54 protein-coding genes and 1 pseudogene (2 of these 55 running past the window's edge) are annotated in these 55,314 nt (G+C 70.9%); 27 read left to right on the top strand and 28 right to left on the bottom strand.

Going from position 1 to position 55,314, the window contains the following annotated elements; all coding sequences use genetic code 11:
* The 3 genes from BKA14_RS17225 to BKA14_RS17210 all read left to right on the top strand — a co-directional run.
* A protein-coding gene (locus BKA14_RS17225; protein ID WP_184951950.1) for a LysR family transcriptional regulator crosses the window boundary here: on the top strand, positions 1-476 show its 3' portion. Its footprint begins 475 nt before the window's first position; only the last 476 of its 951 coding nucleotides appear in the window; the start codon falls outside the window, past its left edge; its stop codon occupies positions 474-476.
* Between the two features lie 541 nt (positions 477-1,017).
* Entirely contained in the window at positions 1,018-1,863 is an 846-nt protein-coding gene (locus tag BKA14_RS17215; RefSeq protein WP_184951948.1) for a helix-turn-helix domain-containing protein, read from the top strand.
* Between the two features lie 22 nt (positions 1,864-1,885).
* Positions 1,886-3,520, top strand: coding sequence for an FAD-dependent oxidoreductase (locus tag BKA14_RS17210; RefSeq protein WP_184951947.1), 1,635 nt, complete (start codon positions 1,886-1,888; stop codon positions 3,518-3,520).
* Between the two features lie 74 nt (positions 3,521-3,594).
* Here the strand turns inward: BKA14_RS17210 and BKA14_RS17205 are convergent, their stop codons facing one another.
* Complete coding sequence (locus BKA14_RS17205) at positions 3,595-4,485, bottom strand: SDR family oxidoreductase (RefSeq protein ID WP_184951946.1); 891 nt, start codon at positions 4,483-4,485, stop codon at positions 3,595-3,597.
* A gap of 28 nt (positions 4,486-4,513) precedes the next feature.
* Positions 4,514-5,275 carry an SDR family oxidoreductase gene (locus tag BKA14_RS17200; RefSeq protein ID WP_184951945.1) on the bottom strand — a complete coding sequence of 254 codons (762 nt, stop codon included), beginning with the start codon at positions 5,273-5,275 and terminating at the stop codon, positions 4,514-4,516.
* A gap of 284 nt (positions 5,276-5,559) precedes the next feature.
* Between BKA14_RS17200 and BKA14_RS17195 the strand changes: the two genes are divergently transcribed.
* Complete coding sequence (locus BKA14_RS17195; protein ID WP_184951944.1) at positions 5,560-6,549, top strand: AraC family transcriptional regulator; 990 nt, start codon at positions 5,560-5,562, stop codon at positions 6,547-6,549.
* 7 nt (positions 6,550-6,556) lie between these two features.
* Here BKA14_RS17195 and BKA14_RS17190 read toward each other — a convergent pair whose 3' ends face one another.
* Together BKA14_RS17190 and BKA14_RS17185 are read right to left on the bottom strand one after the other, a co-directional pair.
* Positions 6,557-7,270 carry an SDR family oxidoreductase gene (locus BKA14_RS17190; RefSeq protein WP_184951943.1) on the bottom strand — a complete coding sequence of 238 codons (714 nt, stop codon included), beginning with the start codon at positions 7,268-7,270 and terminating at the stop codon, positions 6,557-6,559.
* A 146-nt stretch (positions 7,271-7,416) separates the two neighbouring features.
* Complete coding sequence (locus BKA14_RS17185) at positions 7,417-7,833, bottom strand: Rid family hydrolase (RefSeq protein WP_184951942.1); 417 nt, start codon at positions 7,831-7,833, stop codon at positions 7,417-7,419.
* Between the two features lie 93 nt (positions 7,834-7,926).
* Here BKA14_RS17185 and BKA14_RS17180 point away from each other — a divergent pair, with 93 nt between their 5' ends.
* The 5 genes and pseudogenes from BKA14_RS17180 to BKA14_RS43225 all read left to right on the top strand — a co-directional run bounded on the left by BKA14_RS17180 (position 7,927) and on the right by BKA14_RS43225 (position 10,705).
* On the top strand, positions 7,927-8,421 hold the full coding sequence (locus BKA14_RS17180) for a MarR family winged helix-turn-helix transcriptional regulator (RefSeq protein ID WP_184951941.1): 495 nt from the start codon (positions 7,927-7,929) through the stop codon (positions 8,419-8,421).
* Positions 8,422-8,675: 254 nt separating this feature from the next.
* Complete coding sequence (locus BKA14_RS17175; protein WP_184951940.1) at positions 8,676-9,416, top strand: SDR family oxidoreductase; 741 nt, start codon at positions 8,676-8,678, stop codon at positions 9,414-9,416.
* Positions 9,417-9,470: 54 nt separating this feature from the next.
* Positions 9,471-9,914: a MarR family winged helix-turn-helix transcriptional regulator gene (locus BKA14_RS17170; protein ID WP_239093629.1), complete on the top strand. Its 444-nt coding sequence runs from the start codon at positions 9,471-9,473 to the stop codon at positions 9,912-9,914.
* A gap of 52 nt (positions 9,915-9,966) precedes the next feature.
* Positions 9,967-10,179: pseudogene (locus BKA14_RS45575) on the top strand (cupin domain-containing protein); the annotation flags it as partial.
* A gap of 166 nt (positions 10,180-10,345) precedes the next feature.
* Positions 10,346-10,705, top strand: coding sequence for a pirin-like C-terminal cupin domain-containing protein (locus BKA14_RS43225; protein ID WP_203722871.1), 360 nt, complete (start codon positions 10,346-10,348; stop codon positions 10,703-10,705).
* A 104-nt stretch (positions 10,706-10,809) separates the two neighbouring features.
* Here the strand turns inward: BKA14_RS43225 and BKA14_RS17160 are convergent, their stop codons facing one another.
* Together BKA14_RS17160 and BKA14_RS17155 are read right to left on the bottom strand one after the other, a co-directional pair.
* On the bottom strand, positions 10,810-11,025 hold the full coding sequence (locus BKA14_RS17160; RefSeq protein ID WP_184951939.1) for a hypothetical protein: 216 nt from the start codon (positions 11,023-11,025) through the stop codon (positions 10,810-10,812).
* 112 nt (positions 11,026-11,137) lie between these two features.
* Positions 11,138-14,551 carry an AMP-binding protein gene (locus BKA14_RS17155; protein WP_184951938.1) on the bottom strand — a complete coding sequence of 1,138 codons (3,414 nt, stop codon included), beginning with the start codon at positions 14,549-14,551 and terminating at the stop codon, positions 11,138-11,140.
* A gap of 224 nt (positions 14,552-14,775) precedes the next feature.
* Between BKA14_RS17155 and BKA14_RS17150 the strand changes: the two genes are divergently transcribed.
* The gene (locus tag BKA14_RS17150) at positions 14,776-15,567 is read left to right on the top strand and encodes an SAM-dependent methyltransferase (protein ID WP_184951937.1); all 792 of its coding nucleotides are present in this window, start codon (positions 14,776-14,778) and stop codon (positions 15,565-15,567) included.
* 13 nt (positions 15,568-15,580) lie between these two features.
* On the opposite strand, the gene BKA14_RS17145 is transcribed toward BKA14_RS17150, so the two are convergent.
* Both BKA14_RS17145 and BKA14_RS17140 read right to left on the bottom strand, forming a co-directional pair.
* Positions 15,581-16,237 carry a response regulator gene (locus BKA14_RS17145; protein ID WP_184951936.1) on the bottom strand — a complete coding sequence of 219 codons (657 nt, stop codon included), beginning with the start codon at positions 16,235-16,237 and terminating at the stop codon, positions 15,581-15,583.
* Entirely contained in the window at positions 16,234-17,361 is a 1,128-nt protein-coding gene (locus tag BKA14_RS17140) for a sensor histidine kinase (protein WP_184951935.1), read from the bottom strand. The genes BKA14_RS17145 and BKA14_RS17140 overlap by 4 nt, the downstream gene beginning before the upstream one ends.
* A gap of 145 nt (positions 17,362-17,506) precedes the next feature.
* On the opposite strand from BKA14_RS17140, the gene BKA14_RS17135 reads away from it, so the two are divergent.
* Positions 17,507-18,175: a hypothetical protein gene (locus BKA14_RS17135; protein WP_184951934.1), complete on the top strand. Its 669-nt coding sequence runs from the start codon at positions 17,507-17,509 to the stop codon at positions 18,173-18,175.
* A 62-nt stretch (positions 18,176-18,237) separates the two neighbouring features.
* Here BKA14_RS17135 and BKA14_RS17130 read toward each other — a convergent pair whose 3' ends face one another.
* The gene (locus tag BKA14_RS17130; RefSeq protein WP_184951933.1) at positions 18,238-19,170 is read right to left on the bottom strand and encodes an NAD-dependent epimerase/dehydratase family protein; all 933 of its coding nucleotides are present in this window, start codon (positions 19,168-19,170) and stop codon (positions 18,238-18,240) included.
* 107 nt (positions 19,171-19,277) lie between these two features.
* Between BKA14_RS17130 and BKA14_RS17125 the strand changes: the two genes are divergently transcribed.
* From BKA14_RS17125 to BKA14_RS17115, 3 genes are all read left to right on the top strand, one after another.
* Positions 19,278-20,195 (top strand): LysR family transcriptional regulator, encoded by a 918-nt coding sequence (locus BKA14_RS17125; RefSeq protein WP_184951932.1) that lies wholly within the window; start codon positions 19,278-19,280, stop codon positions 20,193-20,195.
* Positions 20,196-20,288: 93 nt separating this feature from the next.
* Positions 20,289-22,088 carry an AfsR/SARP family transcriptional regulator gene (locus BKA14_RS17120; RefSeq protein ID WP_239093660.1) on the top strand — a complete coding sequence of 600 codons (1,800 nt, stop codon included), beginning with the start codon at positions 20,289-20,291 and terminating at the stop codon, positions 22,086-22,088.
* Between the two features lie 73 nt (positions 22,089-22,161).
* Positions 22,162-22,656 carry a nuclear transport factor 2 family protein gene (locus BKA14_RS17115; RefSeq protein WP_184951930.1) on the top strand — a complete coding sequence of 165 codons (495 nt, stop codon included), beginning with the start codon at positions 22,162-22,164 and terminating at the stop codon, positions 22,654-22,656.
* Between the two features lie 33 nt (positions 22,657-22,689).
* Here BKA14_RS17115 and BKA14_RS17110 read toward each other — a convergent pair whose 3' ends face one another.
* Complete coding sequence (locus BKA14_RS17110; protein ID WP_239093627.1) at positions 22,690-24,663, bottom strand: ABC1 kinase family protein; 1,974 nt, start codon at positions 24,661-24,663, stop codon at positions 22,690-22,692.
* Positions 24,664-24,762: 99 nt separating this feature from the next.
* Between BKA14_RS17110 and BKA14_RS17105 the strand changes: the two genes are divergently transcribed.
* Together BKA14_RS17105 and BKA14_RS17100 are read left to right on the top strand one after the other, a co-directional pair.
* Positions 24,763-25,050 carry a DUF2238 domain-containing protein gene (locus tag BKA14_RS17105; RefSeq protein WP_239093625.1) on the top strand — a complete coding sequence of 96 codons (288 nt, stop codon included), beginning with the start codon at positions 24,763-24,765 and terminating at the stop codon, positions 25,048-25,050.
* Between the two features lie 43 nt (positions 25,051-25,093).
* Complete coding sequence (locus BKA14_RS17100) at positions 25,094-25,945, top strand: SAM-dependent methyltransferase (protein WP_184951927.1); 852 nt, start codon at positions 25,094-25,096, stop codon at positions 25,943-25,945.
* Between the two features lie 4 nt (positions 25,946-25,949).
* On the opposite strand, the gene BKA14_RS17095 is transcribed toward BKA14_RS17100, so the two are convergent.
* A complete protein-coding gene (locus BKA14_RS17095) occupies positions 25,950-26,774 on the bottom strand; it encodes an SAM-dependent methyltransferase (RefSeq protein WP_184951926.1) in 825 nt (274 codons plus the stop codon).
* A gap of 201 nt (positions 26,775-26,975) precedes the next feature.
* Here BKA14_RS17095 and BKA14_RS17090 point away from each other — a divergent pair, with 201 nt between their 5' ends.
* The 3 genes from BKA14_RS17090 (at position 26,976) to BKA14_RS45085 (ending at position 31,659) form a co-directional block, all read left to right on the top strand.
* On the top strand, positions 26,976-27,134 hold the full coding sequence (locus BKA14_RS17090) for a hypothetical protein (protein WP_184951925.1): 159 nt from the start codon (positions 26,976-26,978) through the stop codon (positions 27,132-27,134).
* Between the two features lie 203 nt (positions 27,135-27,337).
* Positions 27,338-27,739: a hypothetical protein gene (locus BKA14_RS17085; RefSeq protein WP_184951924.1), complete on the top strand. Its 402-nt coding sequence runs from the start codon at positions 27,338-27,340 to the stop codon at positions 27,737-27,739.
* Positions 27,736-31,659, top strand: a complete 3,924-nt coding sequence (locus tag BKA14_RS45085) for a tetratricopeptide repeat protein (protein ID WP_184951923.1) — start codon at positions 27,736-27,738, stop codon at positions 31,657-31,659. The genes BKA14_RS17085 and BKA14_RS45085 overlap by 4 nt, the downstream gene beginning before the upstream one ends.
* Before the next feature lie 7 nt (positions 31,660-31,666).
* Here the strand turns inward: BKA14_RS45085 and BKA14_RS17075 are convergent, their stop codons facing one another.
* Both BKA14_RS17075 and BKA14_RS17070 read right to left on the bottom strand, forming a co-directional pair.
* Positions 31,667-32,209, bottom strand: coding sequence for a DM13 domain-containing protein (locus BKA14_RS17075; RefSeq protein WP_184951922.1), 543 nt, complete (start codon positions 32,207-32,209; stop codon positions 31,667-31,669).
* Positions 32,210-32,338: 129 nt separating this feature from the next.
* Positions 32,339-32,977 (bottom strand): TetR/AcrR family transcriptional regulator, encoded by a 639-nt coding sequence (locus BKA14_RS17070; protein ID WP_184951921.1) that lies wholly within the window; start codon positions 32,975-32,977, stop codon positions 32,339-32,341.
* Between the two features lie 35 nt (positions 32,978-33,012).
* On the opposite strand from BKA14_RS17070, the gene BKA14_RS17065 reads away from it, so the two are divergent.
* From BKA14_RS17065 to BKA14_RS17055, 3 genes are all read left to right on the top strand, one after another.
* Complete coding sequence (locus BKA14_RS17065; RefSeq protein WP_239093623.1) at positions 33,013-33,894, top strand: alpha/beta fold hydrolase; 882 nt, start codon at positions 33,013-33,015, stop codon at positions 33,892-33,894.
* A complete protein-coding gene (locus tag BKA14_RS17060) occupies positions 33,887-34,330 on the top strand; it encodes a DUF4260 domain-containing protein (protein ID WP_184951920.1) in 444 nt (147 codons plus the stop codon). The genes BKA14_RS17065 and BKA14_RS17060 overlap by 8 nt, the downstream gene beginning before the upstream one ends.
* A 133-nt stretch (positions 34,331-34,463) precedes the next feature.
* Positions 34,464-34,640, top strand: coding sequence for a DUF1059 domain-containing protein (locus tag BKA14_RS17055; RefSeq protein ID WP_184951919.1), 177 nt, complete (start codon positions 34,464-34,466; stop codon positions 34,638-34,640).
* 309 nt (positions 34,641-34,949) lie between these two features.
* Here the strand turns inward: BKA14_RS17055 and BKA14_RS17050 are convergent, their stop codons facing one another.
* Both BKA14_RS17050 and BKA14_RS17045 read right to left on the bottom strand, forming a co-directional pair.
* Positions 34,950-35,285, bottom strand: coding sequence for a hypothetical protein (locus BKA14_RS17050; RefSeq protein WP_184951918.1), 336 nt, complete (start codon positions 35,283-35,285; stop codon positions 34,950-34,952).
* A gap of 173 nt (positions 35,286-35,458) precedes the next feature.
* On the bottom strand, positions 35,459-36,922 hold the full coding sequence (locus BKA14_RS17045; RefSeq protein WP_184951917.1) for an alpha/beta hydrolase: 1,464 nt from the start codon (positions 36,920-36,922) through the stop codon (positions 35,459-35,461).
* Positions 36,923-37,183: 261 nt separating this feature from the next.
* Here BKA14_RS17045 and BKA14_RS17040 point away from each other — a divergent pair, with 261 nt between their 5' ends.
* Positions 37,184-38,014 (top strand): aldo/keto reductase, encoded by an 831-nt coding sequence (locus BKA14_RS17040; RefSeq protein WP_184951916.1) that lies wholly within the window; start codon positions 37,184-37,186, stop codon positions 38,012-38,014.
* A 272-nt stretch (positions 38,015-38,286) separates the two neighbouring features.
* Here BKA14_RS17040 and BKA14_RS45080 read toward each other — a convergent pair whose 3' ends face one another.
* The 5 genes from BKA14_RS45080 to BKA14_RS17015 form a co-directional block, all read right to left on the bottom strand.
* Positions 38,287-38,946, bottom strand: a complete 660-nt coding sequence (locus BKA14_RS45080) for a LuxR C-terminal-related transcriptional regulator (RefSeq protein WP_184951915.1) — start codon at positions 38,944-38,946, stop codon at positions 38,287-38,289.
* A gap of 80 nt (positions 38,947-39,026) precedes the next feature.
* Entirely contained in the window at positions 39,027-39,677 is a 651-nt protein-coding gene (locus BKA14_RS17030) for a LuxR C-terminal-related transcriptional regulator (protein ID WP_184951914.1), read from the bottom strand.
* Positions 39,674-40,822, bottom strand: coding sequence for a sensor histidine kinase (locus BKA14_RS45075; protein ID WP_184951913.1), 1,149 nt, complete (start codon positions 40,820-40,822; stop codon positions 39,674-39,676). The genes BKA14_RS17030 and BKA14_RS45075 overlap by 4 nt, the downstream gene beginning before the upstream one ends.
* Entirely contained in the window at positions 40,819-41,679 is an 861-nt protein-coding gene (locus BKA14_RS17020) for a MerR family transcriptional regulator (protein WP_184951912.1), read from the bottom strand. Before BKA14_RS17020 ends, BKA14_RS45075 begins: the two co-directional genes overlap by 4 nt.
* A gap of 206 nt (positions 41,680-41,885) precedes the next feature.
* Positions 41,886-45,107 (bottom strand): S8 family serine peptidase, encoded by a 3,222-nt coding sequence (locus tag BKA14_RS17015; protein ID WP_184951911.1) that lies wholly within the window; start codon positions 45,105-45,107, stop codon positions 41,886-41,888.
* A 310-nt stretch (positions 45,108-45,417) separates the two neighbouring features.
* Between BKA14_RS17015 and BKA14_RS17010 the strand changes: the two genes are divergently transcribed.
* Positions 45,418-46,002, top strand: a complete 585-nt coding sequence (locus tag BKA14_RS17010; RefSeq protein ID WP_184951910.1) for a hypothetical protein — start codon at positions 45,418-45,420, stop codon at positions 46,000-46,002.
* Positions 46,003-46,005: 3 nt separating this feature from the next.
* Here BKA14_RS17010 and BKA14_RS17005 read toward each other — a convergent pair whose 3' ends face one another.
* Positions 46,006-46,590 carry a hypothetical protein gene (locus BKA14_RS17005; RefSeq protein WP_184951909.1) on the bottom strand — a complete coding sequence of 195 codons (585 nt, stop codon included), beginning with the start codon at positions 46,588-46,590 and terminating at the stop codon, positions 46,006-46,008.
* Positions 46,591-46,738: 148 nt separating this feature from the next.
* Between BKA14_RS17005 and BKA14_RS17000 the strand changes: the two genes are divergently transcribed.
* Both BKA14_RS17000 and BKA14_RS16995 read left to right on the top strand, forming a co-directional pair.
* Positions 46,739-47,719 carry an aldo/keto reductase gene (locus BKA14_RS17000; RefSeq protein ID WP_184951908.1) on the top strand — a complete coding sequence of 327 codons (981 nt, stop codon included), beginning with the start codon at positions 46,739-46,741 and terminating at the stop codon, positions 47,717-47,719.
* A 20-nt stretch (positions 47,720-47,739) separates the two neighbouring features.
* Complete coding sequence (locus tag BKA14_RS16995) at positions 47,740-48,666, top strand: NADP-dependent oxidoreductase (RefSeq protein WP_184951907.1); 927 nt, start codon at positions 47,740-47,742, stop codon at positions 48,664-48,666.
* Between the two features lie 6 nt (positions 48,667-48,672).
* On the opposite strand, the gene BKA14_RS16990 is transcribed toward BKA14_RS16995, so the two are convergent.
* Positions 48,673-49,578, bottom strand: a complete 906-nt coding sequence (locus BKA14_RS16990; RefSeq protein ID WP_184951906.1) for a GGDEF domain-containing protein — start codon at positions 49,576-49,578, stop codon at positions 48,673-48,675.
* A gap of 298 nt (positions 49,579-49,876) precedes the next feature.
* Between BKA14_RS16990 and BKA14_RS16985 the strand changes: the two genes are divergently transcribed.
* Entirely contained in the window at positions 49,877-50,080 is a 204-nt protein-coding gene (locus BKA14_RS16985; RefSeq protein ID WP_184951905.1) for a DUF397 domain-containing protein, read from the top strand.
* Positions 50,081-50,105: 25 nt separating this feature from the next.
* Here BKA14_RS16985 and BKA14_RS16980 read toward each other — a convergent pair whose 3' ends face one another.
* The 6 genes from BKA14_RS16980 to BKA14_RS16955 form a co-directional block, all read right to left on the bottom strand.
* Complete coding sequence (locus BKA14_RS16980; protein WP_275412406.1) at positions 50,106-50,903, bottom strand: helix-turn-helix domain-containing protein; 798 nt, start codon at positions 50,901-50,903, stop codon at positions 50,106-50,108.
* 316 nt (positions 50,904-51,219) lie between these two features.
* The gene (locus BKA14_RS16975; protein ID WP_184951903.1) at positions 51,220-52,053 is read right to left on the bottom strand and encodes an SGNH/GDSL hydrolase family protein; all 834 of its coding nucleotides are present in this window, start codon (positions 52,051-52,053) and stop codon (positions 51,220-51,222) included.
* A 12-nt stretch (positions 52,054-52,065) separates the two neighbouring features.
* Positions 52,066-52,890 carry a carbohydrate ABC transporter permease gene (locus BKA14_RS16970; RefSeq protein ID WP_184951902.1) on the bottom strand — a complete coding sequence of 275 codons (825 nt, stop codon included), beginning with the start codon at positions 52,888-52,890 and terminating at the stop codon, positions 52,066-52,068.
* Positions 52,887-53,798, bottom strand: coding sequence for a carbohydrate ABC transporter permease (locus BKA14_RS16965; RefSeq protein ID WP_184951901.1), 912 nt, complete (start codon positions 53,796-53,798; stop codon positions 52,887-52,889). The genes BKA14_RS16970 and BKA14_RS16965 overlap by 4 nt, the downstream gene beginning before the upstream one ends.
* A 2-nt stretch (positions 53,799-53,800) precedes the next feature.
* The gene (locus BKA14_RS16960) at positions 53,801-55,141 is read right to left on the bottom strand and encodes an ABC transporter substrate-binding protein (RefSeq protein WP_239093619.1); all 1,341 of its coding nucleotides are present in this window, start codon (positions 55,139-55,141) and stop codon (positions 53,801-53,803) included.
* 168 nt (positions 55,142-55,309) lie between these two features.
* Positions 55,310-55,314, bottom strand: the 3' end of a protein-coding gene (locus tag BKA14_RS16955; protein ID WP_184951900.1) for a LacI family DNA-binding transcriptional regulator. 988 nt of this gene lie beyond the right edge of the window; 5 of the gene's 993 nt are visible here — the last part of the coding sequence; its start codon lies off the right edge, out of view; it ends in the stop codon at positions 55,310-55,312.

Below are 55,314 nucleotides of genomic sequence, written 5' to 3'. Positions count from 1 at the left end.
ACCTCGACGGGCTCCGCGTCGACGTCGTCACCACCCGGCGCGCGCTCGGCGTGGCCATCAGCGCCGATCATCCGCTCGCGGCTCACGCCGAGGTGCACATCGACGACCTCGCACAGGAGGCGTGGATCGTCGGTGTGGGCCGGGAGGGCGAACCTCAGTTCGGGCCCTGGCCCACGCTCGCCGGGGCGAGGATCGGGGGCCAGGCGCACGGCTGGCCCGCCCGCCTGGGCCTGGTCGCCGCGGGGATCGGTGTCACCGTGATGCCGGGAATGGCCGCCGACATCGTCCCGGCCGGGGTGCGGTGGCTGCCGGTGATCGACCCGCATCTCGTGCACCGGCGGGACACTCTCATCGTGACGGCGGCGAACCGGTCGCCGGGTGTCGTGGCCGTCGTCGCCGCCTTGCAGGACGAGCTGCGGCAGTACACGACGGCGGGGGAGAGCGAGCCCGCGGAGCCGAGGCCACCTCAGCGCTGACGAGCCATGCGTGCGGCGCACACCTCGACGGCGAAGTGTCGTGGCTGGTCGTGCCGCGGAGGTGGCAGGCTTCGGGCCTGACGAGCCGGGGCCCAGCGCGACGGCTCGTCGCGTTGGTCGCGCGGCCGAGTCCCGGTGCCGTCCGTGGTCGGCCGAGCCGCGGAGCCGGCGAACAAAAATCGGTCCGTACGGGTTCCGGGCGGATTTTTCCGTACGTCGTTCGGTCCGAGCCGATAGGAAACGCCTGCGTAGTAGCGTCAGCGACCGTTCGCCCGGGGCAGGGCCTTCGCCGACGAGGGGAGCCGTTGATGGTCTATGTGCGTCGCCGCAGGCTGAAAGGTGCCCTGGCTGACCTGGCCGGCTCCGGGACCCGGCTCAGCGTGAGGGAGGCGGCCCGGTGGAGCTTCGCCGACAGCAGCCACCTGGTGCGTACGTGTCGCAAGCGATACGGCCAGACTCCGACGCGACACATCGGACGGCACCCGGGGGCCACGCTGTGACCCGGGCCGTGCTGTCCCCGGTCCGGGCGAACGGTCCTGGCGTGCCGCTGGCTTCCAGCGTCGGACTGGGCTGGCGAATGATCCGCGCCGACCTGTGCCGGGATCCGGCCGAGCTGCCGGAGTTCACCGGCCCGGCCGCGCACGATCTGGTCGTCATCGGGGTGGTGGCCGGCCGGTACCGGATCGAGAGCAGACACGAGCGTTTCTGGCGCTCCGCCGACTACGGCCCCGGGTCGGTGGCCGTCAACGCACCGCACCGGCAGAGCATTTTCCGGTGGCGTTCGAGCGGGCCCGAGGCGCTCGAGTCGCTGCACGTCCGGTACCCGGCCGCGGCGGTGCACCAGACACTGGACGATTTCGGCGTGGCGCACGAGGACGTGGATGCCCTGGACACACTGTCGGTGGACGACCCGTACGTGTCGACGTCCCTGGCTGCGGTGCGCAACGCCCTCGCAGCCGGTGCGGCGGGCCTCTACGCCGACATGGTGGCGGAGTCGCTGCTGACGCATCTCGTCCATACCGGCGTGGCCGATCCGGCGGCGCGGGCCCGGATAGTCGCCGATCCGGGCCTGCTGGGCAGCCGTGAGCTCGCCCGTGTCGTGGACTACATGCACGAGCGGATCGGCGACAACATCCGGCTGGAGGAGCTGGCCGGTCTCGTGAACATCAGCAAGTTCCACTTCCTGCGCACCTTCACGAAAGCCACCGGGGTCACCCCCCATCGCTACCTCACCCGTATCCGGTTGCACCGTGCTGCCGGCCTCCTGCGCAACAGCAACCTCAGCGTCCAGCAGGTCGCCATGACCTGCGGTTACACCAGTGCCAGCCGTTTCGCCGCGGCCTTCCGGCGGCAGTACGGGTTGACCCCGGCGAGCTACCGGCGCTGAGCCGATCGGGCATGCTGATCCCGTGACCGCATCCGAACCGGCTGACGACCGGCCCGCCTACCCGGCCCTGACCGGCAGCCAGCTCACCGTGCTGGCCCGATACGGGTCGCGGCGGGAGATGACGGCCGGCGAGATCATCTATTCGCCCGCCGACGAGAGCAACGACCTCGTCGTCGTGCTGTCGGGCGAGATAGAGGTCCGCGACGAGTCCCGGGGCCGCGATGTCGCCTTCGCCACCTTCGGGCCGGGCACTTTCGTCGGTGAGCTCAATCTGCTGACCGGGCAGCGTCCGTACGTGACGGCCCGCGCCTCTGTGGCCGGTGTCGTCGTCCGGATCACCCCCGAGCGTCTGCGGGCGCTGCTGGATCGCGAGACGGAAGTGGCCGACGTCCTGGTGGCCGCCCTGGTCGCCCGGCGGCAGCTGCGTCTGGCCGACAGCGCGGAACGCAGCCCGATCGAGGTCATCGGCACGCCGCTGTCCGAACACACCCTGGCCCTGCGGACGTTTCTGAGCCGCAACACCGTTCCTTACCGGTTCACCGAGTTCGACGCCTCGGCGGCCACCGCAGCCGGCGACGATCTGCCCGTGGTCATCGCCGCGGACCGAGTCCTGCGCCGGGCGACCCCGCACATGCTGGCGGCGGCCCTGGGTTTGAGCGCAGCACCTGACGACCACCGGCCTTACGACGTGGCCGTGGTCGGCGCCGGGCCGGCCGGGCTCGCCGCCGCCGTCTACGGGGCCTCCGAAGGGCTGCGCGTGGTCGTCTTCGACGCCACGGCCCCCGGCGGTCAAGCCGGGACGAGTTCCCGGATCGAGAACTATCTCGGCTTCCCGGACGGGATCTCCGGCGCCGACCTGACCAGCCGCGCGACGATCCAGGCGCAACGGTTCGGGGCACGCATCAGCAGCCCCAGCCGGATTGCGGCGATCGAGCCGGGCCCCACGGGTTTCGTCCTGACCCTCACCGACGGAAGCCGTGCCCTCGCCCGTGCGGTGGTGGTGGCGGCCGGGGCCGAATACCGGCGGTTGCCCCTGGACAACTGGGACCGGTTCGAGGGGGCCGGCATCTATTTCGCCGCGACGGAGCTGGAGGCGGGACTCTGCGCCGGTGCGGAGGCGGTCGTGCTGGGCGGGGGCAACTCGGCCGGCCAGGCGGCTCTGCATCTGGCTCGGCGCTGCACCCGGGTGACCATCGTGATCCGGCGGAATGCGCTCACCGAGTCGATGTCGCACTATCTGATCGACCGGATCATGGCCCATGACTCCATCGACGTTGCGTCCTCCACGGTCATCGGCGCCGTGCTCGGCGGTGACCGTCTGGAGAAGGTGGAGTTGCATGACACCCGCTCGGGCGAGAAGCGGCTCGTCGGCGCGCGCGGCCTGTTCTGCTTCATCGGGGCCGACCCGGGGACCGCCTGGATGCCCGAGCGAGTGCGACGTGACGACCACGGTTTCGTGCTCACCGACGCGGACCTGCCCGAGTCGCCGGGCCGGCGCCGGCTGCGGTACGAGACGTCGCTGGACGGCGTCTTCGCGGCCGGTGACGTCCGGCTGGGTTCGATGAAGAGGGTGGCGGCCGCCGTCGGAGAGGGCTCATCCGTGATCCGGTCGGTGCATCACTACCTGGAGCTGCAGTCCTCGGCCGGGGAAGGCTGATCTTCCGGCCCCCGTCCGGCGGATCCCCGCAGCGACCCGGACGGCCACGCTGCGGGGATCTCGGACAGACTGTGTCACGATGCCGGGTGCAGGAGGTCCTCGTAGCCGACCGCCCGGTAGAACTCGCGGCGGACCCGGTCACCGACGCGGAACACCTCTTCCGCCCCGTCCTGTGCCGGATCGACGTAGACCCGGAACGGCCGCTGTCCCTTGGGCAGGCTCACCAGCCCGGCGACCTGGCGGCCGACCTCCTCCGGATCCGCGTCCGCCGGCGACAGCTCGGCCTGCTTGGCCAGCAGATCGTCCATGGTGGTGCCGTACAGCTCGTCGTACTCCTTGGCCGTCGCCTCGTCGTCCGGGTGGCCGGCGTGGGCGTAGTGGTTGGTGCCGGTGGTGAAGGAGCCGGGCACGACGATCGTCGAGTCGATGCCGAAGCGCGAGACCTCGGCGGCAATGCTGACCGCCAGGGAGTCCTCGGCCGCCTTGGCCGCGAAGTAGGGTCCCAGCCACGGGGGAGTGCCGCCGCGGGCACTGGTCGAGCCGATCCAGATGAGCTGCCCGTCGCGCTGACGCCGCATGTGCGGCAGGAAGGCCCGGTTGACCCGCTGGGTCGACAGCACGTTGGTGTCGTAGATGCTCGCGATCTGCTCGACCGTGAACGCCTCGACCGGGCCGAGGGTCATGTGCCCGGCGTTGTGCACCACGACATCGATGCGCCCGTGCTCGCCGATGATGTGGGCGGCCGCCGCGTCCACCGATGCCTGATCGGTGACATCCAGTTCGACGGCTTCAGCCCGTACGCCGTGCTCTTTCGCGTACGCGGCCAGATCGTCCACCGCCTGAGCGTTGCGGCCGGCGGTGTGGCGCATGCCGGCGTAGACGATGTGGCCTTCGTCGGCCAGGGCCCGGGCGATCATGGCGCCGAAACCGCTCGACGCTCCCGTGACGATGATGGTCTTGCTCATCAGATGACACCTCCGTCGGTGCAGATGGTCAGTTGATCGGCGAGATCATGCCGCCGTTGACGAACACCGTCTGAGCAGTCACCCAGCGGGTCTCCGGGGCGGCCAGGAAGCGCATGACGGGCACCACGTCGACCGGGTCGCCGAGCTCACCGGTGACCGTCTGGCCGGCCAGCCACGCGAGCGTCTCGTCGTTCTCGGCGCCGTAGAGGAAGCTGGTCTTCTGCGGGCCGGGGGCGATGCAGTTGACCGTGATGCCGCGGTGACCGATCTCCTTGGCGAAGGCCTTGGTGAAGTGCTCCACCGGGCTCTTGCTGCCGGCGTAGGCGGAGTAGGTCGGCGCGGTGACCGCGACCTGGGTCGTGACCATGTTGATGATGCGCCCGTTGTCGGCCATCCGGCCGGCCGCCTCCTTCATCAGGAAGAAGGGGATCTTGGTGTTGATCGCGAAGGAGCTGTCGAACTCCTCCTCGGTCGTCTCCGCGAGGGGCTTGCGCACGATGATGCCCGACGTGTTGACCAGGATGTCCCACCGGCCGAACCGCTGGATCGTCGCATCGATCAGCGCGGTGACGTTGGCCGTGCTGGTCAGGTCGGCCTGAACGGCGATGGCCTCCACACCACGGCCCTTGACGTCGTTGACCGCGTCCGCTGCTTCCTGCTCCCGGCGAGGGCTGTTGTAGTGCAGGACGAGATTTGCGCCGTCCCCGGCGAGCGACTCGGCGAACAGCTTGCCGAGGTTGGCGGTGCCGCCGGTGACGATTGCCACCTTGCCGGCGAGTGTGCCTGTCATGGGTTCCTCCTGGTCGATGTGCCGCCATCCGGCTGACGACCCCAGATTTGCCCTCCGGCGGAACCGATCCGAGCCGCTTATTGCGACAAGATCCCCGGTGATTGCGCGTCCCGTGATCTTGGTCGGCAGGAATGTGGGGAATGGTCGTTTTGCCAGGCGCTGATCGCCGATCAGTCGCCCGGCGTGGCCGAGGGAGCGGCAATGGGCACCGTCGGGGCAGTGGTGGTAAAGCTGTGAGATCAGATCCACGCCGCCGCAGTGCGGCCGATCGTTGGGAGCGCCCCATGACCGTGACCCCGTCGTCCGAGGTCACACGCCGGCCATCCCCGGCCTCGCGGGCGTCCTCCGATCCGCTGGCCGAGATGCTCCGTCTCTTCGGGGCCCGGGGTTCCGTCGGCACCCGCACCGACGCCGGTGGCGAGTGGGGACTGTGGCTGGATACGTTCCCCGGCGCGGCGCTGCACCTGATCACCGACGGGTCGGCGTGGCTCGAGGTGCCCCGGCAGCCCCGGCGGCGGCTCCAGGCGGGCGATGCCGTTCTCCTCCCGCCGGGAACGGCGCACGGCCTGTCGAGCGGTGACGGCATTCGCATGGGGTCTTGCGACCGGGCGGCAGCCTCCCGGGCCCGGGAACGGGGAAGCGTCGTCCGTCTCGGGTCGGGCTCGGTGACGACCCGCTTCATCACCGTGCACTACGGGTCCGACCCGGCGCTGAGCCAGGCGCCGGTGTCCATGCCCGTTGGCGTCATGCACCTCACCGCCGGCTGCAACCGGGCGCTCGGGGTCACCGCGGGACTGCTGTGCGAGGAGCTGTCGCACCCCCGGACAGGGACCACCGCCGCCGTCAACAGCCTGGTCGACCTGCTGCTGGTGCAGTTCGTACGGGCGGCCCGCAGCGACGCCGCATCGGCGCACTCCGCGTCGTCCTGGCCGGCCACGGTGACCGACCCGGTGGTGCGTGACGCTCTCACGCTCATCCACCGGCGTCCCGACAAGGCGTGGACCACGGCCGGTCTCGCGTCGGCGGTCCGCGTCTCCCGGGCCACGCTGAGCCGGCGGTTTCCGGCCGCGCTGGGCCTGTCACCCGGGGCCTACCTGACTCGCTGGCGGATGGACGCGGCCGCCGTCCGCCTCCGCGACACCGATGATCCCATCGATGTGGTCGCGGAGACGGTCGGTTACGGCTCGCCGCACGCCTTCCGCCGGGCCTTCCACCGGTCGCGGGGGCAGTCGCCCTCGCACTATCGGTCCTCGTCGCGTGCGGCGGCGCGGTAGCGCGGCCTCAGCTGGAGGTGGTGGCCAGCACGAACCCGCGCGGCTCACCGGACAGGGACGCCTTCGCAGCCGCGCCGAACTCGTCGGCCACGATCTCGATCCGGCCGGCCGCGATCCCGTCGAGGGCGGTGCGCACGATGTCGGCCGGGTCGTTCATGACGGCGTCGAGGTTGTAGGCCTTCATCGTCTCGGTCTCGGTCGGCCCGAAGACCAGGCCCGAGACGAGGGTCCCCTGCCTCGCCAGCTCGAGCCGTACGCCGTTGGTCAGGCTCCATTGGGCGGCCTTGGCCACGGCGTACGAGTTGTTGCCGTCGAAACTCATCCAGGACAGGTTCGACAAGACGTTCAGGATGGCTCCGCCACCGTGGGCCGAGAGCACCGGAGCGAAGGCCCGGATCATCTGAAGCGTGCCGAACAGGTGGGTCTCGACGACCAGCCGGATCTTGTCGAGGTCGCCGTCGACGAGGTTCTGGCTCAGTGAGACCCCGGCGTTGTTGACCAGCAGCGTCACGTCGCCGGCGACCTCCGCGGCCGCCGCGACCGAGCGCGGGTCGGTGATGTCCAGACGCAACGCCTCGACGCCGGGCAGATCGACGAGCTCCGCGTTCCGCGCGGTGGCGTACACCTTCCTGGCCCCCCGCTCCAGCAACTGCTGGGCGAAGACCCGGCCGAGGTCGCGGTTCGCGCCGGTGACGAGAGCGGTGCATCCCTGCAGTTCCATGGTTCTCCTCGAAAACGGATCGATGCGGTTCCGTTTCACCGTAGGGACCGGGACGGCCGGGCCGCGGGCTCGAATGTCTCAGCCGCGGGACCATCTGCCTCGCATGAGGGCGGCTTTCCGGGCCCGCCGCGTGCGCTGGTGAACCCTCAGGCGCTTTCGCCGACGATGGCGGTGACGCGGATCTCGATACGCATGGTCGGGTCACCCAGGGCCGAGACACCGAGTTCGGTCCAGATGGGGGAGCAGTTGCCCATGCGTCGGCGGAACTGCTCCACCATGACGCGGTTGTGGGGCTCGAAGCCGGCCGCGTCGAGAACGTGGTAGGAATCCACCGATACGACGTCGTTCCAGGTGGCGCCGGCGTGGGCCAGGGTGCGCTCGAGGTTGTCGAAGGCCTGCACTATCTCGGCCTCGAGCGTCTCGGGAAAGGTGAAGTCGTCGTGCCATCCACCCTGGCCGGACGTCTCGACGCGGTTGCCGATCCGCACCGCCTGGTTGTAGTGCAGGTTGGCCAGCTGTGTGTCGCCGTATCCCGGCGTGGCGAAGAACTGCGGTCCAGTCATCACGATTCCTCTCGCAAAGCTTCACGTGTGAAGTAAACGTACATCGCAAAAACTTCACGCGTGAAGCAATGTGACGCGGGTATCCTGCCTGCCATGACGACCGCTGACGGCCCCGGCGCTGATGGCGTCGATGAGGAGTTGTGGCTGACCGCCGAGGAGAAGGAGGCCTGGACCGGCCTGATCTCCCTGATCCTCCTGCTGCCGGGCCGGCTCGAGTCCCCGCTGCAGAGCGCGGCCGGTCTCACGCTGTTCGAGTACATGACCCTCAGCCACATCTCCGAGGCGCCGGGCCGCCGGTTGCGGATGAGCGAACTGGCCTTCCTTGCCAACGGCTCGCTTTCCCGGTTGTCGAACGTCGTCCGGCGCTGCGAACAGCGCGGGTGGGTCACGCGCTCACCCGATCCCGGTGACCGCAGATCCACCATCGCCGCCCTCACCGACGCCGGCTATGAGCTAGTAGTGGCCGCCGCGCCCACGCACGTGCGAGCGGTGCGGCACATGGTGCTCGACCCGCTGACGAAGACCGACCAGCGGGCGTTGGCGCGGATCGCGGCCAAGCTGCGAGTGCGACCCACCGATGTGAACTGACAGCCGCCGTTCTTCCCCGGTGTGCCTCCGCGGTGACGGCCCGGACCGACTCCGCGTCGAATGCCGCAACGCGAGTGGTGAAAGGCGCAACGGGCGTCGCCCGGTCGGCGCCTCCGCCCCGCCGTGGGCCTGACCGGCCGCCGTCCGGGCTGGGGATAACCGGCACTGATCCAGGAGTCCCTGTGACTTACGTGATATGTCATTTAAGCGCTGCGGCCGGTATACATGACATATCACCAAGCTGAGGGGAAATCATGGGACAGTTGGACGGCAAGACGGCACTGGTCACCGGGGGCACGAGCGGGATCGGCCTGGCCACCGCCAAGCGGTTCGCGGCCGAGGGTGCCCACGTGTTCATCACCGGACGTGATCAGCAGCGCCTCGACAACGCGGTCAAAGAGGTGGGTGATGCGACAGGCGTCCAGGGTGACGTCGGTGTCCTCGACGACCTCGACCGGCTCGCCGCGCTGATCGCGGACCACGGCAAAGGACTCGACGCGGTCTTCGTCAACGCCGGCATCGGGGAGTTCGCGACACTCGACTCGATCGGGTGGGAGGACTACCAGAAGACGTTCAACAACAACGTGGGCGGCGTGATCTTCACCGTGCAGAAGGTGCTCCCGCAGCTCAACCCGGGTGCGTCGATCGTACTGACGGGTTCGAGTTCGGCCGGCAACGGACAGCCCGCGTTCGGGCTGTACGCCGCCAGCAAGGCCGCGATCCGGTCACTGGGCCGTACGTGGGCCGGCGAACTGGTGGGCCGCGGGGTGCGGGTGAACACGATCGTTCCCGGCCCGACCGAGACACCAGGGCTGGGTGGCCTGGTGCCGGACAACCCGCAGGGGCTGTTCGACCAGCTCGCCCACAGCATTCCGATGGGCCGGATCGGGCGGCCCGAGGAGATCGCCAACACCGTGCTCTTCCTGGTGTCGCACCAGTCCACCTACATGACCGGCGCCGAGGTCTGGGTGGACGGCGGAGCCGAGCAGATCTGAGGCCGCTGACACAGCCGGGGCCGGGCCGCTGCATCGGTGACATATCCTGTATCGGTGGGTGAGTGGCTGGATGCCGATCAGCAGCGGGCCTGGCTGGCTTTCATGCGCGTGCAGCAGCGGATCAATTTCGAGGCGAACCGTCAGCTGCAGACCGACAGCGGGCTCTCCCTGGCCGACTACGACATCCTGAACGTGCTCGTCGAGGGCGCCATGTCGATCACGGTCATCGCCCAGATCCTCGGCTGGGAACGCAGCCGCGTCTCGCACCAGACCAAGCGGATGGCGACCCGCGGCCTGGTACGGACCGGCCCGGACAGCGACGACCGCCGGGTGACCGTCGTCGAGATGACCGAGGCCGGACGGCAAGCCAATCGCGACGCCGCCCCCGGCCATGTGGCGCTGGTGCGGCGCCTCTTCTTCGACGGCCTTACCCCGGAAGCCGTCCGCCAGTTGACGGCCGCCCTGGAGGCCGTGCACAAAAATCTCGAGCCGCTCTGAGAGCCTCGCCTCAGCCCGGCCGGCACCCCGCTCGATCGGTCGGAGGAATGCCATGTACACGCTGCAACAACGGTCTGTCGACCGGGTCGACGACCGCCTGCACCTCGGTCCGGATCAGCAGGTCGACGACAAAGCCCTGCTCTTCACCCCGCAGTCACCGGAACTGACCGACCCGTTTCTCGTTCTCGTCGACGACCTGTTCTCGTCGCCCGGCTTCGAGTGGCACCCGCACCGCGGCCTGGAAACCGTCACGGTGGTTCTGGACGGCGTCCTCGAACACGGCGACAACATCGGCCACACCGGCACCCTGACCACGGGGGACGTCCCAGCCGGTCATCGAGGCCGACGGCACCCGCATCAGGCTGATCTCCGGGCAGGCCGGCGGCCGCACGGGCCCCGCTCAGAACCACTGGCCGATCACCGGAGCCACCTTGACCCTGGAGCCCAACCGCACACTGCGGCACGCGCTCCCCGCCCACGACCGGGCCTTCTTCGCGGTGCTCCGCGGGTCGGCCGCCGTCGCCGGCCGCACTCTGACCGCCGGGCAGACCGGCTGGTCCGATCCGTTGCCGGGCGGTGGCCCCGAGGCGTCGACCATTTCCCTGCGTACGGGTGACGGCGATCAGCCGGCCGTCGTGCTGGCCTTCAGCGGCAAACCGATACGGCAATCGGTGGTGTTCGGCGGCCCGTTCGTCATGAACACCGAGGCCGAGATCGTCCAGGCGCATCAGGACTTCCGCTCCGGCCGCTTCGGTGCGATTCCCCGGCAGGCGCGACTGCAATACCGCTGACCGTCCGGGCCCGAGGTGTCAGCCTCGGATCCCGGCCCGCAACGTGTTACCGGCTCAGTAGCCGAGCACGTCCGCGGCGACAGCCCGCAGACCAGCCGCGGCGGTCAGCTCGGCCGAAGGCCAGGCGTAGCCGATCTGAGTGGCGCCACGTCCCGCATCAAGGCGGCCGCGGCGGCACTCAGGTACTGATCGGTCAGCCCGCGCGGGGACTCGCGGAACAGGATGCCGTACCGGGTCACCGCGTCCAGACAGATCGCGGTGTCGTTCGGGTGCTTGCCGTCCGCGACGATCAGATACGACGTGTCCCGGGTGGCGATCACCTTCCGCGGTGACGGCGAGGGCGAGCAGCCCTCGGCGGGGGATTTCGTGGGTGCTTCGAGGGGGAGGCGGGGCAGAATTCGCCGATGGGCGACGGGAACGCCGCCGCCGGCTTCACCGGATCAATTGGTGGAGTTCGCGGCGAAACCGGGTCAGCCACTGATCGATCTCGGCTCCGGTCCACCACAGCCGGCGGGGCGCGTATTCCCAGACGATGCGGGTCGTGCCGCCGACGACCGCGCAGTCGACGGACAGGGGCGGTTGCCGCACGGCGGCCCCGGGATCGCGTACGTCATCGACAGCGGCCGCGCTCAGGGAGAACAGGCCACTGCGGCTGCGCGTCGGCATCTCGCCCTGGTAGTTGAACCGGAGTGTCGGGGCCGGGGCCCGGCGGATGCTCCGCCGCAGCTCCGGATCGTCGTTGAGATATCTGAGACCATCGAACGACAGACCCGCGGACGGGACACCGGCCAGCCGTCGAGCCACCGCGGTGAGCGTCTCGGCCGGGCTCTGGGACCGGCTGTCGCTGAAGGCGAGCGGGAAGGTGCAGTGCAGATCGCCGACCGTCCGCGAGAGGTCGAGGTCGTGCACCGCTGTCTGCCGGCCCGAGCCGGTGAGCTCGACCACGAGAGGCCCGCAGCTCCACTGCCGTTGAGCGGTCCGCACCAGCGCCGTGAGCAGGGTGGTGGCGAGCGGTGCGCGGCCCGCGTCCATCCCGGTCATCCGTACGTCGCGCAACGCGCGCGTCTCCTCGGGCGGCAGACTGTGGCGGGCGACGGCCAGTTCCTCCATCCGTACGCCGGGATGCGTTAGCGGGTCGTAGGTGGCCGGTGGTGGCACTGCGAGCTGGGTACGCCAGAAGTCCAGGTCCGCCTGCGCGTCCCGCTGGGCGAAGTCGTTCGTCCACCGCGAGAACACCTCGAAGCGCGCCGAGGTCCGGGCCAGCCGCAGGGCCTCGCCCTGTTCGTCCAGCCGGCAGAGCTGGTCCAGGTCGTCCAGCAGGATGCGCAGGGTGACCCGGTCCATGACGAGGTGGTTGACCGTGAGGAACAGGCGCTGCCGGGAGCCGTTCTCGATGAGCAGGAGCCGGAGCAGCGGGCCGTGCTCGACGCTGACGCGGCGATGCTGCTCGCTGAGCAGCGGCGGCAGAGCGTCGGACCGGTTCAGCGTGACCGACTCGACGGCGAAGCTGCCCTCGATGTCGCCGTAGCGCTGAGTGAACCGGCCGTCGTCGCGACGGAACCGCAGGCGCAGTGCCTCGTGCCGGGTGACCAGGGCTGAGGCGGCTCGGCGGAGGCGGTCCGGGGTGAGCCGCCGATGGACGTCGAGCATGACCGTACGGGTGCACCCGTCCCATTGCCCCAGCTCGAGGGCGTGCCGTTGGGCGACGCTGAACGGGACGTCACCCGTGTCCCGGCTCTCGCCCGGCTCGGGGCGCGCCGGCTCGAAACGCCGCACCAGCGAGATCGCCATCGCCCGCAGGGTCGCGTCGTGGCCGAAGCTCGCCGGTGGGAGGCGCGCCCCGGTCCGATCCTCGACGCGCTGGGCCAGATCGATCACGCCGAGCGAGTCGAGGCCCACGTCGGCCAGCGGCCGATCCACCGCTACGTCGTCCGGGTCGGTCAGATGCAGTACCGCTGCGGTTTCGGTCTGCAGCAGCCGCAGGACGTACTCCGGATCACCGCCCGGGCCCGCCCGGGGCAACGCCTTCCCCGTCGGTGCGCGTTGTCCCGAGATCACCGACGAACGCAGCGAGCCGGCCGTCCATTCGCGTCTGCACTGTGTGCGCCGCAGCTTTCCGCTGGTCGTCTTGGGCAGGCTGTCCGGCCTCATCAGCAGGACCTCATGACACTGCACCCCGCTGTGCGAGGTCACCGCGGCCCGGATCGCCGAGGCCGCGCGGTCCAGCGGGATCGGCTCCCCGTTCCGCAGGACCTTCTTCCGCAGCTCGGCCGCCACCACGACCCGCTCGACGCCGTCGACCCGTACCCCGAAGGCGACCGCGTTGCCCGGCCGCAGGATCGGATCGGCCGCCACCGCCGCCGCTTCCAGATCCTGCGGGTGGATGTTGCGGCCCCCGACGACGATGAGGTCCTTGAGGCGGCCGCAGAGGAACACCTCACCGTCGTGACCGATCACTCCGAGATCACCGGTACGCAGGAAACGCCGCCCGTCGTCCGGGCCGTTGCCGGTCGCCGGGCGCGCGGCGAAGACGGCCGCGTTCTCCTCCTCGGTCCGGCCCCAGTAACCGCTCGACACGCTGGGACTGGAGATCCACAGCTCACCGACGGCGTACGGGGGCCGCGGCCGCCGGGTCACCGGATCGACGGCGATCACCGAGACGCCCCACTCCGCGTCGGGTACGCCGCTGCCCACGAACGTCGCCGTGGGTGCGCCCGGGGCCGGTGCGACGATCACGCCGTCGCGATCGAGCAGGGCCCGGTCCCCGTAGAGCAGCGTCGGCTTCCGGCCGACCTGGCCGCAGACGAACAGCACAGCCTCGGCCATGCCGTAGACGTTGCCGAACGACGCCGGATCGAAGCCCATCCGGCCCAGCGCGGCCTCGAAACGGTCCATCGTGGCGGCCCGCATCGGCTCACCACCCTGCAAGGTGGAGCGGATCGAGGAGAGGTCGAACGAGTCGCCGTCGCGCAGACCGCGCAACACGTAGTCGTAGCCGAAGTTCGGCCCGGCGACGTGCGTGCCGCGGTAGCGATCGATCGCCTCGAGCCAGAGACGCGGCGCGGCCAGGAAGGTCGCCGGGGAGAAGGCGATGCAGCGCGCCCCGGTGTACATGGCGTTGAGGATCCCGCCGGCCAGCCCCATGTCGTGGAACAACGGCACCCAGCCGACGAGCACCGACTCGCTGTCGACCCGGGTGTTGCGCGCGATCAGTTCGAGATTGTGGGCCAGATTGCGGTGCCGCACGATGACGCCCCTGGGCTCCGACGTCGAGCCGGAGGTGTACTGCAGGTACACGACGTCGTCCGGGCCGGACCGGACGGCCGCGTCGGCCAGCCGGGCCGCGGCCGCCTCCGGGCCGGCGCGTTTGACGCGATCGGACAGCAGCCAGGTGAGGTCGGGCCAGTCCGGCGTCTCGCGGCCGCGCCAACGCCCCGCCACGCCGTCGCGTACCGACGCCAGCTTGGCCAGCGCGCGGTACTTCGCATGGGTGAGGGCGACGCGGGCGCCGCTGTCCTCGGCGATGTGCCGGAGCTTGGACAGCTCCCGATCGAGATGCCGCGGGTCGGGGCTGGCCACCGGGACCGCGATCGCGCCGAGGAGCATGCACCCGAAGAAGCCCGCGACGAACTCCAGACCGTCGGGCGGGAACACCAGCAGCACGCGGTCGCCGGGCGCGACCCCGGCCGCCTGCAGGAAGTCGGCGATGCCGGCCGCCCGACGTACGATCTCCTGGCGATCGGCCGTGTCGGTCTCCCGCCCGTGGCGATCGAGAAACGTGTAGAGGGGCGCCCCGGGCGCGGCGTCGAGGCGGTCGGCCATGGTGGTCAACAGGCTCGCGGACATCCGTGACTCCGATGGCTGGGGGAGCGACTCGTTCGGACGTTACACCGTCAGCACGCGCCGGTCCCGCTGTGGACTGTGCACCCCTCCTTGTCGTCCCCTTCGACATACGCACTCGTCCGGGTGAAGGCGTCTCGGAAGGGTGTCGGGCGGGCTGCCGAGGTGGAATGATGGCGCGTTCGCCGACGCTTCTGTCCTCAGTGCACGGCGGAGCCTAAGATGCGGGCATGGAGCTGCACACGGACCGGCCGCATCCTGCCCGGGTGTACAACTTCCTGCTCGGCGGTGACGTCTACTTCGAGGCCGATCGGATAGCTGCTGAGCAGGGAATGAAGTCCCATCCGGCCAGCCGGGTGCCGCCGCGGGAGAACCGGGCGTTTCTTCGCCGCGCCGTCCGGTATCTCGCCGCCGAGCAGGGAGTCGACCAGTTCCTCGACATCGGGACCGGCATTCCGAGTGCGCCCAACGTCCATCACGTCGCGCAGGCCGTGCATCCGGCGGCGCGGGTGGTCTACGTCGACCACGATCCGATCGTGCTGGCTCACGCGCAAGGGCTGCTGGACGGGGACCCGGCCGGTGTGACCTCCTTCGTTCAGGCCGACCTGCTCCGCCCGGCGGAGATCCTGGCCGCCCCGCAGGTGCGGGCGGTGCTCGACTTCGACCGGCCGGTCGGGCTTCTGCTGGTCGCGGTCCTGCACTTCGTCGGTGACGACCAGGACCCGTACGGGATCATGCGGGTCCTGACCGATGCTCTGCCGCCGGGCAGTTTTGTCGCCCTGTCCCACCTGACCGGCGATTTCGCTCCCGAGTCGTGGGCGGCGGTGACCGAGATCTACCGGCGGCAGGGCGTGACCATGCGGGTGCGGTCCCGGGCCGAGGTCGAGCGCTTCTTCGACGGCCTCGACCCGGTCGATCCGGGGCTGCAAGTGCTCACCCGGTGGCGTTCTGAACCCGGTGAACGTAACGAAGAGCCGGATGCCGCCGTCTCGGTCTACGGCGGAGTGGCCCGCATTCGATGATCACTGGGGCGGCTCAGTCGTCACCCGGTGCGATGAGACCGCTCGCGTAGGCGTACGCGATGGCTTGGGACCGGTCGCGCAGTCCCAGCTTGTCCAGGGCCCGGCCCAGGTGCGTCTTCACCGTGGTCTCGCCCAGGAACAGGCGGGCGGCGATCTCCGCGTTGGACAGTCCCCGGCCGACCAGGGCCAGCACCTCGCTCTCGCGGGCGGTCAGCTTGCCCAGCCGTGGGTCGCGCGGCCGGGCCTGCGGGATGTCCGCATACCGGGTGATGATCCGCGGCACCACCGCCGGGTCGAGCAGACCGCGCCCGGCGGCCACCTCACGCAGGGCTTCCAGCAGCTGCTCCGGGGGTGACACTTTGAGCAGGAAGCCGGCCACCCCGGCGCGCAGAGCGCCGTCGACCAGCACGTCCTCGTCGAAGGTCGTGAGCACCAGAACCCGTACGGAAGGGTACTGGCCGGCGATGACCCGTGCGGCGCCGATCCCGTCCACGCCGGGCATCCGCGCGTCCATCAGCACCACGTCCGGCACGAGCTGAGCGGCCAGGCGGATAGCCGCGGCGCCGTCCGCGGCCTCGCCGACCACCTCCATGTCCGGTTCGTCGGAGATCAGCATCCGCAGACCGGCCCGCATGATCGCCTCGTCGTCGGCGAGCAGCACCCGGATCATCGGGCCACCTCCGCGGGGAGCGGGAACGAGGCCGTGACCTCGAACCCGCCGCCGTCGCGGGGCCCGGCCCGCAGCTGACCCCCGAACAACCCGACCCGCTCGCGCATGCCCACCAGTCCGTGTCCGGCCCGGGTCCGCTCCGACGGCCCGTTCCCGTCGTCCGACACCGTCACCGAGAGGGCGTCCGGGGCGTAGACGACGGTCACCGTGGCGTGGGCGGCGCCGGCATGGCGCAGCACGTTGGTCAGTCCTTCCTGAACCACCCGGTACGCCGAGGTGTCCATGCTCGGCGGCACCTCGACCTGGTCGCCGCTCACCGTGAGCTGCACGTCCAGGCCGGCCGCGCGGACCTGACCGACGAGGTCGCCGAGACGGTGCAGTGCCGGGGCCGGTCCCAGACCGTCCGCGTCGTCCGGCCGCAGCAGACCGACCACCCGGCGGATCTCCTGCACGCTGCGCCGGCCCAGCTCCTCGACCTGGGCCAGCGCGTCCCGTTCGACCGGGCGGTCGGACAGCCGGCGGCGCAGCACCCCGGCCTGCATGGTCATCACGCTGACCGTGTGCGCGACCGCGTCGTGCAGCTCGCGCGAGATGCGAGCGCGTTCCTCGTCGACGATGGCGCGTTCCCGGGCCTGCCGTTCGGCGGCCAGCTCGGCGGCGAGTTCGGCCAGTTGCCGCGAGCGGGTCTGCTCGCGCCGCAGCAGTGCGCCCAGGGCCCAGGCGAGCGTGACGAAGACGCCGAAGAAAACGAACTCCCACGGCTCCTGACCGGCGAACACCACCAAACCGGCCGGCGGGACTGTCGCGGCGGCGACCGTGGCGATCACCGAGCGTCGCGCCGAGCTGCGGTAGCTGCCGTGGACCACCAGGACCAGCTCGGCGATCAGCTGGGCGCCGCCCAGCCCCTGCTGGGTCCAGGCGGCGAACGGGATGCTGAGCATGGCCACGGTCATCGCCGTCGTGGGCAGGAAGACCGCCAGCGGGAAGCACCCCATCAAGACCACCGTGAGGCCGAGGTCGCCCGGCCGGAACACCGGCGCGGAGGACATCTCCACCAAGGCGATCGCCAGGAAGACGGCGGCGGCGAGTCCGCTGAGCCGGAGCCATTGCGTACGGGTTCTCATCACGCACGACGGTATGAGGTGACAGGGACCGCGGGGATCAGATCCGGGGAGGACCGGCCGTCCTCCTGGCGGACGACCCGGCACCCCCGCGGTCGGGCTCGTCCGCTGATCCGCCGCACCCCCGGCCGCTCATAGCGTTCCGGCCATGACGAACACGATGATCCGCAAATGTGCTGGTGGCGCCTTCATCGCCGCCCCGCTGCTCCTGGCCGGCGGCATGCTGACCTCCCCGCCGCAGGCCGGTGACGCCCCGGCCGACTACGTCAAGTCGCTCGGCGACGACTTCGGTCTCACGGTGCTGTCCGCCAACCTCTTCCACTACGGCTGGGTGCTGCTGGCCCTGGCCCTGCCGGCCGTGCTGACGCTGCCCAGAGGCCGCCAGGGCCGCCGCTTCACCGCGGTCGCGGTGGTGCTCGCCATGTTCGGGACCATCCAGATGTCGGGGATGCTGCTGAGCGACTGGTTCAACGGCGCCGCCGCCACGACCGTGCCGCTGCCCCAGGCGAGCCGGATCTTCGAGATCGTCTCGGGTGAGCCGTCGATGGCGATCTGGCGGCTCACCGCCATCGGGCTCTCCCTGGCCGGGCTGCCACTGGTCATGGCCGGTCTGGCCCGCGCCGGGGTGCTGGGCTGGTGGGCCGCGCCGGTGGTGGCGCTCCCGGTCGTCGCTGCGCCGATCGTCGGGGGTGCGCTTGGTTCCCTGGTCGGTCTGGTGTGCTTCGCGCCGCTGATCCTGGTCGGGCTCCGGCTGATCCAACGGTCCACCCCGGCCGTCGCCGCCGCCGAGCAGGAGGCGGTCGCGGCCCCGGCCTGACCCGCCTCGACACACCGGCAGCTGCACACCCCTGCGGGTGCGCAGCTGCCGATGCGGCGTTGTCAGGCGGCGCCGGGGGCAACCGCCTTCCGGACGGCGTTCAAGCCGTCCGGCTGCGTGACGATCGCCCGGTAGCCGAGGTCGGCGACGGCCTTGTCGGTGCGCAGCGTGCAGGTCTGCTCCAGGAACCAGCGCGCGGGCACCGGGATCGCGCGGGCCGCGGTGGCGGCGTCGATGTCCGGGATCGTGGCGTCGACCCCGTAGATCGCGAAGTTCTCTTCGAGGAACTCGCGGAGCGTCACGCGGTGCTGGTCGGTGATGAAGTACGCCTGGCCGGGCCGGCCGCGCAGCCAGCCCCGGACGAGCCCTTCGACCGCGTTGTCGACGTAGGTGACGTCGGTGGTGTGCCGGCCGCCCTCGATCCAGGCGAACTCGCCGTGGCGGGCCGCGTGCACCAGGCCTTCGACGAGCGAGCTCTCCGGCCCCCAGACGAAACGCGGCCTGATCGACACGGTCGCGAATTCGGGCGTGTTCGCGGCCAGGACCAGTGCTTCGGCTTCGGCCTTGGTCGCGCAGTACGCGGCTTCCGAGTCCGGTCGCAGGGGTGCGCTCTCGTCGACGTCGATGAGCGGCTCACCGGCCAGGAGGGCGGATTCGCTCCCGCAGTGCACGAAGCGGGTGACCCCGGCCTGCCGGGCCGCTTCCAGCGCGGCCCGCGTGCCGCCCACCGTCACCAGCTGCTGACGTTCCCGCCCGGCCGTGATGTCCGTCTCCGCGGCCAGGTGGAACAGCACTTCGCTGCCTTCGACACCGGCCCGCCAGGTATCGGGCTCGGTCAGCTCGCCGTGCACCGGCCGGGCGCCCAGCGCGGTGACGACGTCCGCGGATGCCGTGCTGCGGACCAGGACCTTGACCGTGTGCCCGTCGGCCACCAGGCGCCGGGTCAGGCTGCGGCCGATGAAGCCGGATCCACCGGTGATGAACGTCTGTGCCATGTCGTTCTCCTCGTACGTGGCGATTTCTGCCTGGTCCAGCGCCGCGAGGTCCGGGCAGCTTCCCTCAGCCGCATTTATGTATCGGGCAGTTCCGATAAGATCTTTGAATGGCTACGCTGCGTGCGCTGGAATGTCTGGTGGCGGTCGCGGACAGTGGGTCGATCACCGAGGCCGCCCGGCTGATTCATTCGTCGCAGCCCGCGGTGTCCCAGCAGATCGCCGCGCTGGAGCGCGAGACGCGCACACCTCTGCTGCGCCGGGAACCTCGCGGTGTCTCGCTCACCCCGGCCGGACGCGCCGCCGTCGCGGACGCCCGGCGGGCGATCGACGCGGCCGCGGCGGCGGTGCGCTCGGCCCGGGCCGCGGGTGAGGCGAAGGGCGGCACGCTGCGCCTGGTCTGCGCGCAGAGCCTGACCGTGCCGTTGCTCGCCCCGGTGATCCGCGCCTGGCACCGCCACCTTCCACACGTGGCGATCTCCGTCCGGGAGGCTGTCACGCCGGTTGGCCTTTTCGACTCGGTCGACGGCGAGAAGGCCGACCTGTGGGTGCTGTCCGGCCCGGTGGACGGCGGTCTCACCGCATCGGTCATCGCCGAGGAGGAGATCGTGCTGACGGCGCCGAGAGATCATCGGCTGGCCGCGCACCGCTCGGTGGAGCTGCCCCAGCTCGACGGCGAGGATCTGGTGCACTTCGCGCCGGACAACGGCTTGAGCAACTGGCTCGACTGGTCGCTCAGCGCCGCCGGGCTTCGTCTGAAGCCGGTGCTGAGAACCTCGGTCACCGCCGCGGCGCCACAGCTCGCGGCGGCCGGCCTCGGCATCGCGATCACTCCGGTCAGTGCCGTCAGCGCGGGCTTCCCGGGCCTGGTCCGCTCCTTCTCGCCCCGGTGGGCCCGCCAGTTGGTCGCGGTGACGCCGGGGGAACCCGACCCGCTCGTGGCCCGCTTCATCGCCGATCTGCGCACCCGCGGTGTGCGGGTGCCCCGGGACGTGCGGAACCAACTGGAGGCGCGGGACTCAGCGTAGTGACAGAGCGTGACTCTGCGGGGGTGCCCGTCGCCGAGGTCACTGACGACGGGTTTGGCGCGGCCGGTTCGCCGCGGCGAGGATTCCCGGGTGATGTTCACTCTGCTGGGCCCCGTACGGGTCGTGACGGATGCGGGCGACGTGGCTCCGGGGCCGCCCCAGCAACGGGCGCTGCTGGCCCTGCTGCTGCTGCGGAACACACCGGTGCCCATCGACGACGTGGTCGGCGCGCTGTGGGGCGACAGCCCGCCGGCGTCGGCGCACGGCACCGTTCGTACGTACGCCGCTCGTCTGCGGCAGGTTCTCGCCGGCACCGGAGCCGAGCTGCGCCGGTCGGCGAGCGGCTACCACATCGCTCGCAACGGGGCCGGTGTCGACGCGGACGACTTCGACCGGCTCGTCGGCGCCGCCCGCGAGGCCCGGCGCTCCGGAGATCTCGCCGGCACCGCGAGCGCCCTGCGCGCCGCCCTCGACGTGTGGTCCGGTCCGGCGCTGGGCGGCGTCCGGGCGGAGTTCGCGGCCGCCCAGCGCACCCGGCTCGAGGAGTCCCGGCACACCGCCCGCGAACAGCTCTTCGAGGCCGAACTGGCGCTGGGCCGGCACGAGGCGGTCCGGGCGGATCTGGGGGCGGCTGTCGCTGATCGGCCGTGGGACGAGCGCCTGACCGAGTTGTGGATGACCGCCCTGCACCGATCGGGGCAGACGGTCGAGGCGCTCGAGGCGTTCCGCCGGCTGCGCACCGCGCTGAGCGACCACCTCGGCCTCGAACCCGGTTCCGAGCTGCAGCGGCTGCATCAGCGGTTGCTGCGGGGCGACGAGTCCGCCGTCGTGCCGCCGGTGAGCGCCGAGCCGGCGGCGGCCCGGCCGGTTCAGATACCGCCGGACGTCCGGGACTTCACCGGTCGTCGCGCCGCGGTCGACCGGCTGTGCCGGATCCTCACCGAGGACGGCGGGATACCGGTCGCCGGCCTCACCGGTCTCGGCGGTTCGGGCAAGACGACTCTGGCCGTGCACGTGGCCCATGTCCTTTCCGATCTTTTCCCGTACGGGCGGATGTACCTCGATCTGCGCGCTCGTACGGGAGGGGCCGTGACCGCGTACGACGCCCTCGGATCGCTGCTCCGCTCGATCCGGCCCGGCCTCGCGCTGCCCGGAACGACGGCGGAGCGCTCCGCTCTGTGGCGCACGCTCACGGCTGGGCGCGACATGCTGGTGGTTCTCGATGACGCGGACAGCAGTGAGCAGGTGGAGCCGCTCTTGCCGGCTTGCGCGGTGGTCGTGACGGCGAGCCGGCGGCTGCTGGAGCTGCCGGCGGTGGCCTGGCAACGCCTCGGCCCGCTCAGCGATGAGGAATCGCTGCGTCTGCTGGGCGAGATCGCCGGGCACCGGCGCGTCGGCGCCGAACCGGAGGCGGCCCGGGAGCTGGTGGCCGCCTGCTCCGGGCATGCCCTGTCGGTCCGGGTGGCCGCGGCCCGGCTGCTCGACCGGCCGCTGTGGAGCGTCCGGCAGATCATGGCGCAATTGGCCGACGACCTGCGTCAACCGGTGGTGATGCACGAGGACTGCAAGATCGTTGATGAGCCGATCCGGCGGGCCGAGGCGAGCCTGCCGGCGGGACCGGCTCAGGTCTTCCGGCTCGCCGCCCTCGCCGCTTCCCCGGTCCGTACGGTGGCCGAGGTGAGCACGATGACCGGGCTGCCCCGGGCCGAGGCGCGGGCCGCCCTGGAAGACCTCGTGGACGCCCACCTGATCGAGGCGGTCGACGTCGACACCTACCGCTACGCGGTGCTGATCCAGGCTTTCGCGCGACGCCGGGCCGAGCAGGTCGAGGGCCCGGACCGCTGCCGGGCGGCCCTGGCCGGCCCGGGCCGCAGGCTGGTCGCGGTGGCCTGAGACTCGGTCCGCGCGGGTCCGCCGTCAACGTTTCGTCGGCGTCGCGTCGGCGCCGCCCGGCTGAGATGAACTCATGACCGACACGATCAGCACCTCCGCGACCCTCGCCGACCTCCGCGACCGGGCCGTCATCACCGACACCCTGCACCGCTACGCCGCCGGCCTCGACCTCAACGACGCCGACCTGCTGGCTTCGGTGCTCACCGAGGACGCCGTCGTCGATCTCGGCCCGGCCATGCGGCGCATCGGGTACGACTTCCCGCCGCTCACCCCGCGGGAGACCGTCGTCACCACCCTGATCGGCGCGGTGGGGCCGCTGGACACCAGCCACTCCATCAGCAACGTCCGCATCACCATCGACGGCGACGACGCCACCGTGCTCGCCTACGCCCAGGCGCAGCACTTCAAGCCGGGCTCCGGTTCCGACCCGGCGGTGACCCGTCACGCCCTGATGATGAACCGCTACACCGCCACCATGGTCCGCGACGGCGAGCAGTGGCGCATCCGGCACCTCGACATCGCCAACGCCTGGTTCGACGGAGACGCGCTCATGCTGCTCGGCGAGTAACGCTCGGCGTGTCACCAGTCCTGCAGATCCTGGTCAGTCCCGGCGGAACACGGTGACGAGCACACGCAGCACCAGGACCACCGAGACAACCAGCAGGCCGTAGCCGAGCAGGGGGAACAGGGCGACGCCGGTGCTGACGCGCGGGCCACCGTCGATGCCGAGCAGGAGCGTGGCCATCAGGCCCGCCGTCGCGCCGATCACCGTGAGCAGCACCTGGTGGAGCAGGCCGGTGACCAGCCGCCGGTCCTGATCGTCGGCGAACAGGCGTACGGCGAAACGCAGCCGGCCGTGCTCGATCGCGTCGCCGATCCGGTCGATGCGGCGGGGGAGACCCCGCAGCATCGGCAGGATCGTGCTGAGCTCCTGTTCAAGCGTGTCACGCAGGTTGCCGGGGGTGAGGGTGCCCGCGATGCGGCGACCGGCCGACGCCCGGGCCTGACCGACGAGGTCGAACTCGGGGTGGACGAGAGCGAGCGTCCCCTCGAGCGTGGTGACGGCCCGGAACACCGCCGCGACGGGCGGGGGCACGCCGAGGCCGTGGGCCGTGAAAGTGTTCAGCAGCGCGCTGACCGCGGCGACGCCGACGGTGCTGCCCGGCGCCGCGTACCGGACGATGAGTGCGCCCACCACCCGCTGGAGCTCCCGCTCGTCCACATCGCCGGGACGGTCGAGCAACTGCAGCAGCGCGTCGGTGACGGCCACCGAGTCACCCCGCCCGACCGCCAGCAGCAGGCTGCCGATCGCGGTCCGGGTCACCGGGTCGATCCGGCCGACCGAGCCCAGGTCGAGCAGGCCCAGCGAACCGTCGTCGTCCAGCAGCAGGTTGCCCGGATGCAGGTCGACGTGGAAGACGCCGTGCACCAGGATCTGGTCCAGCATGCAATCGAGCAGGCCGGCCGCGATCTCGGCTCGCCGCCGCTCGTCGAACCGGGCCAGGACGGGGGCGGCCGCGCCGAGCGGAGTGCCGGGCAAGCGATCCATCACCAGCACCCGTTCGGAGCTGATCGCCGGGTAGGCGGTGGGCACCCGCACCCCGTGCTCCGGTGATCCGGCCAGCGCCGCGGCCATGGCCCTCAGGTTGTCGCGTTCGACGGTGAAATCGAGCTCCTCGCGCAGGGCGGCGGCGAAGCCGGACGCGAGGCCGCGTACGCCGAAAGCCCGGCCCCACGTCGTACGCTCCTCGAGCATGCCGCCCAGCCGGAGCAGGATGTCCAGATCCCGTTCGACGACCCGGGTGATGCCCGGGCGCTGCACCTTCACGACGACCTCGGTGCCGTCCACCAGCTGGGCCGCGTGCACCTGGGCCACCGATGCCGCGGCCAGCGGATCCCGGTCGATGCGGCGGAAGACCTCGTCGAACGGCCGGCCCAGCTCGGCGGTCAGGACGGCCTCGATCTCGGCCCACGGCACCGGGGTGGCGCGGTCCTGCAGCGCGGTGAGCTCGTCGGCGAACTCGACCGGCAACAGATCGCGCCGCGTGGACAGCAGCTGACCGATCTTGACAAAGGTGACGCCACCCTCGTCGAGGGCGGCCCGCAGCGACCGGGCCAGCCGCCGCCGCGCCGCCGCCGACGTCGGCCCCGGCTGCGACCGGCCGCGCAGGAAACGGCCGAGGCCGTGCCGCAGCACGATCCGGACGATCGTCGAGTAGCGCCTGGTTCGTTCCACCCGGCGACGGGCGTCCCGCCACGCCTCGACCGGCCCGGGCAGCGAGCCGGTCGGCAGCAACACCTCCAGCACGACCAGCGAGGCCATGGCGAGCACGGCGGCGACCAACAGCGACGCCGTGCCCAGCAGGAACGCCTCGCCACCGCCGACCGTCGCCGGATCGGACGGCGCGAACGCCGACAGGATCGGCGCCGTCACGAGCATGGCCAGCACGGCGGCCAGCAGGGTGCGCACCAGCCCGACCCGGACGCCGAGCAGCCGCCGGATGATCGCGGCGAACGCCAGCACGGTCACGACGACGACGGGGACGAACAACACCGCCGAAAGGGATCGTTCCACGTGCATGGACGATATCGTCGATCGTCACGTCCGGGGTCCGCCTCGTCTGGTCGTGCTGGTCGTCTCGGCGGTCGGGGCCAAGTCGTCGCTCAGGGGTTCGTGCCGGCCGTCGTCGCCCGCGAGATCCCGCTGCGCTGCACGCCGCTGCGTCCCGGCCGCCGGCTGACGGCGCTGGTGCTCTGTGTGGTGATGGCGGTCAGCGCCACCTGGGAGCTGTTCGAGTGGTTGTCCGCGGTGGTCGGTGGATCCTCGGCGGACGATTTCCTGGGAACCCAGGGCGACGTCGGGGGCACCCAGTGGGACATGTTCATGGCCGGCGTCGGAGCGATCACCAGCTTGTTGCTGCTCAGCCGCCTCCAGGACAAGCAGCTGCGCGCCGGCAGATGACGAACGTTGAACACGGGCCACCTCCTGGCCGTCGAGAAGGGCTATGAGTACCCCTTCTCTCCCCGACGGCGTCGCGTGGACCGCGGTCCTGGTGGCCGCGCAGCGGGCCGCCGAGTCGATGGCCGCCGAACCCGCCTTCCGGGACCCGCTGGCGGAGGTCACCCTCGTCCACCTCGGACTGACCCGGCCCGGTCAGGCGCCCCGCTGGGACGACATGCCCGGTGGAATGGCCGGGCTGACGCGCCTGATGGGTGACATGGTCATCCTGCGCACCCTGTACAACGACCGGCTTCTGACCGACCTGCCCGTCGAGCAGATCGTGCTGCTGGGGGCCGGCCTGGACGGGCGCGCGTACCGGCTGCCCTGGGCCGGGCGGCGCATCTTCGAGCTGGACCGGCGCGCGATTCTGGCGCTCAAGGAGGACGTGGCCCGCGCCGCCGGCCTGGAGCAGACGGCCGAGCGTACGCCGGTCGTGGCCGACCTGGCCGAGGATTGGCCGGCCGCCCTGCTCGCCGAGGGTTTCGACCCGTCCCGGCCGACCGGCTGGGTGGCCGAAGGGCTCACCATCTTCCTCAACCGCGCGGAACTCGAACTGCTGCTGACACGGGTGGGTGAGTTGTCCGCGCCGGGCAGCCACCTCGGCATCGAGGTGGCCACGCCGCTGCGGCGTGCCCTCAGCGACGCCGAGGCCGCCGACGACGGGGTCAGCCGCGTGCTCAGCCTGCTCGGCAGCGGGCCGCCGACCCCGCCGCACGACTGGCTGGCCGGCCACGGGTGGCGCCTGGCCGTGCGAACCCTGACCGAACTGGCCGAACAGTACGGGCGGCCGGTTCCCCAGTGGTTCGACACGTCGCGGGGCGGCGCGACGCTCTGGTACTTCGACTGCGCCCGGTAGAGGGTCACCGGCGCGCGGAGAAGATCCAATTCTGCAAACCGGTGTAGAACTCCGGTGCCGGCCGTGCGAGGGCGGTGCCGAGAGCGATCTGGTCGGTCACCTCGGTGGCCGACCAGCCGTGCCCGGCCAGCCAAGCCGCCGGATCGGTGACCTCGGGGGCCCGTCCGAAGGCGGCGACGAGGGCCAGCCAGGTCGCTTTCTCCTCCTCGCTCATCAGCTCGACGGGCAGGTCGCCGGGATCGTACGAGCGGCCGATCACCTCGCCGATCAGGGCGCTGCCGGGCGCCGCCGACAGCGCGGCCATCCCGTCGAGCAGGTCGCCGGCCTGCTCCGGGGTCAGGTAGAACAGGAACCCCTCGGCCAGCCACGCCGTCGGCACCGCCGGGTCGAAGCCGGCCCCCTTGAGCACCGCGGCCAAGTCGTCGGCACCCACCTCGGCGGCCAGCGGCACCCGCCGGCAGGTGGGCCGCTCCCCGGCCAGGACGCGTTCCTTGAAGGCCAGGGTCGCGGCCCGGTCGATCTCGAAGACCGTGACCTCCGGCCCGAGCCCCAGCCGGTAGGCCCGCGTCTCCAGGCCCGCACCCAGCACGACGATCTGCGGCACACCGGCTCGGCGGACCGCGGCGTCGAAGAAGGTCGTACGGATGGCCACGGAGTAGGCGAACGCGCTCCACAACGGCGAGGTGGCGACGGCGAGGTCGGGCAGCGGCCCGAGTTCCCCCGCGTACCGGGCGAGGAAGCGTTCCGCCAGAGGGTCCTCGAACAGGGGGTGCGGGCGTCGTGTCTCGAGCGCCCGCGCCCAGGCCGGCAACAGTGCAGTCCAGGTCATGCACTCAGAACGGGCCGCGACCGATCACCGTTCAGAAAGCAGCCACATGGCCGTGCCGCCGCGATGCCGGAACAGATCGGAACTCCGAGGCGGTCTGGTAGGCCGCGCGGCAAGCGCCGTACGGGCACGGCGCCGCGGCCGGCGATTGAGCGGTGGGGCGCGGGGGTAGACGAACGTGGTTGCTACGAGAGGAGCTAAGTCATGCGCGGGTTCTTGGTTGCGCTGGGCGTCGTCGCCGTGGTGCTCATCGTCCTCGGGCTGGTCGTGAAGGCTGTGAAGTGGCTCCTGATCCTGGGACTGATCGCCCTGGTGGCGAGCGTGGTTCTCGGTGTGGTGAAGGGCCGGCGCGGGCTTCGGTGACGTCCGTCCGGTCCGGGCCGGCCGGACGCGGCGGCGGATCAGGTAGGCGGCGTCGCGCCTGCACCGGCCGGATCCGTCCGAGGCCTTTCGGCTGTCCGCCGAGGGCACACCGGCGGTTCACCCTTTCGGGGTGGTCCGTCTCTCCGGGGATTCGGGATGATCGTCCGTTCTGTTCCGGTGCGTTCTGTCCCTAATGTGGGCCCGTGCGAATCCTCTGGCTGAGCGCGAGCGTCGTCCTGGTCGGGGTAGGTGTCGCCTTCGGACTGGCACGGTTGCAGGACGCCGACATGTGGGGCAGCGTGATCGGCGCGCTCGCCGGGGTCCTCGGGCTGGGCCTGACCGGCTATGGCCTGACCCGGGCCCGCCGCGGCCCGGCCCCGCAGGTCGTCGGCCGGTCGGTCGTGGGCGGTGGTGTGGCACAGGTGCGCGGGGTGCGGGGCAATGTGCGCATCGGCGGTCCGACGGTCCTGGCCCCGCCGGACGCGCCCGGCCCCAGCCGGGCCAACGCGAGCCCCGCGGACGGGCAGAGCGTGCACGGCACATGGGTGTCCGGACCGGTGCGGCAGGTGGACGATGTCGGTGGCGACGCCGACATCGACACGTGAGCTGGCCGGGGTGGTTGTCGCGGGGCGACGGCCACGGGGTGCACGGCAGTGTGGTCTTCGGCGACGTCATCCAGGTGTCGGCGGTCAAAGGCAGTGTGAACGTAGGAGTCGGCCGGCCGCTGTACCGGATCACCGGGGCGGCGCCGGCGCAGCTCAACCGGGACCAGGCGCAGCGCCAGCCGAGCCGGTTGTTGCTGGCCCGCTATGGTGTCGTCCCCTTCGCCGGCCGTGCCGAGGAACTGGCCGCCGCAGCCGCCTGGCTCGCTGACGAGACCCCCACGGCCGTACGTCTCCTGCATGCCGGGGGCGGTCAGGGCAAGACCAGACTGGCCGGTGAGATCACCGCACGCTGCGCGGCCCAGGGCTGGACGGTGTGGCGGGCCGGACACGCACCCGGCGGCGGGCGTGCCTCCAAGGTCGAGCTGACCAGCGCGCCGGTGCTGGTCGTCGTGGACTATGCGGATCGGTGGCCGCTCAGTGTCCTGGAGTCGCTTCTGCTCGATCTCAATGAGCTGGGCTCGATCGCGCGGACCACCATGCGGGTTCTCTGCCTGGCCCGCTCCCACCGGCTCTGGTGGTCGTCGCTGACCAGCCTCATCGAGCACAACGGGATAGAGAGCGACGACCGGCCGCTCGGCACGCTGACCGTCGACCGGGCCGGCGACATCCTCTTCACCGAGGCGGCCACCCGGTTCGCGGCAATGCTCGGCGTCGACCGGCCCGGGTGGACGCCACCGGACGGCTTCGACGCGCGCCAGTTCCGGCAGATCCTCGGTGTGCACATGGCCGCGCTGGCCGCTGTCGAGGCCCACCGGCACGGCGACCGGGCGCCCGTCGAGCCGCACGCGGTCTCGGCCTACCTGCTGGGCCGTGAATACGCCTACTGGTACGGCCGGGACCGGGACCAGGACGCGCGGGCGCAGAGCCTGCAGCGGGCGACCTGCACCGCGTACCTGGCCGGTCCGCTCGCCGAAAAGCCGGCCCAGGAGGCCCTGCTGCGCGTGGGGCTGGCCGCCCGGGAGGAGGCCGCGCGGCGCCTGCTCGACGATCACCGCGACCTGTATCCGCCCGAGGACGACAGTCTGGTCTTCGAGCCGCTCGCCCCCGACCGGTTGGGCGAGGATCTGATCGCGCTCTCGACACCCGGCCACCGGGTGCGTGCCGCGGTCGCCGCCACCGACGACTGGACGCTCGGGGCGGTCCGGATGCTCCTGCGCACCGTTCCCGAACCGCCCGTCTGGGCCCCGGTCGCAGTGACCAGGCTGGTGGAGACCGCGCGCCGCTGGCCGCACGTCGCCACCGAGATGCTGTACCCGATCCTGCGCCAGGCGCCGATGCTGGCCGTCGACGCGGGCGGGGTGACCCTTTCGCGGCTGGCCGAGATCCCGGTGGTCGACGCCGACCTGCTGGAGACCATCGAGGCCCACCTGCCCGAGGAACGACCGATCGACCTGGACGTCGCGGCCGCCGCCATCTCGACGACGCTGACCGACCATCGCCTGGGCGCCACCGTCGAAGTCGCCGAACGCGCTCAGCTGCACCACGACCATGCGTGGCGGATGAGCGAGACGCGTCAGCGCGAGGCCGCGGCGGAAGCCGGCCGGGCGGCGGCTGATCTCTACCGCTGGCTCGCCGGCGACGATCCCCTCTACTGCCCCGACCTGGTGGAGTCGCTGGACTCCCTGGGCTGGTTCCTGGCCGACGTGCACCGGCTGGAGGAGGCGCTCGCCGTGGCGCAGGAGGCCGTGCAGGTGGCCCGGCAGCTGGTGGCGCGGCGGCCGGACGAGTTCGAGCCGCATCTGGCCCGCTCGTTGACGCTGCTGTGCCCCCGCCACACCGCGCTGGGCCAGGCCGAGGCCGCGGTCGCCGCCGCGGAGGAGGCAGTCGGGATCTACCGTTCGCTCGCCGAGCGTGACCCGTACGAGTATCTGCCCCGGCTCGCCCCATCGCTGAGCACGCTGGGGCTCGGGCTGACCCGCGACGATGAGCGGGCGCTCGCGCTGACCCGCGAGTCCGTGGACATCTACCGCCGGCTACTCGCCGACGAGCGCACCGAGTTCCGGCCGGAACTCGCCGACACGCTGGACAAACTTGGTTTGCTGCAGGCCCGTCTGGGCCGCGACGACCAGGCGCTGACCGCCTACCGGGAGGCGGTCGCCCTCTACGAGGGCCTGTCCGGCGAGAATCCCACTCGGCATCTGCCGTCGCAGGCGGCGGTGCTGACTCATCTGCAGAACGCCCTGGCCGTGGCCGGCCGGCGCGACGAGTCGCTCGCCGTCGCCGAGCAGGCCGTCGAGATCTGCGGCCGGGCCGCCCGGGCCAACCCGGCCTATCGCTCCGACCTGGCCGACGCGCTGAGCAATCTTGGGTTCCGGTTGCGATGGCTGGGCCGGCCGGCGCACGCGCTTGCCCACATCGAGGCCGCGGTCGACCTCTACCGGCAGCTCGCGTCGCGGTCACCCGGCCTGCACCTTCCCGGCCTGGCGGCGGAGCTGGTCACCCAGAGCGAGCACCTGATCGGGGCGGGACGGTGGGACCGGGCGCTGCGCGTCATGCGGGAGGCGGTGCACATCCACCGGCGCCTGGCCGCTGACGGTTCCGCCACCGCCGTACGTGATCTCGCCCGCTGCCTGGCCGAGTTGGCTGCGCAGCACGGCCGCCGGGGTCAGGCCGGCGAGGCCCTGGTCGCGGCGGACGAAACGGTCGCTCTCTTCCGAGGGCTGGCCGCGCGGAGCCCGGAAACCTATCTGATGGACTTGGCGATCTCTCTGCGCGCTCTGGGCGAGCAGGAGGCGGCCGCGGGCCGGGTCACGGCGACGGAGTCGTTGCAGGCCGCGGTCGACATCGGCCGGGGTCTGGCCGGCGCGGATCCGGACCACCTGGGCGAGTTGGCCCGGTCGCTGGAGGTCCTGCGCGATCACCTGGCCGCCCGGGACGGGCCGCGCGCCCGCGCCCTCGGCGCTGAGGCGGTGCGCATCCATCGGCGGCTGGGGTCGGCGGCCGCCCCGGTGGCCCGCCGGACCTCCCTGCTCGATGCGCTGGAGGCCCTGAACGATCGTCTCGCGCCGATCAGCCGGCACGTGGAAGCCCTGGCCGTGGTCGACGAGATGATCGGTATTCATCGGCAGCTGGTCGCCGGCGACCCGGTCGAGTACGGACCCGGACTGGCCGGCTGCCTGATGACCCGAGGCCACCACCTGCGGGCGCTGGACCGCCGGGAGGAGACGCTCGCCTGTTATGCCGAGGCAGCCGATCTGTACCGGCAGTCGGCGTTGGACCCGCCGCTGGCGAAAGCCCTCGACATCCTGACCTTTCAGCTGGAGGAATGGAACCGGTGGGCGGCCGCGTTGCCGCCCCTGCGCGAGCTCGTCGCGGTTCGCCGGAGGCTGGCCGCCGATGATCAGGGCACCTATGCGCCCGAGGTCCCCCGGTCGCTGCTCGACCTCAGCAGCTGCCTCGGCGTGCTGCATCGGCCCGGTGAGGCCCTCGGTCCGGCCGGCGAAGCGGTCCGTCTCTACCAACAGCTGGCGGCGGCCGACCCGGACCGGTACCTGCTTCTGCTGGCGCAGGCGGAGGAGGAACTGGCCGGCCACCTCGACGCGGCGGGCCGCCGGGACGAGGCGATCGATCCGCTGCGAGCAGCCGTCCGCATCCACCGCCGCTTGCACCGCCGTACCGACCTGGCCCGCGGGCTCGGCGACCTCGGCCGCCGCCTGGGCTCGCAGGGGCAATGGGCCCAGGCCGAGCCTTTACTCCGGGAAGCCGTGCACCTCTTCGAGATCCTGACCGGAAGGGACCCGCGCCACCGGCCCGCCCTGGCCCGCTGCCTCACCGACCTGGGGAACTGCTTCGCGGCACTCTACGGGCTCGAACGGTCGCGACCCATCACGCAGCGGGCCGCGGCGCTCCGGCGGCAATGATCGAGGTTCACTGGAGGGTAGCGGCGCCGAACGAGACGGAGAAACGTTTGCACCAGATGCTGACGCTGCGGAAGTCACTCGGGTCGATGTCCGCGCGCAGCCGGTAGACCTGATCGCCGCGATTGCCCTTGAGCCGTCCCAGCTCCGCGTACACGCCGTCGTCGAAAACACGCCAGCCGCCGGCGTCCGGGCGTACGGGTTGGTCGGACAGCCATACCCTCAGGTCAGGGCCGTCGGACGTGGTGAGGCCGACCAATTCCAGTTGGTGGCTGCCGTCCGGGTTGCGCACGAGACGTGCGGTGCCGGTGGTGTCGTGTTCGTGCGTGACGAAGGTTCCTTGCCCGAGCACCGTCACGGCCGGCGTGCTTGTCCCCGGCGACGAAGCCCGGGAGCGCGGAAGGGCCGACGCCTCGATGGACAGTGAGTCGGTGACGGTCGTGTCGGTGAAAAGCCGCCATGGCTGGAACCAGTACAGGGCGCCGGCGCCGCCGAAGACGAACAGCGCGGTGACGATCCAGGTAAGGGGTTGCGAGAACAGTCTGCGGACCATGGTTCGAGCCAACCCGATGATGTCCGTTCGCATCCGGTTGTTCTGCTTACCGTTCCCTTACGAAGCGGTTGGCCGCCGGGCTCAGCCACGGTGGCCGCGTTGCCGTGGGTGCCGGCCGCGCCGTGCGGCTCAGTGGGCCGGATCTGTTCGAGGCAGGACGCCGTTCAGGAGGAGATCGACCGTGGCCGCCATCTCTTCGCTGAGGTCGAACGGGGCCGGCTCCTCGCTGGCCCATGCAGTGAGGGTGGCGTAGTAGGACGAGGCGAGGGTCAGGCCGACGCGGTCGGCGTTGACGGCTGGATCGATCTCGCCGGACTGCTGGGCCCGGACGACGGCAGCGGCGAAGGCGGCCGCAAGAGGGGGCCGCTGCCATGTCTCGGCCAGACGGACCGACTCGAGAATGACAGCCACGCTCTCGGGCCGGGATGCGCTGCTGAGCGCCCCGATCTCGGTGAAGAAGCGGACAAGGACCTCCCGTATCGGGGAGTCGGGACCGCCGGCGTAGGCAGCCTTGAGTGCCTGCTCGCGCCGCAGCGCGGCCCACTCCTGCAAGAAGGCGGCCTTGCGGGAGAAGTGATTGAACACCGTGGCCCGGGCGACGTCGGCGCGGTCGGCGATGTCCTCCATCGTCGTGCCGTCGTACGTCCGCTCCACGAACAGCTCGAGGGCAGCTGTGTAGATCTCGGCACGACGTCGCTCGCGCTGCCGGGCCCGGCGGTCCGGCGTGGGCGATTCGGGACTGTGGGGACTGGGGGAGTGAGCTGGCACCAAAAGTTCGCTTCCGTCAGGGCAGGGAGAAGACCTTGACCCAGCACGCGCCCCACCCCGCCTCGCTCGGCCATCCGTCGTCGAACAGCCCGTCCTACCTGCCTGTCGCGGGCGGCAGGATCGCCTACGAGATCGCCGGCCAAGGACCACTGGTCGTCCTGGCCCACGGCATGGGACACAGCCGGGACGCCTACCGCTTCCTGACGCCCCGCCTGCTCGCTGCCGGTTACCGAGTTGCCGCTGTTGACCTGCGCGGATGCGGTGAGTCGACGGCGGAATGGCGGTCCTATACCCGTACCGACATCGCCGGTGACCTGATCTCACTGATCCGCCACATCGGTGGCCCGGCCACCCTGGTCGGCCACTCCATCTCCGGTGGTGCCGCCACCATCGCAGCCGCTGGAGCGCCTGAGCTGATCACCGGCATCGTCGAGATCGCCCCGTTCACCCGCGCGCAAGCGATGCAACTCAGCAGCTTCCGCTCGCGGACTTATCGTCAGGGCGCCTACCGGATGGCCGGAACGATGATGGGCCGAGTCTCGCAGTGGCTTCGTTACCTCGACCATGCCTACCCGGGCACCAAGCCGGCCGACTGGAACGCCCGGCAGGCCGGCATCGAGTCCCGACTGCGTGAGCCGGGGCGGATGAAGGCGCTCCAGGCAATGCTCAAGACCTCACCGGCCGACGCCGGACAACAACTGGCCAACGTACGGTGCCCGGCCCTGATCATCGAGGGGTCGCTGGACCCGGACTGGATCGACCCGCGCGCCGAGGGCGAGGCAATCATCGCCGCATTGCCGGCGGGCGCTGGAGAACTGGTGGTCATCGACGGAGCCGGGCACTACCCCCACGATCAGTATCCCGAAGAAACCGCGACGGCGATTCTCTCGTTCCTGCGGGAGCACGCCCATGCCTGAGCCCACGACCGCGCCGGTCACCGCACCGGCCGAGACTTCTGGTGCACAGGAATACCCGGGTGTGGTCACCGGACGGCCCGCGATCTGGCTGCGCGTCGAGGCGTTCGCCATCGCGGTGACCGCACTCGCCGTCTTCGCCACCACCGGCGAGCCGTGGTGGTTGATCCCCGCTCTGTTCCTGATCCCGGATCTGTCCTGGCTGGCCTATCTGGCGGGTCCGAAGGCCGGTGCCTGGGTGTACAACGTCCTGCACTCGGCGCCCCTGCCGCTGGCCTTGCTGATCGCGGGACACCACTGGCAGCACAACGCACTGATCGTCGCCGGAGCCATCGGCCTGCTTCACCTCGGCGTCGACCGCGTAATGAAGTACGGCCTCAAGTACGACCACAGCTTCATCGTCACCCACCTGGGTGTGCACGGTCCGCATAAGCGCTGATGTCCGAGGCCGGCGCCGCACCTTCCGCTGCGGCGCGGCTCGGTCTCCTCATGTTCGCGTCGGAATTTGGTCGCGGGACGGTTTCCGAGCTGGGTATCGGGTTCGCGCGGCGATCGGCGGGTACCTCGACGACATGGCCGTGAAGATTGTTTGTGCGGATTTCAACAATGACTGTCCCGCTCAGTTCACCGCGGGCGACGAGGGCGAGTTGCTCGAGCACGTCGAGCTGCACACCAAGACCGCTCATCAGCCGATGGAGTGGACTCCTGAGCTGGTCGAGGTGGTCAAGACGCATCTGCAACCCGCCTGACCGGCCGGGGGCCGGTGATCAGGGGAGCGGAGCGGTGGTGCGCCGGGCGACCAGCGTGGGCGAAATTTCACCTGAGCGGTCGGCCTGGCCCCGGCTCGGGGCGCGGTCGAGCGGCAGCGGCGGCGTTGGCCGCCCGCCACATGAGCGCCTTGTGGGCCGGCTTCGCCCGCCACGCCCACCCCACGGGGCGGGGTGGGCCGAGGTGGCCCGCGTACACACCGGCGGAGCGGGCCACCATGTGGATCTAGGCCACCTGCCAGATTGTCCGCGCCCCGGATCGGGCTGAAGGCTGCACCGGCAGGACCGTCCTCAGGCCCAGTTGTAGAGCGTGACGCATCTGCGGGCGACGTACCGCGAGAAGAGGCTGTTGGGCGGGAACACTTCCACCCAGCTGCTGCTGGCGCCGCCGCAGGCGTTGTAGGAGCCGCCGCTTGCGCCGTAGCACAGCGACGGCAGGAACTGGCCGGGCTGCAGATAACCCCACGGCGTGTCCGAGGTGCTGGCGCCGTCGCGAATGGTGATGGTGCCTCGTCCCGGCGCGGGCGTGACCTCGCAGTTGGCCTGAGCCCTGCGGTCCGCGGAGCCGCCGGCGGCTGCGGCCGGCGTGCCCGTCAGCAGGGCCGACACGACCAAGGTGATCGCCACAACGGCGAACGATCTTTTTGATGAAAGGCGCATTTCTACTCCCCCGTGAGTCGATTTCCGGAAGCATAAGCCGGCATGTCGATCGATTGATGAAATCGATCATGTCAATGCGGAACGTCCAATTGACATAGTGCTGGAGAACGGATTGATGGGGCACCGGCGGTCAGCGCCGGTCAACTCGACTCGGCCGCGCAGGACAGGTCGTGCGGCGGACGCTGACCTGTCGTCAGGAAGGCCGTCACCGCGTTGTTGGCGCACTTGTTCTGGGCGAACAGCACGTACGCCCCGTGGCCGCCCTGGTCAGCGGTGATCAGCCGTGCCCGGTGGCCGAAGGCCTTCCGCAGCTCGAGCGCGCCGACCAGGGGAGTGCCGGGATCGCGCAGATTCTGCACCAGCAGGACGTTCGACGGTCCGTCGTCACCGATGCGCACCGGCCGCTCGACGGGGGACGGCCAGAACGCGCAGGGGCCGATGTTGGCCGCGGCCGCACCCAGCAGCGGGTACTTGATCCGCTGCCGGGCCACCTCACGCTGGTAGGTCCGGAGGTTGCGCGGCCACTGCGAATCGCCGCACAGGACGTGCATGTGGCTGGAGAACTTGTTGTCGTCGGCCGTCGCCGGCGGCCGATAGGACACCGGCCGGCCGGTGTCGAGTGCCTGCCAATCCTGAGCGAGCACGGGGAAACTCGCGTCGTTGTAGAGCAGGTTGAACGTGTGCTCCCGGAACACCGAGCCGTCGATGCCCTGCACCGGCTTCTTCTCCAGCCGCGCGGCGAGCTGGAAGTACTTCTTGCGAACCTGGGCGGCCGAGGTGCCGAGCCCGTATCGGGGGTTGGCCGCGGCGAACCGGGCGAAGTCCGGGAACCGCTGCTCCATGCCGAGGGCCAGCCGCCGGAACGTGGTGTAGTCGTACCCGCCGGGACCGGTGTTGCTGTCGAGCACGATCCGGTCGCTGCGGTTCGGGAACAGCGTCGTGTAGACGGCGCCGAGGTACGTCCCGTACGAGGAACCGAGGTACGAGATCTTCGGCTCGCCCAGCGCGTCGCGGATCCGGTCCATGTCGCGGGCCGTGTTGGCCGTGGTGATGTGCGGCAGCAGGCCGGCCGTCGCCGAGGTCGCGCACTGCCGGGCTACCGTCTTCGCGAAGGTGGCCTCCTCGACCACCTCGGCCGGGTTCTCCGGGTACGGAACGATCTGGCGGGCCATCTGGTCGAGCCGGTAGTCACACGTCACCGGCGCGCTGTGCCCGACCCCGCGGGGATCGAAGCCGATCACGTCGTAGTGGTCCTGGACGCTTTGCGGCAGGGGCTGCGGGAAGATGGGGTTGGCGATCAGGCCGGGATAGCTCAGGCCGGCGCCGCCGGGGCCGCCCGGGTTGGTCAGCAGCACACCGCGGCGCTCGGCCGGTTTCTTGCTCGGCAGGCGCGAGACCGCGATCTCGATCGTGCGCCCCCGCGGTTGCCGGTAGTCCAGCGGGACCTCCACGGTGCCGCACTCCAGCGTCGGGACGCCGACGTCGGCCGGGCACGGCCCCCACGACAGTGATTTCGAGGTCGCCGCATCCGAGACGCCACGAACGCCCGCCGCTGTTCCTATGGCGACCATCGCGACCAGGAAGAACGAGAGGGTTCGTCGCATCGGTTTCCTTCCGTCGAGGTGGCCCCAGTGAAAACCGTGTGGTTGCGACAGGGTCAACTGTCCCACGCCGTCACTCGGATGGAGAGACGAGCCTGGGTGCACGCCGGGCGGACACCGGAGAGATCCGCAGTGCCGAGGCGGTCGGCGTCGCCCGGGCGTTTCCGGGACGGCCGAAGCCCGAACGCTGGTTTCCTCGGCGCTGGGCCGGGCAACGCAGAGGGGGCGCCGACTGGCGCTTGTCACAGAAGCGGGAGAGGCGACATGGCCGCAGGAGAGCTGACCCGGGACGGGCGGGCGCGTGTGCTTGCCGACGGCAACGAGATTCCGCTGCTGGCGTTGGGCGTCTGGCAGGTGCCGGACGGGTCCGAGTGTGAGAACGCGGTGCGCTGGGCGCTGGAAGCCGGCTACCGCCACATCGACACCGCGCAGGCGTACGGGAATGAGGCCAGCGTCGGGCGGGCGCTGCGCGACAGTGGCCTCGCCCGCGACGACGTGTTCATCACCACGAAGTTCTACCCGGGTTCGCGTGACCCCGAAGCCGAGGCGCAGCGCAGCCTCGAGCGCCTCGGCGTGGAATCCGTCGACCTGTACATCGTGCACTGGCCGCAGGGCGGGCCGACCTGGGCCTGGGAGGGCATGCAGCGCGCGCACGAGCGTGGTTACGCGCGCTCGATCGGCATCTCGAACTTCAGCGTGTCCGAGGTCGACGAGCTGCTCAAGGTGGCCGAGGTGGCGCCGGTCGTCAACCAGGTGCAGTTCAGCCCGTTCGAGTTCCGCCGCGGTCTGCTGACGGCGTGCGAAGCGCACGACGTGGCACTGGAGGCCTACAGCCCGCTGGGCACGGGCCGGCACCTGCGCGATCGGCAGGTGGCCGAGATCGCCGGGCGGCTGGACCGTTCACCGGCCCAGGTGCTGATCCGCTGGGCGCTGCAGCGCGGCCTCATCGTGCTGCCCAAGTCCACTCACCGCGAGCGGATCGAGCAGAACGCGCAGGTCTTCGACTTCGAGCTGACCTCCGCAGACATGGACGCGCTGGACGGCTTGGACGGCACCGGCGGCACGGACCGTGCCCTGGAGCAGTCGTGGTGGTGAGGGAGACGCTCAGCTGACGGTGCCCGTGCCCGGGGCGAGGTGAGCTCGCCCACGCGGTCTGACCCATTTCGACATGGCGCCTCTCCGCTGCTGGCCCAGGTCATCCGCGACTTCCTGGCCTCTTGAGGCTCGGTGATCACCGCTCGCGCGGCCATGCTCCCCTGCAGCGGGCGCGCGGCTTGTTCGGGGCCCACGGCGGCTCCGGTGCGCCGTTTTCCGGCTCGGCTCAACCGGGGCCGGCTACGCGACATCCTCGAGTGCACCAATTCTCGCTAGCGCTGATCCCGGCGGCTTTCCGCGGTGGCCCGATCACGGCCGCCCAGCTTGGCCAGTCCGCGGCGGAGATGGTTGCGCACCGTTTCCCCGGCCGGCCTGAGCTTGGCCGCCGCGGCCGCGTTGGACAGGACGGCCGTGAGCGGGTCGAGCACCTGGCGTTCCCGCCGGGCGAGGGGATGGGCCGCCGGCTCCGCGGAAGGACAGGCCCGCGTGGCCGACGCCCGCAGCTCGGCGACGGCGGCGGCCGCCACGACCGGGGACATCCAGGCCAGGCCCCGCGCCACCGCATCGACCGCACTGAGCAGGTCGGCCGGCTCGAAGTTGCCGTAGACGAGGTAACCGCGTGCGGGCATCCGCAGCAGCGTGGCGACGTCGTACGATCCGGTCGCCCCGGTCAGCAGGATGACCCGCGAGCGGCAGGCCAGGGCGCCGATCCCGTCGGGCGTGGTCACCCGGTCGTCGAGCAGGATCACCGCCGGGCGCAGGCGTTCGGCCACCGCGGCCGTCTCGCCGACTTCGCCGCCGGCCGCGACGACCCGGACGTGGGGTTGTGTTCTCAGGATGTCGTGGAGCGACGCGCGGCCGGCCGGCTCCGGGTGGGCGATCAACACGTCGATCGGGCTCGGACGGGCTGGACCGGTGCGGTCATCGGACACGAACACGCCTTATCGGGGTCGAAGGGCTGCTTGTACGACGGAGACAGGGCCGGAGGAGTTCACCCTCGCTCGAAGCGGTTCTACTGACTGCCGGTCCACCGCATCGCCGCCTCGGTGCGGTTGGTGACACCGAGCTTGCCGAAGATGTGGTTGAGATGGTTCTTCACGGTCTTCTCGGAGATGGTCAGGCGGCGGCCGATGGCGGCGTTGGAGTAGCCGTCGGTGATCAGGTCGAGCACCTCGCGCTCGCGAGCGGTCAACCCGTACGCCTCGCGGTCGCGGCGCATCCGGTCGGTGCCGGCGCGTTCCGCGGCGGCGTGGTCGCGTAACACCGAGATGGTGACGGAGGCGACGGCGGGGGAGAGCCAGCCGCTGCCGGCCGCCACCGACCGGACCGCGCGCAGCAGTTCCGGCGGATCGAACTCGCCGTGCACGAGATAGCCGCGCGCGCCGCCGCGAAGCATCCCGGCGATCACGTCGGCGCTGGAGTCGCTGGTGATGACGAGCACGGCGGTCTGGTCGGCGAGCCGGCTGATGACGCTGAGACCGTCGGCGACCGGCATCCGGTGGTCGAGGAGCGTGACCGCCGGGCGCAGCCGTTGTGCGGCCACCAGCGCCGTGCGCCCGTCGGACGCCTCACCGACCACCCGGATGTCCTCGTCGGTGCCGAGATAGGTGCGGATGGCCGACCGGACGATCGGGTTGTCGTCGACGATGAGCACGTCGATCATGCCGCGAGCAACCGCTCGGCCGCGGCCGGCACGCCGGCCTCGATCACCGTTCCGGACCCCGGGCGTGATCTCACGTGCAGGCCACCACCGACGGGCCGGGCCCGCTCGGCCGTCCCCACCACGCCGAACCGGCCCCGGGCGGACAGGTGGGACAGGCCGGCGGGCGGGACGAAACCGGCGCCGTTGTCCCGTGTGACCTCGGCCTCGGACGCCCTGGCGTGCCTCTCCACAGTGCGCAAAGCCTCGTCCGGGATCTGGATGAGCTCGTACCGGGCGGCCAACGTCGGCTCCACCGGAGCGGTGACCAGCCGCACGGCGATGCCGGCCGACCGGCTCCAGCCGTTGCTGACGTCGGGCACCGTCACGCAGAACGGCTGATCGGGCACATCCCGGCGCAGTGCGGTGAGAAGCCCGCGGACCTCGCGGACGGCCGCGTCGGCACCCCGTGAGACGGTGGCGGCCAGTTGCTCGGCCAGGGCCGGTTTCCGGCGCGGTGACGACGGCAGCGCCACGGCGGCGAAGGACACCCCGCGTAGCGTCTCGGCCACCGAGTCGTGCAACTCGCGGGCGAGCCGTGCCCGTTCGGAGGCGGCCGCCGAGCGCTGCGCGGCCACTGTCATGGCGATGGAGGCCCGCATGTAGCGGTGCAGCGCGGCTGTCAGCACCGCGGCGCCGGCTCCGCACACCAGGACGAGCATCGGCCCGGCGCCGAAGAACGGTGCGACCTGGTCGCGCGCCGCCGGCGGGAGGTCACCCAGCAGGTGGACGGCGACGGACAACGCGACCGCGGTGTGGGCGATCCACAGCACGGCGCCGGAGGTTCCCAGCAACACCCCGGCCGGCGCGGCGGAGCCCGCGACGAAGCAGAAACTGACCACCCCGCCCTGACCGGTCAGCGGGACGGCGACCGTGGCCGCGGCGTCGACGACGACCACCGCGACGCGATGGCGCAGCAGCGCCGGACGACGACTGATCAGGGCCGGCGCGGGAATCGTGATGACGGTGATCAGGGCTGACGTCAGCCCTGCAGCGGTCATGTCCGTGCTCAGCCGGATGGTCACCACGGTGGCGACGGCGGCGGTGACGGGTCGTCCGATCAGGACCGTCCGCAGGAGGGCGGTCGCCAGGGTGAACCGTTTCGTCACCGGACCGGGCTCTCCTTGGACAGAAGGCCCTGAGCCGTCGGCCGCGGTGTCGGCACCGCCGCCAGCCAGTCGCGGAAACCGGTGAGGTCGTATTCGACGCTGACCCGGTTGTCGGCCGGCGGCCCGGACAGCTGTGACACCAACCGCTGGTAGGCGGCCAGGCCGGGGTCCGGGCGTTCCGGCCGGACGACCGTGTCCTGCCGGGCCAGCCCGGCGGCGAGTCTCCGGGCGTGCACCGAGTCGGCGGGCAGGCCGCTGTGATGGGCGGCCAGCAACTTCGCGGTGAGCCGGCGCCGGGACTCGCGACCGGAACTCGCCTCGACGGGACGGTCGCGTACGGCCGCCCGGAACTCTCCGCTCCGCGCCAGCCGCGTCAGCTCGATCCACGCCTCCAATTGCGCGGCGGTCGGGTCGTCGGGCAGCCGCGGCCGCGGCACGCCGGTGGCTGTTGCGAGCTCGTCGGCGAGCCGCTCGCGCTCGGAGTCCGGCATGCCGACGACCTTGTGCATCAGTTCGGCCGGCTCGTCCAGCCGGCTCAGGGCCCGCAGCGACGCCCGCCGGCCGCGCAGCTCCCGTTCGCGCCGCTCCACGGTGGCCAGATGCAGGGTCAGCACAGCGCGCAAGGTGGCGGCGCCGGCGATCAACCGGCGGATCTCGGCCATGGGGGTGCTGAGTTCGCGCAGGGTCCCGATGAACTCGAGCTGCGCTATCCCGAGCAGGTCATAGTTGCGCCGGCCACCGTGGCCCACGCTGACGGGCTTGACGATGCCCTCTTCGGAGTAGAAGCGGATGGCGCTGACCGCCAGCCCGGTACGCCGGGCCACCTCTCCGATCGGGTATGCGTCGATCTCAGGCATGCGGCTGGTGTGCTCCCTCGAGGTGGGGTCTCAAGTCGACACCCTGTGCCCACGACACAGTCAAGCGAGCGCCTGCGCAGGTGACGTGGGTGCGGTCACAGCGATGTCGTGAGTCGTTCCGGCCGGCTCGCCCGTCGCACGGACTACGGCCCCGGCCGTCCGCATCGCCCGGATCGGGAACTGTTGCGGACGGCCGGGGCCGGATATCAGCGAATCTCGTACGCCCGGATGACCGTCACCGTGGCCGTATTGCCCACGGTGTCCGTAGCGGCCGCCCGCAAGGACACGAAGCCGGACGCCGGGTTGATCACAGTGACGGTGCGGCGGTCCTGGCTGACCGTGGCGCGGCGCCAGGTCCGGCCGTCATCGGTGGAGAACTCCGCCGTCAATGTGCGGTTCGCTGTCGCCGCCGAGCCGGGCGAACGATCCACCGTGACCGGGATGGCGTAGGTGCCGGCGGGGGCGTCCAGGCGCGGGTTGAACCGGATCGTGGACAGCGGGAGGACGGCGTCCCCGGCCGCGGAGGAAAACGTCCACGCGCCGCTGACCGAGGTGCTCAGCCGGAACGGCGCGGAGCGGGTGGCCGACTGCTCCAGCCGGTACGTCGTGCGCGCCGGGGGTACCGGGAACGAGGGGAACGGCGACGAGCTCTCACCGATCAGCGTCCCGCCGGAGGAGAGGGCCGTCCGGCGGGTGTCCGGCCCGGATGCTTCACCCCAGTGACCGGCGCCGTCGCCGAACAGCGTGATGCCGGTCGAGATGATGTCTCCGGAGCGCTCGGCCAGATGGAAAGAGTCGCCGCTGGTGACCGACGGTGCGAACACCGGCGTGTTCCAGGACTCGTGATGGACCGAGCCCGGCGTCAGCCGCTGATCCGGCCCGGCCGAAGTACTCAGGGTCTCGCCGTCCAGTTGCTGCTCGAACTCGCCGCTCCAGCCGGCTGTGCCGTCACCGCCGACGTACTCGGTGCGCTCGAACGGCAGCGAGAACGGCACGAGCTCGACGCCGCCCGATCCGGATCCGCCGAGCGACGGCCGGCGCGCCTTGGCGCCGTTGGCGTTGTCCGCCTCCCGCACATATCGGGCCTTCACGGTGGACAGCTCCGCAGTGGTGATCCGCTTCTGGAAACCGGTGAAGAAGTCACCCTTGCGCGAGTACGCCACCTCGTACGTGTACGGGCTGTCCCGGAAGCCGTCCTCGTCGTTCTTCCACCGGGCGAACACGCTGTTGACCAGGACGGCGAACTCATCAGCGGGCTGGGCCGGCCCGATCCGTGCGCTGAACAGATCACCCGGAACGTACGAGTAGGCCGTCGTCCCGGCCTGGCTCTGACTGGTGGTCCAGGAGACGCTGACGAAAGTGGCGGCCTGGCGGGCGTCGGCGCGAGGCGCGGTCACCGTCACCGGCCGGGCCGTACGGGCATCGAGCGTGACGGTCATCGGTTTGTCGACGACGAGCTTCGGTTGCACCAGCAGGCTCGTGCCGTCCGCCGCGGAGAACTCGGAGACGAGCCCGTAGGTTCCCGCGGGAACGTTGATCGTCTCTTCCGCGCCGTCCGCGACGTTGTAGGTCTTCGGACGATCCAGCCGGATAAGCGAGCCGAAGTGTTGGTATTCGTCGGGAGCGCCCGTACGGTCGATGTGGCGGAAGGTCACGTCATACCTTTCGACGTCCCGGTTGACCACCACCGGCGTGCCGACCCGGATGTCGCCGGAGCCCGTCGCGACGACCTGGGCGTGCCGGTACCCGTCCGGTCCCTCACCACGGGTGTCGGCGACCACGTCGGCCGTCGCCGCGCCTCCGGCCGGAACGGTCAGGGTTGCCGGCGTCACCGAGAACGTGTCCGTAGCGCCCTCGACGGTGAGCGCCAGGGTGATCGGAACGGCGCCGCTGTTCCGGTACGTGAGGGTCCGGCTGATCGGGACGTCGTCGGAGTGCGGCCACTCCTGACGACCGAAGTTGACGCCGGCGCCGTCCACGGCCACCGTCTGGCGGACCGCCCGGGCGACGTCGACGCGACCGGCGCCCTGGGCGAAGCCGTCCAGGCCCGCGGTCGGTTTCGACGAGCCCATCAGCATCGCCTTCTTCCGGCTCGGCGACCAGTCAGCGTGCTGCTGCGTGAGAATCGCGGCCGCCCCGGCCACGTGCGGCGTGGCCATCGACGTGCCACTCATGCTCGAGTAGCCGTCGACGACCGGATCACCCATCACCGCGTTGGCCGCCCGTGCCGCCACGATGTTCACGCCGGGCGCCGTGATGTCCGGCTTGATCGCCCCGTCCCCGACACGGGGGCCGAGGCTCGAGCTCGGCGCCAGGTGGTCACGATTGTCGACCGACCCGACGGCGAGGGCCGCGTCCGCGCTGGCCGGCGACATCACCGTCTCGAGACGTCCGTATCCCCGGTTGCCGGCCGCGACGACGAACAGCGCACCGTGTGCCGCGGTGAGGTCCTCGACCGCCTGCTCCAGCAGGTCCACCCCGGGCACGTCGAAGTAGCCCAGGCTCATGTTGATCACCGATGCGCGCGGGGCGGCCCACTCCATGCCGGCCAGAATGTTCGACTCGGGGCAGGCCGCTTCGCCGCACACCTTGGCGATGGCCAGCTTCGCGCCCGGCGCCACGCCCCGGTACTTGCCGCCGGACCGCGCTCCGGTTCCGGCGATGGCGGAGGCGACGTGGGTGCCGTGGCCGTCGAGGTCGTCGTCCGGCTCGTCGGTGAAGTTCGCCGTCGCGGTGATCTTGCCGGCGAAGTCGGGGTGGGTGCTGTCGATGCCGGTGTCGAGCACCGCCACCGTCACCCCGGCGCCGTCCAGGCCTTGCTGCCAGGCGGCCGGCGCGCCGATCTGCGGCACACTGACGTCGAGCGCGAGGTGACGTTTGCCGTCCAGGTGGACCCGGTCGATGCCCGGGGTCAGCGTCCGTGCCGTGCCCGTGCCCGTGGTCAGCGAGCTCCACAGGCCGGCCCGCTCGGCCCGCGTCGTGCGCGTGGCCAGCAGGCCCGACCCCGGCAGGTCGCGGCTCACCCGCGACGTCCCCTGCACCACGGCTCGCGCGCCGGCCGCCCCCTTGCGCTGACCGCTTCCCGGGTATGCCAGCAGCAGCGGCAGATCGCTGTCGCCGGTGTAGCCGAACTCCCGCAGCATGGTGACGTCGAACAGCCGCTCGTCCAGCCGGCCCTGCCGCAGCAGCGGCGCCGCGTCCGCCGGAACCACGTGCCGATGACCGTCGATCAGCCGGCTCGAGAACCGGATGCCGGCCCGGCCGGGACCGTGCTCGACGGTGACCCTGTCCCCGGACACCGTCACCCTGTCACCGGTGATCAGAGTGACCGTGACCGGCGCCTCTCCGGCCGGCCCGGGCTTTGCTGCTTCGGCCCGGACCTCGGGGACGCTCACCGCGAGGGCCGCGACCGTTCCCAGCGCCATCATGGCGGCGCTCCAACGTCTCGAATGCATCTACCGTTACTCCACTCCAGAAAGGACGGATGGTCGCCGGATAGATGCGCTTCATCGCCGAATTGTGGACGGCGGAAATTGTCAGACAAGACACTGCGGCGCGGTACCTGCGACGCCACGCCTCGGCGCTGTCCGCATTGCTCAAGCAGGTTGAGCTTCGCCGCAGTCATCGGCATCCGAGGCGCTCAGGCGGGCCTGAGTTCGGCGTTGTGGTGAAGAGCAGCTCCTCGCCCTCGAAACGGCCGTAGGACACCGGTTCCATCGATCGGCCTAGAATCGCGGCATGCTGTTGTCGGATCGGCTTGTGCTGGAGCGGCAGCCGGTCCCCGGCCGGCTGCTGCCGCCGCCGCGCGCTCGCGAAGTCGTACGGGGCTATGCCTATCGGGTGACCTTCTGCGACCACGAGCAGCTGGCGGTGCTGCGCGACTTCGTGGCCGCGCTGGAGGTCGCCGAGCCGGAGCAGCCGGCCGCGCCACCCGGTGACCGCCCGATCGTGGCCGGCCTGCTGCGCAACCGTGGGTTCGGGCTCTACGAGCTGCCGTTCCTCGGGCTGTCGCGCAGCACCGTCAACAAGATGATGCGCAGCGACCGGAACTGGCCCACCCTCCGGCACCTCAAGCCGGTCGCCGACTTTCTCGACTGGCCGCTCGCCGAGCTGGCCGCGGTCGGTGAGGTGCCGATGGCGCCGATCGACGATCCGGTCTTCTCGAGCGTCTGCCGTCACGTCGGCGCGATCTACGCCGCGGCCGCCTTGCTGACCACGGAGCAACTCGTCCGGGTCGGCGCCGAGGCCGATCGCCTCAGCGCCCGCATCGACCACGGGGTCTGGCAACCCTTCGCCATGGTGACGCGCGACTGCGTCGCCTGAGCGCTAACCGACGGGGATCGGCTGTGGGGTGATGTCGGCGGCGGCCTTGCCGACCGGCGGCTTCTTGCGGTACTCCATCACGACCGACGTGTCGGCCTTCTTCTTGGGTGCGGTCTGCCAGCCGGACTTGATCTTCACGTACTTGCACGGCGACTTGAGCTGATACTTGGTCACCTTGTATCGGTAGCCGTCGGAGTAGAGGCGCAGCCGGCCCTGCCGCTTGCCCTTCGGGACCTTCTGCGAGATGGTCTGCGTGGTCGTGTTCGACCAGGAATACGTCACCGAGATGGCCAACGACGTCTCGGCCTTGGCCAGGATGATGCCGGCCTCCGCCTTCGCGGTGAACGTGCCACCGACCGTCCACCCCGTTGTCTTGCCCTTGGCGTAGGTGACGGTGGCGCCGGGGTCGGCCCAGGCGGTCTTGTAGCTGCCCGGCAGCAGCACCAGGCTCTTACTTGTCGTGGTGTACTTGTATTTCGGACCGTCGCAGACCGCGAACGCCGGCGTCGCAGGCGCGGCCACCGCGGCCAGCAGTCCGGCCGTCAACGACGCGACGAGCCCGCCGTGCACAGTCTTCTTCACCATCATCGTCCGGGATCTTCTTCCTGTCGAAAAACGCAGGCTGGTGCTTGACGGCAGAAACCTACGAACACGTCGCACATGCGGCGTACATTCGGCGCACACGCACCGCACGCGCCTTGACCTCGAGTGCACTCGAAGTGCCAGGCTGCGGAGCATGACTGAAGCGATGCCATCCCCGCTGGTGCTCGGCACGATGATGTTCGGCACCACCATCGACGAGACCACCTCGTACGCCCTGCTCGACCGCTTCGTCGAACGCGGTGGGGTGTGGCTGGACACCGCCGACTGCTACGCGTTCTGGGCCAGCGAGAACGGTCACGGTGGGGTCAGCGAGCGGGTGCTCGGGCGATGGCTTGCGGACCGGCCCGGCGTACGGGAGAAGGTGCGGATCGCGACCAAGGTGGGAGCCGAGCCGCTCGAGCCCGGTTCCTGGCCCGCGCGCCGCATGGGGTTGTCGCCCGGCGCGGTGCGGACGGCCTTCGCGGGCAGCCTCGACCGGCTCGGTGTCGATCGCGTCGACCTGCTGTGGCTGCACCAGGAGGACCGCTCGGTGCCGATCGAGGAGACCGTCGGCGCGCTCGACGGGCTGCCGGTCGACCGCTTCGGGGTCTCGAACCATCCGGCCTGGCTGGTCGAGCGAGGCCGCGCGCACGCCCGGACGATCGGGGCCCGGCCGTTCGACGCCTTGCAGCTCAACGCCACCTATCTCCGGCCCCGCCCGGGCACGCTGCCGCCGGGTGTGGCCCACCGCTTCGGCGTGCTCAGCGACGAACAGGCCGACTACGCCGCGGAGCACGGCATGGACGTGTGGGCCTACACGCCGCTGTTGTCGGGCGCGTACGACAACCCGGACAAGGACATCGCCGAGGTGTACGACCATCCGGGGAACACGGCTCGGCTGGCTGTGCTGGACGAGGTGGCCAAGGAGGCCGGCGCCACGCGCGGGCAGGTGGTGCTGGCCTGGATGCTGAGCCGCGGTCTGCGGCCGATGCTCGGTGGCAGCAAGCTGCACCAGCTCGACGCCGCCTTCGACGGTGTGGCACTGGAGCTGAGCGCGGATCAGGTGCAACGCCTCGACGACGTCGACCGTGCCGATTGGGCCGACCCGTACGCGCAGGGCTGGGCCCGTCAGTAGGTACGGTCTAGAGTGGACGCGTGCTGGGAGTCGTCGCGGCCGCGCTGGGCGGGCCTGAGGTGTTGCAGGTGACCGAGTTGCCCGAGCCCGAGGCGGGGCCGGGGCAGGTGGTGGTGCGGGTTCGCGCGGTGTGCGTGCATCCGGCTGACGTCGCCGCCACCACGGGGGAGATCCCGCTCGGGCCCGACGTGCCGCCGTTCCTGCCCGGGTGGGACATCGCCGGCGAGGTGGCGTCGGTCGGTCCTGGCGCCGCGGATTTCGCCGTGGGTGATCGGGTCGTCGGGATGATCCCGTGGTATGTGACCCGTGGTGCGCCGGGCGGTTACGCCGAGTTCGTGGCGGCCGACGCGGCCTGGTTGGTGCGGCTGCCGGACGAGCTCGACTTCGCGTCCGCGGCCACCGTGCCGCTCAACGCCCAGACCGCACACCAGGGGCTGGCGCTGGTGTCGTTGGCCCTGCTCCCGCCGGGCAGCAGCATTCTGGTCACCGGGGCCAGCGGTGGGGTCGGCGGTTTCGCCGTCCAGCTCGCCGTGCAGGCCGGCTACCGCGTCTTGGCGCAGGCCGCCCACGACGATGAGCAATGGGTGCGCGGTCTCGGCGCTCACGAGGTCGTTCCCCGTACGGTCGAGCTGTCCACGGTCGGGCCGGTCGCCGCGGTGTTCGACGCGGTCCCCGTCGGTGCGGCGGCCGCCGCCGCCGTGGAGGACAGGGGCGTCATCGTCGCGACCCGGCCCACGCCACCCATCGTTCCGGCCCGCGGCGTGCGTCAGGAGCTGCAACTCATCCGGCTCGACCGGGAGCTGCTGGCCGACTTGGTGGGCCAGGTGGCGGCGGGGCGGCTGCGCACGCGCGTGGCGGACACGATGCCGTTGACCGAAGCGGCCGACGCCCACCGGCGCGTGCTGGCCGGTGGCCTGCACGGGAAGGTCGTGCTGACGGCGAACTGACGGCCGTCAGGTGGAGGAGTCCAGATACGGGTCGGCCTCGGCGCGGATCGTGAGGCCGCTCGTGGGGATCGTGTCGACCATCGTGCCGGCGCCGTTCGGGCAGCGGTAGCGGACCAGGGCCGCCCATTCGCAGGCGCTCTCGACCACGCCGGCCCGGCGGGCGCCGTTGCGGTGCACCCACACCGGGTCGCCCGGGCGGCACGTCATTGCCGGTTCCGCGGCGTACGTCCCGATGTGGTCGCCGTTCCCGGTGGCCACGACCCACGTGATGCCGGCGGTGCCGGTGGCTTTCGCGTGTCGTTTGGCGCTGAACATCGCCTGGTCCGCGCGGCGCAGCAGGTCGGGCAGGTCTTCCGTGCGTCCGGCCGGTACGACGCCGATCGAGGCGGTGACCGACAGGATGCGTCCCCGTACGTCCATCGGGGTGGCGATCGCCGCGCTCAGTGAGCCGGCCACCTCGTGCCACCACGTCTGCGGGACGTCGGCGTACGGGGCGCGCGGCAGGGCGGCGAACTCGTCACCGCCGAGCCGGGCCACCAGGTGGTCGCCGAGGCAGGTGGCCATGCGCCGGGCGACGATGCGCAGGACCTCGTCGCCGGCGTCATGCCCGTACGTGTCGTTGATCGGCTTGAACCCGTTGAGGTCGAGGATCACGACGGCCGGCGAATGACCGCCGTCGCGCAGCAGTTGCGGTGCGAGCGTCTGGAAGAGGCGGCGGTTGGCCAGTCCGGTGAGCTCGTCGTGGCCGGCCATCCATCGCAGGGAGGCGCGCTCCTGCTCCAGCAGCTGAACGTGCGCGGCGAGCTGGTCGATGCGCGCTTGAAGACGGGCGACCTCGGACCCCGTACGCAGTTGAGCGTTCTCGGGCAGGGCGCCGCCGGTGTCGGCGGCTGCAGGATCGAGGATCCGCATCGGCCGTCCTCTCAGAACTGCGGCGGACCAGCTGGAGTTGGGTGGAGCGACGGCGACGGGTCGCCGAGCGCCACAGAGGAATCATGACAGTCGCCTCGGGGCCGTGCAAGATTTCACGAAGACAGGTGTCACGGTGACAGGATGCATCCGAGCCGATTTTCGGCTACTCTGAGTGCCGCCACTTTCGTGGTGAAAGAGTCGCGCGTGCACTTTGATGTTGATTTCGCACGTCAGATGGATGTCGGATCGGTGGCACGCCAGTTACGCACAGCAAGCAACTCCAGGGGGAGGGGCGCTGATGAGCAGCGACAGCTGGATTATTTCCAGCAGGTCCACGGGCAACGGCGGCAGTTGCGTCGAGGCCCGCCGCCAGGACGGCCTCATCGAGGTCCGCAACAGCAAGGCCCGCGAGGCCGGCACCGTGGTGTTCACGACCGAGGAGTGGGACTCGTTCCTGTTCGGCGCCAAGCGCGGCGAGTTCGACCAGCTCCTGACCGACTGATCGGATCACGCCGTACGGCTGGCGGTTACCGGAATTCTCCGACCGGTACGGAATCTTTGCTGATCAAGTCGAAGATCCGCCGGTATTCGTCCACTTCGACCTGCTCCTCGAGGTAGAGCGCGCCGACGTGGGATTCGAGGTAGACCACGTCCGGATCGTCCGGGTCGTCGAACTCGAGTATCCGGAAGGCGCCCGCCATTGCCGCGTGCGCCCCGACCGAGAACGGCAGTACCCGGATGTCGACTGTGTCCTGCTCGGACAGTCGCCGCAGATACTCGATCTGCCCCTTCATCACCTGCTCGCCACCGACCGGGCGGGTCAACGCTCCCTCGCCGAGCACCGTCACGAGACGGACCGGTGGGGTGCGGGCGAAGAGCGTCCTCTGCCGCTGCATGCGCAGATTGATATGGCGCTCGGCGAGTTCCGGATCGACCGGCTGCTCGGCGCCGAAGATGGCTCGCGCGTAATCCGGGGTCTGCAGTTCGCCCGGAACCACCTCTCCGTCGTAGCCGGCCATCCGGGACGCGGACGCCTCCAGCCCGACGTACAGCTTGAACCACTCGGGGATCACCGGGCTGGCGTCCCACCACTCCTGCTGCGAGGTGCCCAGCGCGAGGTCGGCCAGCGCGTCGGTGATGCTCTGGTCGGCGCCGTAGAGCCAGCACAGCGCGCGGACGTTGGCCCCGGTGACCGGCACCTTGCCCGTCTCGATGCGGTGCAGCGTCGGCTCGGAGATGCCGAGCCGGGCCTCCACCACATCACGCCGGCTCATGCCGGATGCGGTGCGCAGCCGCGTCAACCGCCGCCCCAACGCGCGCCGCACGACGCGTTGGCCTGTGACCGGCACGCCTAACCTCCGCCTGACCGAGCATGTGGACGGTGATTAACGTACCCGCAACGCCGCGTTGCCGACAGACGACCCGTCGTTGCTGCCCCGAACGAGCCCGGAATCAGACACCGGATCGTCGGGCGCAGCGGGTGCGATCGCCCTCCGACGCCTGCCGCTCGATACGCCTGTCGTTCGGCCGGAGGTCCCGGCGTCCGACCATGAGAACTGCGCTCAGCCCGCACAACTCCGCGCGCAAGAGATGCCGCCGGGACTTCGTCGCCCACGGAAGAGCTCAGCCGTGCCCGACCGGCTACCGCGGCCCCGTGCTGAGGTGTTCGGCGATGAGCGTGAGGATCCGGCGCTGACCCGCCGCCGACGGGTGCACCCCGTCGGCCTCCAGGAACACGTCCGGGTCCTCGGCCCGGGTTGCCGTGTGCAGGTCGAGGCAGGCCGGAGCGACCTTACGGGTGATCGCGGCGATGTCGGCGATGTCGGCCGCGTGCCACCGGACCGGGGCGTCCGCGAACGTGGCGTCGGCGCGGCTCTGGTCGACGACGGGTGGGGTGATCGCCGTGACCGTGGCGCCCAGAGACGTGATCAGGTCGATCAGGGCGCGCAGGTTGCGTTCGAACTCAGGACTGGTGGCCATCCGGTAGCCGGTGGTGCGCCCGTGCGTACGGACGTCGTTGGTGCCCAGCATGAGCAGGACGTGGCCGGGCCGCGCGGCCTCGAGCAGGTCGAACCGTTCCAGCACGTCGGCCGTGGTGTTGCCGCTGACGCCCAGGTTCACCGTGGAGTGCGCCGGCAGGGCCGCGGCCAGCAGCTCGAACCAGCCGACGCGGTCGGCCGTGATCGAGTCGCCGACCGCGACGACCCGGTCCTGCGGGCGGAACGGCAGAGCCTCGAGCAGAGCCCGGAAGTGCTGGTCGGTGAGCATCTCGGTCGCGGTGTCGCGTGCCTGCCGGGCCAGCTCCGCGGCCACGGCCCGTACGGTGGGCGCCGGCCAGCCGATCATCTGGGCCAGCAGCTCGTCGTGCAGGTCGTCAGGGACCGGGAAGCGCTGCAGCAGCGGCCAGCGCTGGGTGCGGGTGTACCGGATGAAGGTCCGGCGTTCGGTGTCGGTGAGTTCTGGCGTGGTCGTCATGGGTGCCGCCCGTCAGCCCTTGAGGGAGCCTTGCAGCAGCGCGGCCACGAACCGGCGCTGGAAGATCAGGAACACGGCCAGGGTGGGCGCGAGGATGAGCAGCGAACCCGCGCACAGCAGCGGGATGTCGGTGCCCCACTGGCCTTGGAAGGCGCCCAGCGCGCCGGCCATCGTCCGTTTCGCCGGGTCGTCGACCAGCACGATGGCCAGCAGGAACTGGTTCCACGTCCAGAGGAAGAGCAGGATCGCCAGCGACGACAGGGCCGGGCGGGCCAGCGGGACGTGGACGTGCCGGAACAGCTGCCAGGTGCCGGCGCCGTCGAGGCGCGCGGCCTCGGAGAGGTCCTCGGGCATGGTGACGAAGTGGGCCCGCATCCAGAGCACCGAGAACGGCATGAACAGGCCGATCAGCGGGAGGATGATCGCCCAGCGGGTGTTGAGCAGGCCCATGTCGCGGATCTGGTAGTACAGCGGCGTGATGATGCCCTCGAAGGGCAGGGTCAGGCCGAGCACGAAGATGAGGAAGCCGATGCGGTGCCCGGGCATCCGCAGGTGGCCGAAGGCGAAACCGGCCATGGTGCCGAGCAGCAACGAGACCGGCACGACGCCGGCCACGATCAGGGCGCTGGAGAGCAGCAGCTCACCCATGCGCGCGGACCGGAACGCGTCGGCGAAGTTGCCCCACTGCGGGCTGTCCGGCCACGACAACCCGTCCGGGTAGGTGCCCGAGGGGTGCAGGGCGGTGACGAACAGGCTGATGAAGGGCACCACGGTGATCACCATCAGCAGGACCAGGAGGGTGCGCCCGATCAGGGTCTCCCGGCGGTTGACGATCATCGGTTGCCGTCCCTGGTGAAGCGTTGGATGGGCAGGACACAGACCAGCACGAGCAGCACGAGCACGACGGCGAGCGCGGACGCCTGGCCCACCTCGCGCTCGGAGAAGGCGAGATAGAAGATCTCCAGGCCGGGGACCATGGTGGAGTTGCCCGGTCCGCCCTGGGTGGCGATGTAGACGATGTCGAAGCTGGCCAGCGCGGCGATCACGGTGACCGTGACGCAGACGCCGATCTCCTGGCGCAGACTGGGCAGCGTGATGGCGAAGAACTCGCGGATCGGCCCGGCGCCGTCGAGCCGGGCCGACTCGTAGAGGGCCGGGTCGATCTTGCTCATGCCGGCCAGCAGGAGCAGCGTGCACAGGCCGACCAGCACCCAGGCGCCGATCACGCCGACCGCCGGCAGCGCCGTGCTGAAGTCGCCGAGCCACGCGCGGGTCACGCCCTGCAGCCCCACCGCGGACAACAGCTCGTTGGCCAGCCCGGTCGTGGACAGCAGCCAGGTCCACATGATGCCCGCCGCGACCAGCGGGATGACCTGCGGCAGGAACAGCACGGTGCGGGCGACCAGGGCGAGCCGGCTGGTCGCGATGCCGCGGATGGTGGCCGCCACGAACAGGCCCAGCGTCACCGGGATCAGGCTGAAGAACAGGATCAGCTCGAACGCGTGCAGGATCGTCGCCAGCTGCTCGGGCTCGGTGAACAGCCGGGTGTAGTTCTGCAGCCCCACCCACGTCGACGCGCCGATCCCGTTCCAGTCGTAGAACGAGTACTGGACGGTGAGCAGCAGCGGCCGCAGCACGAAGACGGCGTACATGATGGCCGCGGGGGCCGCGAACAGCCAGCCCAGCCAGGCGCCGGGGCGACGCGTACGACGCCCCGGGCGCGCGGATCCGGTTCTCGTCGCCACGGTCAGTCCTTGACCTGACTCTCGTAGTCCTTCTGCACCGACTTGAGCAGCGCGTCCGGTGTCTGCTGGCCGGCCGCGAGCTTCTGCAGCTGCGGCGTCCAGCTCTTGGCGTAGATGGCGCCGGTGGCGTTGGCGATGAAGTCCATCGCGCCGTTGTCCTGGGCGATGGTGGCGCCCGCGGTCAGCGTCGCGGCCGTCACGGTGCCTTCCTGGACCGGCGGCATGTAGGCGTCTGACGGGCCCATCGGGTGCGAGCCGCCGACCTTGACGGCGATGTCGCGGGCCTGCTGGTTGGTGGCCACCCAGTTGAGGAAGAACGCGGCGCAGTCGGCGTGCGCGGCCTTGGCGCTGATGCCGTACGTCAGCGGGGCCGACATCGCGGCCCGCTTGCCGCCCGCGTTCAGCGGCGGCATGAGGAAGAAGCCGGCGTTACCGGCCATCTGCTTGTCGAGGTTGCCCGACTCCCAGTCGCCGTCGAACATGAACAGCGCCTTGCCGCCGATGAACCGGCTCATCATGGTGGCGTAGTCCTGCGAGTTGATGTCGGAGGCGAAGTATCCGGCCTTGATCCACCGCTCCAGGTGCTGAGTGGCCTGCAGATTGCTCGGCGTGTCGATGGTCGCGCCGGACTTCTGGTAGATCCAGTCGTTGATCGGCCCGGGTTCCCCGTACGCCGCCATGAGGTTCTGCAGCGGGAAGGCGAGACCACCGGTGGCGCCGCCGTTGAACTGGTTGATCGGCACCAGGCCGGCCGCCTTCGCCTTCTGCAGGACGGTGTCCAGCTCGGCCAGCGTGGCCGGCGGCTCGGTCATGCCGATCTGCGCGGCCAGCTTCTTGTTGTAGAAGACGCCGGTCATGCTGAAGTTCAGGCCCTGCGCGTAGAGCGGGCCGTCGCCCCGCTGACCGTTGCTGCCGACCCGCATCTGCTCCAGCTGCGAGGCCGGCCACTTGTCCCATCCGTAGGCCTGGGCGTAGCCGTCCATCGACTTGAGCAGGCCGTCCTTGACGAGCTCGGAGACCTGCGGCAGGCGCATGAGGTCCGGCGGGTCGTCGGCCAGCACGCGCGGCGCGTTCTGGGTGATCACCGCGAACTGGTCCTCGCGGATGTCCCACTTGACGTTCGGGAACTGCTTGGTGAACTCGTCGGCGAGCTGCTTGGGCAGGGGGAAACCGGTCTCGAAGTACCCCTCGAGGGTCACCGGGCCGGTGCCGCAGGAGGTCGTCAGGGCCGCGGCGCTGCCGGAGGGGCCGGGCGAGGAGCTGGAGTCGCTTCCGGGCGCGCTGCAAGCCGCCGCGGTCAGCAGGCCGGCGCAGGCCAGCACCGCCAGGACAGGACGTTTCATATGGTCAGCGAACACTTTTTATCTCCTGGGATGGGTGAATCCCGGCCGGGAGGTGTGGCCCGGGTGCGTTACAAGCACGAAACCGCATGGCAAAGTGGCTGTCAAGAGATTCTATAGAAGCACTTTTTTCCCGTACGGCGGCGAGTCCGCGTACGAATGAAGACCAGCTCAGG

The organism is Paractinoplanes abujensis (assembly GCF_014204895.1).
Classification (GTDB): domain Bacteria; phylum Actinomycetota; class Actinomycetes; order Mycobacteriales; family Micromonosporaceae; genus Actinoplanes; species Actinoplanes abujensis.
This window is presented reverse-complemented; position numbering and strand designations above follow the sequence as displayed.

Excerpts from the sequence above, each read along its gene's own strand:
- BKA14_RS17045 (WP_184951917.1), bottom strand. The coding sequence starts at position 36,922 with ATGCGACGAACCCTCTCGTTCTTCCTGGTCGCGATGGTCGCCATAGGA.
- BKA14_RS17115 (WP_184951930.1), top strand. The coding sequence starts at position 22,162 with ATGACCGACACGATCAGCACCTCCGCGACCCTCGCCGACCTCCGCGAC.
- BKA14_RS17090 (WP_184951925.1), top strand. The coding sequence starts at position 26,976 with ATGCGCGGGTTCTTGGTTGCGCTGGGCGTCGTCGCCGTGGTGCTCATC.
- BKA14_RS16960 (WP_239093619.1), bottom strand. The coding sequence starts at position 55,141 with ATGAAACGTCCTGTCCTGGCGGTGCTGGCCTGCGCCGGCCTGCTGACC.
- BKA14_RS17150 (WP_184951937.1), top strand. The coding sequence starts at position 14,776 with ATGGAGCTGCACACGGACCGGCCGCATCCTGCCCGGGTGTACAACTTC.
- BKA14_RS17135 (WP_184951934.1), top strand. The coding sequence starts at position 17,507 with ATGACGAACACGATGATCCGCAAATGTGCTGGTGGCGCCTTCATCGCC.
- BKA14_RS17120 (WP_239093660.1), top strand. The coding sequence starts at position 20,289 with ATGTTCACTCTGCTGGGCCCCGTACGGGTCGTGACGGATGCGGGCGAC.
- BKA14_RS17095 (WP_184951926.1), bottom strand. The coding sequence starts at position 26,774 with ATGACCTGGACTGCACTGTTGCCGGCCTGGGCGCGGGCGCTCGAGACA.
- BKA14_RS17055 (WP_184951919.1), top strand. The coding sequence starts at position 34,464 with ATGGCCGTGAAGATTGTTTGTGCGGATTTCAACAATGACTGTCCCGCT.
- BKA14_RS17140 (WP_184951935.1), bottom strand. The coding sequence starts at position 17,361 with ATGAGAACCCGTACGCAATGGCTCCGGCTCAGCGGACTCGCCGCCGCC.
- BKA14_RS17005 (WP_184951909.1), bottom strand. The coding sequence starts at position 46,590 with ATGATGGTGAAGAAGACTGTGCACGGCGGGCTCGTCGCGTCGTTGACG.
- BKA14_RS17130 (WP_184951933.1), bottom strand. The coding sequence starts at position 19,170 with ATGGCACAGACGTTCATCACCGGTGGATCCGGCTTCATCGGCCGCAGC.
- BKA14_RS17000 (WP_184951908.1), top strand. The coding sequence starts at position 46,739 with ATGACTGAAGCGATGCCATCCCCGCTGGTGCTCGGCACGATGATGTTC.
- BKA14_RS17155 (WP_184951938.1), bottom strand. The coding sequence starts at position 14,551 with ATGTCCGCGAGCCTGTTGACCACCATGGCCGACCGCCTCGACGCCGCG.
- BKA14_RS16985 (WP_184951905.1), top strand. The coding sequence starts at position 49,877 with ATGAGCAGCGACAGCTGGATTATTTCCAGCAGGTCCACGGGCAACGGC.
- BKA14_RS17100 (WP_184951927.1), top strand. The coding sequence starts at position 25,094 with ATGAGTACCCCTTCTCTCCCCGACGGCGTCGCGTGGACCGCGGTCCTG.
- BKA14_RS17200 (WP_184951945.1), bottom strand. The coding sequence starts at position 5,275 with ATGACAGGCACACTCGCCGGCAAGGTGGCAATCGTCACCGGCGGCACC.
- BKA14_RS17185 (WP_184951942.1), bottom strand. The coding sequence starts at position 7,833 with ATGACTGGACCGCAGTTCTTCGCCACGCCGGGATACGGCGACACACAG.
- BKA14_RS17205 (WP_184951946.1), bottom strand. The coding sequence starts at position 4,485 with ATGAGCAAGACCATCATCGTCACGGGAGCGTCGAGCGGTTTCGGCGCC.
- BKA14_RS17040 (WP_184951916.1), top strand. The coding sequence starts at position 37,184 with ATGGCCGCAGGAGAGCTGACCCGGGACGGGCGGGCGCGTGTGCTTGCC.
- BKA14_RS17180 (WP_184951941.1), top strand. The coding sequence starts at position 7,927 with ATGACGACCGCTGACGGCCCCGGCGCTGATGGCGTCGATGAGGAGTTG.
- BKA14_RS17190 (WP_184951943.1), bottom strand. The coding sequence starts at position 7,270 with ATGGAACTGCAGGGATGCACCGCTCTCGTCACCGGCGCGAACCGCGAC.
- BKA14_RS17175 (WP_184951940.1), top strand. The coding sequence starts at position 8,676 with ATGGGACAGTTGGACGGCAAGACGGCACTGGTCACCGGGGGCACGAGC.
- BKA14_RS16975 (WP_184951903.1), bottom strand. The coding sequence starts at position 52,053 with ATGACGACCACGCCAGAACTCACCGACACCGAACGCCGGACCTTCATC.
- BKA14_RS17075 (WP_184951922.1), bottom strand. The coding sequence starts at position 32,209 with ATGGTCCGCAGACTGTTCTCGCAACCCCTTACCTGGATCGTCACCGCG.
- BKA14_RS17125 (WP_184951932.1), top strand. The coding sequence starts at position 19,278 with ATGGCTACGCTGCGTGCGCTGGAATGTCTGGTGGCGGTCGCGGACAGT.
- BKA14_RS17015 (WP_184951911.1), bottom strand. The coding sequence starts at position 45,107 with ATGATGGCGCTGGGAACGGTCGCGGCCCTCGCGGTGAGCGTCCCCGAG.
- BKA14_RS17060 (WP_184951920.1), top strand. The coding sequence starts at position 33,887 with ATGCCTGAGCCCACGACCGCGCCGGTCACCGCACCGGCCGAGACTTCT.
- BKA14_RS16990 (WP_184951906.1), bottom strand. The coding sequence starts at position 49,578 with ATGCGGATCCTCGATCCTGCAGCCGCCGACACCGGCGGCGCCCTGCCC.
- BKA14_RS17145 (WP_184951936.1), bottom strand. The coding sequence starts at position 16,237 with ATGATCCGGGTGCTGCTCGCCGACGACGAGGCGATCATGCGGGCCGGT.
- BKA14_RS17195 (WP_184951944.1), top strand. The coding sequence starts at position 5,560 with ATGACCGTGACCCCGTCGTCCGAGGTCACACGCCGGCCATCCCCGGCC.
- BKA14_RS16970 (WP_184951902.1), bottom strand. The coding sequence starts at position 52,890 with ATGATCGTCAACCGCCGGGAGACCCTGATCGGGCGCACCCTCCTGGTC.
- BKA14_RS17020 (WP_184951912.1), bottom strand. The coding sequence starts at position 41,679 with ATGCCTGAGATCGACGCATACCCGATCGGAGAGGTGGCCCGGCGTACC.
- BKA14_RS17010 (WP_184951910.1), top strand. The coding sequence starts at position 45,418 with ATGCTGTTGTCGGATCGGCTTGTGCTGGAGCGGCAGCCGGTCCCCGGC.
- BKA14_RS17030 (WP_184951914.1), bottom strand. The coding sequence starts at position 39,677 with ATGATCGACGTGCTCATCGTCGACGACAACCCGATCGTCCGGTCGGCC.